This window comes from Rhodococcus sp. FG69 (assembly GCF_057808915.1).
On sequence record NZ_JBMDIX010000044.1, the window covers coordinates 1 to 43,802 of the forward strand.

Below are 43,802 nucleotides of genomic sequence, written 5' to 3' on the forward strand. Positions count from 1 at the left end.
CCGCCGCCGAACTACGACCACAACTCATCGCCGCCATCGAACGAGGAATGGCCCGCGCAGGGGCATAAGCAGTAGAGCCCACAGCACCCCCGGTCACCCAGTGACCGGGGGTGCTGTGGTTTCGGCTACATGCGAAGGGTGCGGCGGCTCTCGAAGCGTCTCCGAGCACCGGTGATGGGGTCCTCGAACTCGACTGCCCTGGCCAGCAATTGCAGAGGATTGTCGAAGTCGTCAGCAGCAGTGCGGGTGTACACCGGATAGTACGGATCACCCAAGATCGGAATGCCCAACGACGACAGATGAATTCGCAACTGATGCGTGCGGCCGGTGAGCGGGAACAGTCGATAGCGGGCCGACTCGGCTACCTGTTCGATCAGTTCGATCCGAGTTTCACTGTTCGGCTCGCCCGGTTCTTCTCGCGCAACCATCACTCCGTGGTCCTTTTCGATCCGGCTGCGTACCACGCGTGGAAAGTCCAACGCCGGTTCGAAGCCGGCCACCGCCTCGTATTCCTTGAGAACCGAACGGGTGGAGAACAATTCCTGGTACGGCCGTCGCAACTCCTTGGTGCGGGTGAAGATCAGCACGCCTGCGGTCGCGCGGTCGAGGCGGTGCGCCGGCGTCAACTCCGGGCAGTCCAGCAGACGGCGCAGCCTGACCGTCGCGGTTTCGGTGACGTGCATGCCCCGAGGGATGGTCGCAAGGAAGTGCGGCTTGTCCACGACGACGATGCCTCCGTCGTCGTAGAGAATCTCGAGTTCGAACGGCACCGGTGTCTCGGACACGGGCTCGCGGTAGAAGTACACGAATCGGCCCGGCGCGTAAGTGCTCCCGTCGTTCCACCGTCGACCTTTTTCGTCGACCACCTCGCCCGCGGCCATGGCTTCGGCCCACTGATCGTCGGGGTATTCGCGGGCCAAGAACTCGAGAACGGTCGCGGCCGACTCACCGTGTGGCAGACGAATCCGCAGCGGAGCCAACCCATTCCGATATGGAAGTGGGTCAGGCACAGTCCACGCACACGAGACGGAGGCCGCGGCCTGCATCGCCGTCGAAGTCTTGATAGCGCGACGTCGGATTCGCGCACACGGTGCATCGACCGATCACCGAAGTGTGGTCGGAGAAGTCGATTTTCATACGCTTGTCGAAGACATACAGCGAGCCCTCCCACAGGGCATCGTCGCCGTAGGTCTCGCCGTACCGAACGATGCCGCCGTCGAGTTGATAGACCTCTTCGAAGCCTCGGGCGCGCATCAGTGAGGACAGAACCTCGCAGCGGACTCCACCGGTGCAGTACGTGACGACCGGGCTGTTCTTCAGGTGGTCGTACTGTCCCGAATCCAGCTGCGCGACGAACTCGCGGGTGGTCTCGACGTCGGGGACGACAGCGTTCTTGAACTTGCCGATCTGCGCCTCGAACGCATTGCGACCGTCGAAGAACACCACGTCGTCGCCGCGCTCGTCGACGAGCTCGTGCACCTGTCGCGGGCTGAGGTGTACTCCCCCTCCGACCACGCCGGCGTCGTCGACCTTCAGTTCCTCCCGCGCCCCGAACGTGACGATCTCGGAGCGAACTTTGACGCTGAGCCGCGGGAAGTCGTCACCGAGACCTTCGGACCATTTGATGTCGGCGTCTTTGAACGGGGCGTAGCTGCGGGTGCCTCGCACATACTTCTTGACGGCGTCGAGATCGCCACCGACCGTGGCATTGATCCCGTGTTCGGAGATCAGGATGCGTCCGGTCAGGTTGTTCGACGCAGCAAGCGTGTGCTGCCAGAGTCGGATGGCCTCCGGGTCCGGAAGGGGGGTGAAGACGTAGAACAGCACGATTTTCGGTACAGCCATAGTGCCAAGTATGCCGTGATTGCGAAACGTGTTTAAGTGCGCACGGGCAGCGGAGCGGCATCCACCCTGGCGACGCCGTCGGGAACTGCGAATCCGGCGCCCCAGTACACCCCGGTGAGCGGGTCTTCCTTCGCGTCGAGGAACCAATGGTCCATCTGCACACCCGACGGTGTCACGTCGAACACACCGAATCCGTGGCTGTCGAGGTCGACGTAGCGGATGTGTTTGTTCAATGTGGTCAGCGCGGCTTCCGCGACCCGTCCGAGTGTGTGCGGCGGGGTCTTGGTCAGATCGTCGACGTTGGCCGAGGACACCGATGTCACCACGAGCTCGGTCGCGACGCCTCCGGTCTCGAAGTAGCGCGCGGCATCGAGGGGAATGTCGCATGCCCATGCCGAGTGGATGTCACCGGTGACGAACACCGTGTTGCGTACATCGTTCTCGGCGATCGCGCCGAGAAGCTTCCGGCGGTCGGCTGTGTACCCGTCCCATGGATCCGCGTTGTACGGCAACCCGCCCTCAGGAATGCCGAGCAGAGCAGTCAGCGCACGCGACGCCTCGCTCTCGAGGGGCGGCAGCAACACCGGGGTGATCATCACCGGGTTTCCGACGATCTTCCACCTGGTCGGCGACGACACCAGGCCGTCGGTCAACCACTGCATCTGATCCGCGCCGGTGATCGTGCGGTTCGGAGAATCGACGTCGGCGCCTTGTGTCGGAAGAACCTGCTGCGAACGATAGGTCCGCAAGTCCAACATGGACAGTTCGAGGAGATTGCCGAACCGCAACCGGCGGTAGAGGTGCCGATTCTGCGGAGTGCCTGCTGCACGGACGGGCATCCACTCGTAGTACGCCTGCACCGAGTTGGCCTTGCGGACTGCCCAGGGCCCCTCGGTCTCGGGTTGGTGATTCTGGGCGCCGCCGTCGTAGGCGTCGTTGGCGCTTTCGTGGTCGTCCCACGTGCAGATCCACGGAACCGACAGGTGCGCCGCCTTCAGATCGGGGTCGCTCTTGTACTGCCCGTGCCGAATTCGATAGTCGGCGAGGCTGACGATCTCGTGTACCGGGTCGTGCTGACGGACGACTCCGTTCTTGCCCGCGAACCCCCCGGTCTCGTACTCGTAGATGTAGTCGCCCAGATGAATGATCGCGTCGAGATCGCTCCGAGTCGACAAATGGCGGTAGGCACCGAAATAGCCGGACTCCCAGTTCGAGCACGACACGACACCGAATCTGATGCGCTCGACGTCGGCGTCGTTCGCCGGGGCAGTCCTGGTAGATCCGACTGCGGACTGAATACCCGAAGCCGGCCCGTCGAGTACCTCGAAGCAGTAGTAGTAGGTCGTTGCGGAGACGAGACCGTCGACGTCGATCTTCACTGTGTGGTCGGCACCGGAATCGGTCGTCGTCGTCCCGCTGCGAACGAGGGCGGTCAGCTCGGGATCGGTGGCCACCCGCCACCGCACCGTCGTCGCCGGTCCGTTCCCGGAGCCCGGGGTCGCGTCCGGAGTCGGGGTGACCCGCGTCCAGAGAATCACCGCATCGGGGGTCGGATCACCGGACGCGACGCCGTGCTGAAACGGCACGAACTCCTCGCCCTGAGCGTGCGCGACAGCCGGCACCGCAGACGCCGCTCCCGCAGCAGCGATCGCAACCGTCGACGTCCGAAGGAAACCACGTCTGGACACACCCTGTCTCACAACCACCGATCCAGTCCATGCGAACTTCGGCGCGCGGTCAAGTCAGGCTGGCCAACGGGGTCGAGAATTCACTTTCCGACCGTCAGAGGTACACGCCGACGCCGGCGATGATGTGCTCGGTCATGTTTCTGAGAGCGTCGAACTGACCGTGATTGCCGTACTTCTGCCGAAGTGTGCCGAAGTCGACAAAATCCGCGGACTGCGCTATCTGATTGGATTCCGGGATCCAATGCGGGATCACGGTCGGCGGACGGGGCCTCGCATCCCGTTCGCTTGCGGGCAGCGACTCGTACTCGAACACTGCACTCTGCAGACGCTCGATGGTGGCTCGGTGCAACGTCGAACTCGACCTGTACTTCGTGATGATCACACCGAGCGGCGTCAACTCGTGCCCGGTTCGGTCGGTGAATCGCTGCACGCGTCGTTGCAGTTGCGGGATGCCGTATGTGGAGAGAACGTCGGGAATTGCGGGGACGACGTAGGCGTCGGACATCATCAGGCCGTTGGCGGTGACGATCCCGAGGTTGGGTGCGCAGTCGAGCAGGATGAAGTCGTACGAGGACTGCAGCCCGGCCAGAGCGGCCCGCAGCACCAACAGCGGTTCCAAGGACCCTGGCACCTCGTACTGCCAAGCGTTCATCTCCTCCTGGGTTTCCATCAGATCGAGCGAGGAGGCGATGAGGTCGACCCCGCGTACCGACTCCAGCGGGGACGCACCGTGCTGGACGGCCTTCTCGACGTCGAACTCCGGCAAACCCGCATCGAGTGCACTGGCGAACAACGAGTTCACCGTCGAGCCCTCATCGTTGACGGCTTTCCAACGCTGCTCGCCGATCATCATCGTCGTCAGGTTGGTCTGCGGATCGAGGTCGACGAGCAGCACTCGATAGCCGAATTCGGCCGACATGAACTCGGCCAGCGCCGCCGTCGTCGTCGATTTCCCGACGCCACCCTTGAGGTTGATCGTCGCGATGACAGTCGCCATGGCAGAGACCCTTTCTGCATGTTGTGTGTCGCGGCCTAGTTCAGCACAGAGCCGACGGGTTTGCTGATGTAAGGATCCGAGCACACTCGTGGGTATGAACTCCCCGCTATGGCTGTTCGGTGACCAGCTCGGCCCGCATTTCCACTCGACGCCGGAGCATCGGGACCGGGACGTGCTGCTCGTCGAGAGCTCGCGGGTTCTTCGTCGGAAGAGCTTCCACCGACAGAAACTGCACCTCGTGCTCTCCGGTATGCGTCATCTGGCGGACGAGTTGGGTGAACGCGCAACGTACCTTCGGACCGCGACGTACCGGGAGGCACTCGAGGAGTTCGGGCGCCCGGTGGTGGTATTCGAACCGACATCGCATTCGGCCGAGAAGTTCGTAGCGAGACTGTTCGACGAGGGTCTCGTCGAAGATGTCCTGCCGACGCCGATGTTCGCGCTGAGCCGCGCGGATTTCGCCGAATGGGCTGGCAATCGCCACCAGTTTCGAATGGAGAACTTCTATCGTGACCAGCGCCGCCGGTTCGACATCTTGATGTCGGGCGACGACCCCGTCGACGGCAAGTGGAACCTCGACGAGGAAAACCGGGAACCTCCTCCGAAGAAGCAGGTGACACTCGGCGTCGATCCGCCGTGGTGGCCGACCGAGGATGCGATCGACGAACAAGTCAGGGCCGACCTCGATTCGATGGAACTGCCGACGGTGGGCTCCGATGGCCCTCGCGTGTTCGCAGTCACCGTGGACGAGGCACGACAAGCGCTGGACCACTTCGTCTCCTACCGTTTGCAGGACTTCGGCAAGTACGAGGACGCGGTCATGACCGAGGACTGGACGATGGCGCATTCGCTGCTGTCCGTGCCACTGAACCTCGGTCTGCTCGAACCCGTGCATGTCGCCGAGTCGGCAGAGAAAGCGTGGCGCGACGGCGACGCCTCACTTGCCTCGGTGGAGGGCTTCGTCCGGCAGGTGCTGGGCTGGCGTGAGTACGTGTGGCATCTGTACTGGCACTTCGGTCCCGAATACCTGGACCGAAACGAACTGAATGCACATGTCCCACTGCCGAAGTGGTTCACCGATCTCGACGGCGACGAACCCATCGCAGCATGTCTCGCGCACACGCTCGGTGAAGTGCGGGACCGCGGATGGGTACACCACATTCCGCGTCTGATGATCCTTGGAAACTTTGCGCTGCAACGGGGCTACGATCCGAAGGCCCTGACGGAATGGTTCGCGACCGCGTTCGTCGACGGGTTCGCCTGGGTCATGCCGGTCAACGTCATCGGGATGAGCCAGCACGCCGACGGTGGGCTGATCGCCACCAAGCCGTACGCGTCGGGCGGCGCCTACCTGAATCGAATGACCGATCATTGCGGCGGATGCGAGTACAACCCGAAGAAGCGCCTGGGCCGTGACGCATGCCCGTTCACCGCTGGATACTGGTCGTTCGTCCATCGCCATCGAGATCGCCTGGCGCACAATCACCGAACTGCACGACAGGTGTCGTCGATGAACCGATTGTCCGATCTCGAGCAGGTGATCGAACAGGAAGCACTGCGCGAGAAGTTCTGACGACCCGTCAACCAGCCAGTTTCCCGACCGCCTCGTCGATCATCGGTACGTATCGCTCGAGCGCCCACGGCACGGTCAGCGGGTTGATGATCGAGGAACCGGTGACGAACGGCTGATCGGTCGGAGCGACGACCGACCCGCGCGAGATCGCCGGTATCTGGCTGTACGCCGGCTGGGCTTCGGTATCGCGTCGGTTCTGTTCGTCCGAGTAGAAGGTGAAGAGCAGATCGGAGTCGTTCAGTAGGTTCGCGTTCTCGAGACCGATAACCGACGAGTCCGTTCCTTCGGTTTCGTCGAGCGTGTACACGACGGGATCGACCGTGAGCCCGAGAGCACGAACCATCGCCACGCGCTGTTCCTCGGCGAGGAACACCCCGAGCGTGCCCGGTCCGGTGTTGTAGACGTACGAGAACGTGACATCCCGATATTCCGGGTGAGCGGCGGTGGCGTCGGCGAACCGGCTCTTGATCTCGGCGATCTCGTCGGACGCTTTCTCCTCCTCTCCCATGGCTTTACCGATGACGGAGATCTGGTCTTCCCACGTGATGGTCCACGGCTGTTCCTCGTAGGCGACCACGGGTGCGAAGCCGTTCAACGCGTCGAACTGCTGCTGGGTGATGCCCGACCAGGGCGCAAGAACGAGGTCGGGGTCCAGAGCAAGTATCGCTTCGACGTTCAGCTCGGTGCCACCGGTGAACTGCTCGGGTAGCTCTGCGCCCGCGGCGGAGACGGCGTCGTTCACCCATGGTAGGTAGCCCGAACTGTCACTGCCCCAGGGATACTCCTCCATGCCGACCGGGACGGTTCCGAGCGCGATGGCCGTTTCCGCAGAACCCATCCCGAGGGTCACGATGCGCTCGGGCTTGGAGGTAATGACAGCCTGACCGAGTGCCGAATCGATCGTCACAGGCTCGAAGTCGGATGCGGCGGTGTCGGATGAAGCGGTGTCGGTCGACGAACTGCATCCGCCGATCACCAGGACTGCTGCCAGCACACCGGACAATGCCGCTGTGCGTCGACGGGAAGCGCGATGCATCGAGAGCCTTTCCTAGACGAAATTGGAATAAGACTAGGCTTACCTTATCTAGAATTTCAAATGAGTCGAAGACTCTGCCGGGGCGCCGGCGGAGGCGCTACCCACACTCACCATGGGTACGGTGGAACTCATGAGCCTCCCCCGCCCGGCCCCCGATCGAACCGCAGTGGTGACCGGCGCGTCGTCGGGAATCGGCGAAGCAATTGCACGTGAACTCGCCACTCGCGGCCACGGCGTGACACTCGTGGCGCGTCGGGCCGACAAATTGACCGCTCTGGCCGAGGAACTTGCCGCGCGAGGAGTGCGTGCCGAGGTCCTGCCCGCCGACTTGTCGGTCAGAGCGGATCGAGCGAACCTGCTCTCTCGCGTCGAGGCCCTCGGCCTGACGCCGGAAATTCTCGTCAACAATGCGGGCCTGTCGACGCTCGGGCCTGTTGCTGAATCGGATCCGGACGCCGAGCTGAACATGATCGAGGTGGACGTCGCATCGGTTGCAGACCTGTGCAGCAGATTTCTGCCGGGGATGACCGCGCGCCGACGCGGTGCCGTGCTCAATGTCGCCTCCACCGCAGCGTTCCAACCGCTGCCGGGCCAGGCGGGCTACGGGGCATGCAAAGCGTTCGTGTTGTCGTACACGCAAAGCCTCGTCGGCGAGCTGAAAGGCTCGGGCGTGACCGCGACTGCACTGTGCCCGGGCCCCGTGAACACCGGCTTCGGTGAAGCCGCCGGCTTCGCAAAGGACGACGCCGAAGCCGCACTCCCGAAGGTCATGTGGGTCACCGCAGAGGTGGTCGCGAAGACCGCCGTCGACGGCATGGCCAAGGGACAGATGGTCGCGATCCCCGGCTTGGCCAATCGCATCGGATCGATCTTCGCCGCAGTGACTCCGCGAACCCTGTTGGTGCCCATACTTGCTCGTAGCCACCCTGGACTACGAAAGGAATCTCGTCGATGAGCCGCGAATTCACAGTCTCCGACAGCGTCGTCGTCAACGCCGACGCCTCGGAGCTGTACGACGCCGTCAGCGATCCAACCAAGATGGGCTCGTGGAGTCCCGAAAACCTGGGCGCGGTCGTGCTGGACCCTCGCGACAGCGCGTACGTCGGGATGACGTTCGACGGCCGAAACAAACGAGGTCGGGCACAGTGGATCACAAGATCGACTGTCACGGTGGCAGATCCGGGCAAGGCGTTCGAATTTCGAGTGCATGCCATCGGCGTGAAGACTCCGAGGATCAAGGCCGCCAACGCGACGTGGCGCTACGACTTCGACTCGGTACCCGGCGGCACCAAAGTGACCGAGACGTGGACCGACGATCGCCGAAAGTGGCCGGATGCACTGGCTTTCGTGTTCGACAAGATCGTCACGAGCGGCAAGACATTCCCACAGTTCCAGCGCCGCAACATCGCGAAAACGCTCGCGAACCTGCAGAAGCACTACGCCTGATCTCGTCGACCGAGCGTCTGGAAACCTCGGTCTAGGATCGCTCGAAGAGCCCGCGGACGTAGGCAGCCTGACCTGCGTGCTGAAGGTCGTCGCACACGACGGACACCAACCGAACCCCCAGGGTCACCGGCGGAACCCAATTGTCGTCGACGACGCGGTCGAGGTCGGCGGCACTCAGGGATTCGACGTAGGCAACGGTTTTCGCGTGAACAGCGGCGTGATACTCGCGCAGCAGATCCGCGCCGGTCGTGACAGCCGCGACGTCCTCGGCGTTCTGGCCGTATCCGATGGCGTCGTCGTCGAACGGCAACCCGAACCGGCTGTTCCATCCGTCCGCCGTCCATACCTGCTCGCTACCTGCGGCGCTGGCAACGTGGTCGTCCTGCACTCTCGTGAGGTGCCAAATCAACCAGGCGATCGTGTTCGCGTCCGCGTCGGGGCGGTAGGTGAGCGCAGGTTCGGGAATCTCGTCGAGGGTGTCGTGGACGACGCCCTTGATTCGCTCGAATGCGTCGACCAGTACTTCGGCATGGTTCACGGGTGTCCTTTCGTCGGGCGCCGTGGTGCGGCTCCGCGCGGTGCGCTGGTGCGGCGGCGCCGCAGTGGCATGGTTAAGTGCGTTCCAGTGCACTCAACCACGCCAGTGGGATCGGAGACCCCCGGCCTCGGAATTTTCATCACCTCGGGCCCTGTTGGACACACCATGAAGGCAATCACGTATTCCCGCAACGGCGACTCATCCGTATTGAACTTCGTGGATCGCCACGTTCCCGAACCGGGTCGGGGCGAGGTACGCGTCAAGGTCGCGGTCTCGGGCGTCAACCCGACCGACTGGAAGAACCGGACCGGGGCAACCGGACAGATCGCGTTCGATGAAGTGACCCCGAATCAGGACGGCGCCGGGGTCGTCGACGCCGCAGGGGCAGGCGTGGAAGGACTCGCAATCGGCGACAGGGTGTGGCTCTACCTTTCCCAGCACCAACGCCCCACCGGAACCGCACAGGAGTACACCGTCGTACCCGCCGAGCACGTCGTACGCCTACCCGAGAGCGTCAGTTTCGACGTCGGCGCATCCCTCGGTGTACCCGCGATGACGGCACACCGCGCGCTGACGGTCTCCGAAGACGGGCCGACACGGCTGCATCCAGGCGCGCTCGAGGGCAAGATGGTGCTGGTGGCCGGTGGCGCGGGAGCCGTCGGGCATGCGGCGATTCAGCTTGCGCGGTGGGCCGGAGCGACCGTCGTCACAACCGTGAGCGGGCCGGAGAAGGGTGCGCTCGCTGCTGCGGCGGGCGCCCATCACGTCGTGAACTACAAGACCGAAGATGCGGCAGCCGAAATCCGCGCAATCGCTCCGGAAGGCGTCGACCTGGTCGTCGAGGTTGCCCCCGCGCAGAACGCAGAACTGAATTCTGCTGTGGCCTCGACCCGCGCTTCAATCGCCATCTACGCCAACAACGGCGGCGACACCATCACCCTCGATGTCCGACCGAACATGATTCTCAACCTCCGATACCAGTTCATCCTGCTCTACACCGTCGGAGACGCAGCGTTGAAAGCTGCAGCGCACGATGTCAACAACGCCGCAGCGGCGGGTGCGCTCGACGTCGGCGAGGATGCCGGACTGCCGCTTCGACGATTCCCGTTGGCCGACACCGCTGCTGCCCACGATGCCGTGGAGAACGGGTTCGTCGGCAAGGTTCTCATCGACGTGCACTAAAACCTAGTGGTGCGGTTAAGTGCATCGGGGTGCACTCAACCGCGCCACTGCGGCGTAGCTGCGCCAAACTTGCCGAATCGGCAAACAATGTTGCGATTCTGGTCCAGAGCCTGCATCCTGGTGCCATGCACACACACGACGAGCAGCCCGTATTCGACCAGCCGTTCTGGGACAACCTCTACACCGAGCAGGCACAGCGTTGGAGTGGCAACGCCAACCCCGTTCTGATCGCCGAGGCCTCCAAGCTCACACCCGGAACCGCATTGGACATCGGCAGCGGAGAGGGTGGAGATGCCCGCTGGCTCGCCGACCACGGCTGGACAACCACCGGCGCCGACATCTCCGAGGTCGCGATCGAGCGAGCCCTCGCCCACCAAGGCGAACGCACCATCGAGTGGCTGCACCGCGATCTGCTCGAGTGGGAGCCCGAGAAGCAATACGACCTGGTCACCGCGCACTTCTTCCAGCTGCCTCCGCATCAGCTCGGTCCCGCGTTCACCCGGTTCGGCAACGCTGTGTCCCCCGGTGGGCACCTGCTGATCGTCGGGCACAGCCCGCACGACGCGATTGCGTCACAGCACAAACACGGCGACATGCTGTTCGACGTCGACACGATCACCGAGTTGTTCGATGCCTCCGAGTGGACCACTGTCGTCGCCGAGGACCGAGTTCGTCCCGGTGTGGATCCCGACGGATCCCCCGCCGAGCGTGCGGACACCGTGGTCCTGCTGCGTCGAAAGTAGCTTTCTACACTGGTGCCGGTGCCGCTCCCGTTGAAGTTCTACCTTCCCCTCGCCATCTCGACGGTGGCCGCCATGATCATCTTGTTCACCCCGGCGTCGGGAGTTCCCACCGGATTCGAGCACAGCGACAAGATCATTCACTTCGCTCTGTTCGCAGCACTCGCCTACTCGTCACGGGTGGCAGCGATTTCCGCGGCCCGGACGGCTGTGTGGACGATCGCCTTCGCCGGGCTGTCCGAGGTGCTTCAAGCGATTCTGCCTCTCGGCCGCAGCGGCTCTGTTTCGGACGCACTGTTCGACGTCCTCGGAGTCGCTGCGGGCCTGGCGGTTGCTGTCGTATTCGCCCCTACACGACCGGCTATACACTGAGGGGACGCTCCGGGGGTTCTCGGCTCGCACGCCACTTCCGGAAGGGTCATCATCACCTCGACGTCCGCACCGCATGACATCTACCTCGTTCCGCCGGAGCAGGACACCGCCGATCCGGTCACCGGGGAGTCCCCCGAGTCCGCAGCGCGACTCAGCGACCGCACCGACGTCGTCAAGTTCGACGGTCGCTTCACACTGAGCATCACCTCGACCACACCCCACCAGGCAATGGTCGAAGATCTGTTGTTCATCCGGTCGGCCCTGGACAACGCAGGAATCAGGTATCTGCTGGTTCGCGGCAACGACGAACGCCCCGTCATCGCGGTGGATGTCACGGCACGTCTCGAGCTCGAAACCGCGCTGGTCGACGCCTGCCTACGCGAGCCGTTCTATGCCAAGACCGTCGACGTCAAACGAACCAAGGCAGTCCTCGTTGCCGACGGGGCCCTGTCCCCGGCCCGCGATGCCCGCATCTTCCGGCTGTACCGCCCCCGAATCGAACCCGTCAGCGCGTTGCACTACGGCGCGTCGACGGCTGTTCAGATCGAGCTTTGGTCGTTCTCACCCACTGAAATCCAGCTTCCGGTCGAGAACTCGCTCACCCGTCGCAGCATCCGGCCCAACGAGGCCGTACGCGGAACCGTCGAGCGGTTCGGCAAGACCTGGCCCACCATCGAGAACATGTTCGCCGACCACGCGTCGGACATCAATTTCGACGTCGACATCGTGTTCTCCTGGGTCGACGGGTCGTCGGCCGAATTTCAGGCACAGCGGGCCAGGCGCATGCAGAACTACATCGTCGGCGAGGGAGATTCCTCCGCCGCACGTTTCCGACAGATCGACGAGCTCAAGTACGCACTGCGTTCCATTCACATGTATGCGCCGTGGATTCGGCGAATCTTCGTCGCAACGGATTCCCAACGGCCGGCGTGGCTCGCCGATGATCCTCGGGTCACCTTCGTTCCGAGCGAGACGTTCTTCGTCGACAAATCGGTTCTGCCAACCCACAATTCGCAGGCTGTGGAGAGTCAGCTCCACCACATTCCGGGGCTGTCCGAGCACTTCCTGTACTCGAACGACGACATGTTCTTCGGTCGGCCGGTCGGTCCACAGATGTTCTTCTCTCCCGGCGGCATCAGCATGTTCATCGAAGCACCCATCCGAATCGGATTGGGCTACAACGACGAAGACCGCAGCGGATTCGAAAACGCTGCCCGCGTCAACCGTCGACTACTGCAGGACCGGTTCGGGCTCATGACGACTCGGCACCTCGAACACGCTGCGACACCACTGCGGAAAAGCGTCCTGCAGGAAATGGAAAACGAGTTTCCCGACGAATTCGCCGCTACCGCAGCGAGTGTGTTCCGCGCGAGCACCAATATCTCGGTGACCAATTCGCTGTACCACTACTACGCGCTGATGAGCGGACGCGCGGTTGTTCAACGCGATGCCAAGGTCACCTACATCGACACCACAGCGCACTCCGGGTTGCGCGCGATGGATAGCCTGTTGCCGAAGCGAGCAGTGGACTTCTTCTGTCTGAACGACGGAAGCTTTCCCGAGGTCGATCTAGAGGTTCGCACCCGTCGTGTCACGGCGTTTCTCGATCGGTACTTCCCGATCGTGGCTCCCTGGGAAACGTAGCCCCAGATCGGTCTTCTCGCGTCAATCGAGGACTGGCTGAATACCTCGGTGCAGTGAGGTATTCAGATACTCACTCTCGAACTACGCGTGCTGTCGGCGATGCGGACACCGGAGTTCGCCAGCCGGCGGGCGACCTCGTCGGCGGACACGTACTCACCCACCGTGTCGTACGAGCCGATCGGCACGACCGAGTGCACGACCGTGTCGTCGTAGACATGAACCAGGTTGAAGGCCTGCGCACCGTCACGGCCCCGAATCGCACCCGGCTCCACGTTGAGGTCCTGCGTGTAGCAGGTTGCCGACGCGACCGACACCGGGATTCCGGCGAACGTCGCCGTCGTCGAATAGTGAAGGTGACCAGCGAGGATCGAACGGACGTCGGTGCCGCGCACGACATCGGCGAGGCTCTGTTGATCGAGTAGTTCCACGAGAACGGCGAGATCGAGGACCGCCGGAACCGGAGGATGATGCATCGCAAGGATCGTTCCGAACTCCGCGGGAGTCGCGAGAACACCGGCAAGCCAATCCAATTGCTCGGCCGCGACTTCGCCGTGATGGTGGCCGGGAACAGTCGAATCGAGGGTGATCACGCGCAATCCGTCGACGTCGTGGACGCGGTCCACCGTCCCCATCGACGGTTCCTGATCCAACAGCCGGGCACGGAAGGCGGCCCGATCGTCGTGATTGCCCATCGCCCAGATCACCTGAGCATCGAGGGCCTCCGCGACGGGCTCGACAAGAGCACGGAGTGCGTCGTACGCGGCTGGTTCGCCGCGATCGGTCAGATCGCCGGTGAACACCAATGCGTCGGGCCGCACACCCGACGCCTCGACGTCGCCGAGAAGCCGCTGCAGAGTGGCAGTGCTGTCGACCCCGCCGTACAGCTGTCCGCGTTCGACGAGGTGGGTGTCACTCAAGTGCAGCAGGCAATGATTCGGGCGTGGGTGCTCCGCCGTCCGAGCCTTCATCGGTAACTCGCTTCCGATCGGCTATCAGTGGGCACGCTGATCGCGTGACCCTCGTGCATCACCCTAGCCAAGCTGCCTGAGAGAAATGCTGTGGGTACGACACACCAACTAGGAAAGAACTCCGGGCGCCGACGCACTACGTTGGAACCAATTGTCCACCCGAGAGGAACCCATGAAGATCACTCGCACCAGAGCTGCGGCGGCGACGGTCACCGTGGCGGCCAGCATAATGCTGGGGGCGGGCACGGCAGCCGCCCAGGAACTGCCCACCGTCGTGCTGGTCCACGGGGCGTTCGCCGACACTTCCAGCTGGGACGGAGTGGCGGGCGAGCTGCGTGAGCGCGGCTACACCGTCGTCGTCCCCGACAACCCGCTCCGCGGTCCCGGCTACGACTCCTCTGTCATCGAGAAGGCCGTCGAGGATATCGAAGGGCCGGTCGTTCTCGTCGGGCATTCCTATGGCGGAACCGTCATCACCAACACGCACGCAGACAACGTCACCGCACTCGTCTACGTCGCGGCTTTCGCACCTGCGGCAGGCGAACCTGCCGCGCTGGCTCTCGACCCGTTCCGGTTCGGACTGACTTCGCTGCTACCGCCGGTGCTCGGCGTAGGCGTCGTCGACGATTCGACGAACATTCTCGGCAAGAACGTCGACTCGTACATCACGCCAGCACTCTTCAAGCAGTACTTCGCCCCGGACGTCACCGACGAACAAGCCGCGAAGATGATCGCGAATCAGAAGTCGATCGCGGCGACCGCGCTGATCGAACCGAGCGAACCGCCGTCGTGGGCCGACACTCCGAGCTACGCATTGATTCCGCAGCAGGATCAGATCATCCCGCCCACGTCGGAGAAGTTCATGGCCGAGCGCGCGGGCGCCCAGATCACCGAGGTACCAGGGTCCCACGCGATCCTGGTGTCGAACCCGGGTGCCGTGGTGGATCTCGTGGTCGCGGCGTCGTAGGCGCGCCGCGCTTTCGTGAGCGCTCCGCGCCAGTGGCGCGGTTGAGTGTGTTGGAATGCACTCAACCGTGCCACTGCGGACGGAGCCGCGCAGGGGAACTACCGGGACAGCACCCGCAGATGCTCGTCCGCACCGCCGAGCGTGTGCTCGATCGCGACGAGCCGACTCACGTAATGCCCGACGGGATACTCGGCGGTGACGCCGATCCCGCCGTGCAGCTGGATGGCCTCCTGGCCGATCTTGCGTGACGACCGCGAGATCTGCAGCTTCGCCCTCGACGCCACCTTCCGGTCGACGACGTCGTCGGCGAGGTTCATCGTCGCGTACAGCGCCATGCTTCGAGCCAGCTCGAGCAACACGTACATGTCTGCCGCGCGGAATGTCAGTGCCTGGAACTTGGCCAGCGGAACCCCGAACTGCTTGCGCTGCTTGAGGTAGTCGGTGGTGAGTCGCAGCGCTTCCTCCATTGCTCCGACCGCCTCGGCACACAGCGCCGCCTGTGCCTTCACCTCTGCAGCCGCGATGGCGTCCGTCGCGTCCGATCCATCCCCCAACGGCTCGGCGGCCACGTCGGACAGTGTTATCTGCGCTGCCCGCTGACCATCGTGCGTCCGATACGCCCGTCGTTCGAGTCCTGTTGCATCGCCGTCTACCAGGAACAGTCCGCTACCTCCGCCGGGCAACGTGGCGCTGACGACGAAGAAGTCGGCACTGCCTCCGTGCGGAACCGGATTCTTGACCCCGTTCAGCGACCAGGACCCGCCGTCCTCCGTCGCCGTGGTGCCGACCTGAATATCAGGCCACCGACTCCCGGTCTCGTTGTGCGCGAACGCAAGCAGCGTAGACCCCTCGGCGACGCCCGGCAGGACCCGTGCGCGCTGATCGACGGAACCGACAGCGGAGATCAACCCTCCCGGCAGTAGTACAGCGTCGAGAATCGGCTCCGGAGCAAGCCGTCGACCCACCTCGGTCATGACGGCCATGATCTCCACGGGACCGGCGTCCATTCCGCCGTCCTCCTCGGCGAAAGTCAGTCCAAGCAGCCCGACCTCGGCCAGTTGCTTCCAGACGTCTTTCGACCACCCTGGCTCTTCGGCAACGATCTTGTTGCGCTTCTCGGTGTCATACGCACGAGCGAGAACCTCACGCGTGGTGTCCCGAAGGAGCTTCTGTTCTTCGTTCAGTTCGAAATCCATGGTTCCGTCCTCACAATCCGAGAATCGTCGACGCGATGATCTGGCGCTGCACTTCGTTGGATCCGCCGTAGATCGACACCTTGCGGTAGTTGAGGTACGTCGGCACCGATCGCTGCGCCCATCCCGGACTCTCGATGTCCTCTCCTGCCTCGTAGGGCAGTGAATCCGGTCCGGCGATATCCATCAGCATCTCGGTCGCCGCCTGTTGCAGCTCGGATCCGCGCAGCTTCAGAATCGACGACGCCGGGTTGGGCTTGCCGTCTTCGGAGCTCGACACCATCCGAAGCTGGGTGAGTTCGAGTGCGAGAACCTCGTTTTCGAGTTCGGCGAACCGTGCCGCAAAGATCGGATCCTCGAGCAGTGTTCCGCCGCCGACCTTGGTTGCCGCAGCGTATTCCTTCGCGAGATCGAGACGGACCTTCGTGTGCCCGACGCGCGCCACCCCCGTACGCTCGTTGCCGAGCAGGAACTTCGCGTAGCTCCAGCCTTGATTCTCTTCGCCGACAAGGTTTTCGGCAGGGACACGGACGTTGTCGAAGAAGACTTCGTTGACCTCGACGCTACCGTCGATCAACTTGATCGGGCGCACCGTGATCCCGGGCGTGTTCAGGTCGATCAGTAGGAAGGAGATACCTGCCTGCTTCTTCGGTGCGTCCGGATTGGTTCGTACCAACGCGAAGATCCAATCGGCATACTGGCCGAGCGTCGTCCACGTCTTCTGCCCGTTGACGAGGTAGTCGTCGCCGTCACGCAGAGCTGTCGTCCGCAGAGACGCGAGATCCGAGCCTGCCTCGGGTTCGGAGAATCCCTGACACCACCAGATGTCGAGGTTCGCCGTCTTCGGAAGGAACTTTTCCTTCTGCTCCTGCGAGCCGAACGTCGCAATGACCGGTCCGACCATCGACGCATTGAATGCGAGCGGTTCCGGTACCGAAGCCCGCTGCATCTCGTCGAGCCAGATGTGCCGTTGCACCGGGGTCCAGTCCCGGCCACCGAACTCGGCAGGCCAATGCGGCACCGCAAGGCCGTTGGCATTGAGGATTCGCATCGTCGTCACCACGTCGTCGCGGCTCAGTTCGATACCCACCCTGGTCTTCTCGCGAATCTCCGCGGGAATCTCGGTGGTGAAGAACGTCCGCATCTCGTCGCGAAATGCAGCTTCCTCTTCTGTCAGGGCAAGATTCATGAGATCCCTCCGCTATTTCCACTGTCTTCATTGACGTCCTACTCGACCGTACTCCGGGGACAACTGCGATAATCTTCGCCCACTATGACTTTTCTGGCGCTGGTTCGGCACGGTGAAACCGATTGGAATCTGCACGGCCGTCTCCAGGGCAGTTCGGACATCCCGCTCAACGCGACGGGACGGGCACAGGCCCGCGAGGCCGTCTACGAACTCGAAGACCATCCGTGGGAAGTGCTGGTGAGTTCGCCGCTGTCGCGGGCCGCCGAAACCGCCGACATCATCGGTGAGCACCTCGGCATCTCGCGCACCGCTACCTATCCCGATCTCGTCGAGCGCCATTTCGGCGCCGCGGAGGGTTTCACCGACTACGACGCCTATTCCCACTGGCCGCACGGGCGATACCCGGGCCTCGAGCCGCGACGCGAGATGATCGTCAGGGGCGTTCGTGCAGTCGACGAGCTGGCCGCCTCTCACCCCACCGCGTCGGTCATCGCAGTGGCCCACGGGGGCATCATCCGCGGAATATTGGAAGCTCTGCGCGGAGTGCCGTCGCCACGGATCCTCAATGCAGGCGTGTCGACGCTCGTCCACGACGGTTCCGAGTGGACCGTGAAGACCATCAACGGCGTCCCGACGCGAAGGTTGTGGTGAACCGTGTACATCGAACGGCGCATTTCCGAACTGGGGTTCGTCCTCCCCTCCGAAGCCCAGGCACCTCCCGGCTTCGAGTTCTCGTTCGAATGGGTTCGAGTGCGCGGAAACCGGGTGTTCGTGTCCGGTCATTCACCGCAACGTCCTGACGGTTCACTCGCCGGCCCGTTCGGCGCGGTCCCGTCCGAGGTACCTCTCGACGCGGCGACGGACGCAGCACGTGATGCGGCCCTCGCAGCTTTGGCGAGCGTTCATCGAGCAATCGGAGACCTCGACCGGATCAGCGCATGGTTGACCGTCACCGGAATGGTCAATGCAGATCATGGGTTCACTCAGACGACGACCGCCATCAACGGCTTCTCCGATCTGGTTCTTCAGGTGTTCGGGCCGGAGATCGGTGCCCATGCACGGACGGCGATCGGAGTGGCAGCGCTCCCGATGAACAATGCCGTGGTTGTATCGGCTGAGATCGAGATCGACGGCTGAACATTCTCCAGGTCAGGGAAGGCGTCCCACATGCACCGCAAAGCCCTCGCGTTGCTGGCCGCGATCGTCGCGTTACTGGCGGTAGCCGGTTGCGGATCGTCCTCTGCCCCGCTGATCGATCGGATCACCGACGAGGGCGTGCTCGTCGTCGGTACCGAGGGCACCTACAGCCCGTTCAGCTTCCAGGGTGACAACGGCCAGTTGACGGGCTACGACATCGACGTGGTCAACGCGGTGGCAGGTGAACTGGGTGTACGCGTCGAATTCGTGCAGACGCCGTTCGACTCCATCTTCGCCGGGCTCGAGTCGGAGCGCTTCGATCTGATCGCAAACCAGGTGACGATCAATCCGGCCCGGCAGAGTGCATACGACCTGTCGAAGCCCTACACGGTGTCCGAGGGCGAGATTCTCACCGCCGCGACCGATACGTCGATCACGTCCGTCGCCGACCTCGCCGGAAGGACGACAGCGCAATCGTCGACGAGCAACTGGGCAGAGGTCGCCGCCGACGCGGGCGCGAATGTCGAGGCCGTGGAGGGGTTCGTCCAGGCCGTGACCCTCGTCAAAGATGGGCGCGTCGACGCCACCGTCAACGACAGTCTCGCCATCGCCGAGTACCTGAACCAGACCGGCGACACCGGGGTGAAGGTGGCCGCGCAGACCGGCGATACCAGCTATCAGGCGTTCGCTGCCCGCAAGGACAGCGGTCTGATGGACCAGATCGACGCCGCGATCGACACCTTGCAGGCCGACGGCACACTCGCACAAATTTCCGAGAAATACTTCGGCTCGGCCGTCGCTGCTCCCACGGCGGACACGCAGGCGCCGACTTCCGACGGTGAGTCCTCGGAGCAACGGTCGAAATTCGACCTCATCCTCGACAACCTGTGGCCGATGCTGAAGGCCACGATCACGATGACCATTCCGTTGACCGCCATCAGCTTCGTCGTCGGATTGGTCATCGCTCTCGGTGTCGCGCTGGCTCGGATCTCGTCGAACACAGTCCTCGCCGGCCTCGCGCGGTTCTACGTTTCGATCATCCGCGGCACTCCCCTGCTGCTTCAGCTGTTCATCGTCTTCTACGCACTGCCACAGTTCGGGGTGGTGATCGATCCGTTCCCGGCCGCGGTCATTGCCTTTTCGTTGAATGTCGGTGGTTACGCTGCCGAAGTGATCCGTGCCGCGATACTCAGCGTGCCGAAGGGGCAGTGGGAGGCGTCGCAGACAATCGGCATGGGGTACCGAACGACGTTGCAACGCATCATTCTTCCGCAGGCCCTACGCACCGCAGTGCCCCCGTTGTCGAACACGCTGATCTCGCTGGTGAAGGACACGTCTCTGGCGTCGACCATCCTCGTGACCGAACTGCTGCGCGTGGCCCAGCTCGCGGCAGCACCGACCTTCGACTTCTTTGCTCTGTACAGCGTTGCGGCCCTGTACTACTGGGTTATCTGCATGGTTCTGTCCCTCTTCCAAGGCAAACTCGAAGTTCGACTCGACAGGTATGTGGCGAAATGACCGATCTCCTCGAAGTGAAGTCCCTGAAAAAGTCCTTCGGCGCGGTCGAAGTTCTGAAAGACGTGTCGTTCTCGGTGCCGTCCGGGACTGTCACGGTGATCATCGGGCCCTCTGGTTCCGGTAAGACGACGGTGCTACGAGCGCTGAATGCGTTGGATCCGGCAGACGGTGGACTCATCCGGATAGGCGACGTCGCCGTGGATTTCGATTCCACGGTCTCCCCCGCTCAGTTGCGAGCGTTCCGCGCGCAGAGCGGCATGGTGTTTCAGCAGCACAACCTGTTCCCACACAAGACGGTGCTGCAGAACGTCATCGAAGGCCCGGTGATCGTGCAGAAGCGGGCGCGCGACGAGGCGGTCGCCGACGCTCACCGACTGCTCGACCAGGTCGGACTGGACGTCAAATCCGACCAATACCCTTTTCAGCTCTCGGGTGGACAGCAGCAGCGGGTGGGGATCGCCCGAGCTCTCGCGCTGCGACCGAAGCTGATGCTGTTCGACGAGCCGACGTCCGCGCTCGATCCAGAACTGGTCGGCGAGGTCCTCGCTGTCATCAAAGGTCTTGCGGCAGAGGGCTGGACGATGGTGATCGTGACCCACGAGATCAGGTTCGCAGAACAGGTAGCCGACGAGGTGCTGTTCATCGAGGGCGGCGTCGTCGTCGAGCGCGGCAAGCCCGCCACCGTACTCAAAAACCCTGCCGAGGCTCGGACGCGGCAGTTTCTGCAGCGCATTCTCGCCTGAGCGGGTTCCGGCCTTGGACGCTCCGCCCCAGTGGCACGAATAAGTGCGTTGGAGTGCACTCAACCGTGCCACTAGGTGCGGAGCGCCTACAGGTGCGGAAGCACTTTGTCGAGCGTGATCGGCAGATCCCGTACCCGCACGCCCGTCGCGTGGTAGACCGCATTCCCGATGGCTGCCGGTGACCCGACGGTGCCGATTTCACCGATTCCCTTGCCGCCCATGGGGCTCAATTCATCATCCTGTTCTTCGACCCACACAGCCTCGAGGTCGGTGACGTCTGCGCACACCGGCACGTGGTACTCCGCGAGATCGTGATTCGTGAATCCCCCGAATTCGAGATCGGTGTTGCCCGCTTCCATCAACGCCATACCGAGGCCGAATGTCATCCCGCCGATCAGCTGCGACCGCGCGAGCCGTGGATTCATGACGCGCCCGATCCCGAACACACCGAGCATCCGACGCACCCGCACCTCCCCGGTGTCGACGTCGACCTCCACCTCGGCGAATTGAGCGCCGAACGCCATTCGCGCCAGATCTTTCCGACCGTCGACCTCCTCGGACGTCTCCGCAGTCACCTCAGCCGGGCCGGTGGCATCGTCGATGCCGCCAACCTTGTCGACGAGCTGTCGGCACGCCTTCGTCACGGCCCACCCCCACGAAGACGTGCCCGAGGATCCTCCTGCTCCTGGAGCTTTCGGGAGGGCGCTGTCGCCGAGCTTCAGCTCGACCCGATCGGCGGACACGGCAAGCGCGTCGGCCGCAATCTGCCGCAATACCGTACGAGCGCCGGTACCGATGTCCGACGCGGCGACGGACACCGTGATCGATCCGTCGGCATCGATCCTCGCCGACGCAGACGACGGGCTGATCAGAACCGGATAGCTGGCGGTTGCGACGCCCGAGCCGATGAGCTTGCGGCCTTCTCGTCGATGTCCCGGCCTGGGGTCTCGGTACGCCCACCCGAATCGCTCCGCTCCCTCTCGTAGACATTCGACGACGCTGCGCGAGGAGAACGGGCTTCCGCTGGCTGGGTCGACATCGGGTTCGTTGCGAATACGTAGCTCGATCGGATCGACACCGACCGCGTAGGACAACTCGTCGATCGCTGTCTCCACGGCAAACATTCCCGGTGCCTCACCGGGAGCCCGCATCCAGCGAGGCGTCGGGACGTCGAGCTCGGCCAACCGGTGCGTCGTTCGACGATTGGGCGCGGCGTAGATATGCCGCGACGACTCGGCTGTCTGCTCGCAGAACTCGAAGATCTGCGAGGTCTGTTGGAACGTGTCGTGCGCCAGCGCCGTCAAGGTTCCGTCCGCGTCGGCCCCGAGTTGTACGTGGTTGAGGGTGGGCGTGCGGTACCCGACGAGATCGAACAATGCCTGACGCGGAAGCGCGAGCTTGACCGTCCTACCCGTTGCGCGCGCAGCCATCACCGCGAGAACCGCATTGGGCCTGGTGCTGCCCTTCGAGCCGAATCCGCCGCCCACGTTCTCGGCAACGACGCGTACGTTCGACGGGTCCAGGCCGAACAACGTCGCCAGATCGTCTTGGACACCGGACGGCGCCTGCGTCGAATCCCACACCGTCAGAACGCCATCGGACCACTGAGCCGTCGTTGCATGGGGTTCCATCGGACTGTTGTGCATCGGTGGCGTCGAATACCAGCGGTCGACGGTGTGAACTGCGGACTCGAGCGCGGAATCCGGATCGCCCACTGTCACGTCAGTGGGAAAGCCTGCGTTGACAGACTCGGGCGCGAACAACGACGGGTGTTCGGCGCTCAGCTCGTTGTCCGGTTTCGCTTCGTCTGCATAACTCACGCGCACTCGCGCGGCTGCGTCCCGTGCAGTTTCGAGCGAGTCGGCGATCACTGCGGCAACGATCTGACCACGGTAGGAAACTCGATCTGATTGCAGTACAGCGAGTTCCGTGTCTTCGAGCTCGCCGATCTTTTCCGCGTTCGAGTGCCACAGCAGGGTGACCGAATCGTCGGTCTGCACATCTACAACCCTGCCGGTGGGGATCGTGGCCGGCACATAACAGCAGTAAGCGGGCGCTGTCTTCTCGAGCTGCTCGACGGCGTAGCGTGCCGCGCCGGTCACCTTCGCAACGCTCTCGGTTCGCTGGATCGGCTGACCGATCGACATCGTACTCACAGCTGCACGCTCCGATGGGCTAGCTCGGTCAGGGTTTCCGTCACCAGATTGCGCACGAGTGGAACTTTGAATCCGTTGTCTCTCAGCGGCATCGCGGCACGCAGCTCGAGGTCGATCGCCTCTCGAAATGCTTCGTGTTTCGCCGAGCGTCCCAGGAGCTCCCCTTCGGCGGTGATCGCCCGCCAGGGTTTGTGTGCAACTCCGCCGAGAGCGATTCGCGCCTCGGTGACCTGCCCGTCTTCGACTCGCAACACTGCAGCGACCGACGCCAATGCGAAAGCGTAGGACGCGCGATCGCGAACCTTGCGATAGACGGATACAGCCTGCTCGGGTAGCGCCGGGATGCTGATTCCAGTGACTATCTCGTCGTGGCCGATGTTGGTGTCGAGGTCGGGATCGTGACCCGGGAGTCGGTACAACTCGCTGATGGGGAGCTTGTGCGCCCCCGACGGACCCGCGATCTCGACGATTGCGTCGAGTGCCGTCAGCGCCACAGCCATGTCGGACGGGTGCGTCGCGACGCAGTGATCGGACGCACCGAGGATCGCCAGGTTACGGTGATCACCCTCGATCGCGGGGCAACCCGAGCCTGGATCCCGCTTGTTGCATGGTTTGCTCGAATCCATGAAGTAGACGCACCGAGTGCGCTGGAAGAGATTGCCGCCGACGGTCGCCATGTTCCGCAGCTGGCCGGATGCACCGGACAGCACGGCCCGCGACAGCACCGGGTAGCGCGAGCGAACAACCGGGTGTACGGCTAGATCACTGTTGCTGACTCCGGCCCCGACACGCAGGGAGCCGTCATCGTCGACGCCGATCACGTCGAGCGGCAATTTGCTGATGTCGATGAGCGACGAGGGATGCGCTGCACCGAGTTTCATGAGATCGACCAGGTTTGTACCACCCCCGAGAAGGGCTGCGTCCGGGTCGGATGCAAGCTTGGCGATCGCGTCGTCGACGTCTACGGCGGACTCGTAGCTGAAGGTTCTCATTCGCTCGCCTTCAGTACCGCCGGCACGATGTTCGGATAAGCACCGCAGCGACACAGATTCCCGCTCATTCGCTCGCGGACCTCTTCGGGTGTCAACCGAGGATGATCGTTCTCGGTGACCGCGCTCGGCCATCCCTGTTTCGCTTCCTCGATCACCGCGACTGCAGAACAGATCTGGCCGGAGGTGCAGTATCCGCACTGGAAAGCGTCGTTGTCGATGAACGCTTGTTGGACGGGATGAAGAGTGTCGCCGTCGGCGAGGCCCTCCACGGTGACGATGTCTCGACCTTGGTAGCCGATCGCGAGAGCGAGGCAGCTGTTGATCCTCCGACCGTCGACAAGGATGGTGCAAGCGCCGCACTGACCGTGGTCGCAACCTTTCTTGGCACCGACGAGATCGAGGTGCTCTCGAAGCGCGTCGAGCAGCGTGGTTCGTACGTCGCAGTCCAGCTCATGGTCGGTACCGTTCACCCGGAGGGTCACTCTGCTCATGGCCGGTCAGGTACCCGGGTGGCCGGACCGTCAAACGCTCAAATACTGTGGCGCACAATATTGGACAGGCTAACCTCCACTGCCCTAGTGGTGCGACTGAGTGTTCAGGAGTGCACTCAACCGCGCCACTGCGGCGGAGCCGCGCTAGGGGGCACTGCGGCGGAGCCGCGCTACGTGAAGCCCAGGATCTCCTCACCCCATGCTCGCCGGAGTTCACGGTCCGGGTCCTCGACTTCCTGGTCGTGCTTGTCGATCAGCAGAGTCGTCCTCGATTCCTCGTCGTAGGGCGTCCATGGGTCCCGGCCGTACGCGAAGTCGATCCATCGTTTCTGGACCCGTCCGCTGACCTCGAGAGCGGTCCTGTGCCCGCCCAACTTGAAGGTCGGGTCCTTGGGAACGACGCCGAAGTTGCCGAACACGTACGGCACCTCGGTACCGTGCATCGCCCCGAGTCGGGTGATGCGCAGGAACGGCGTCGCCTGATCGAAGCGATACAGGAACGTCCGCGCTCGCCTGCTGTGTGCCTCGGCGATCCACAGTGTCGGCATACGGAACGCTGCGTCCCGCGAGATCTCGAGTGCCGTCCGCTTCTTCGAGTGCTCGGGATACGCCGCTTCGACCTCGTTCTCTTCGTCGGCCCGCATGTCGGGGTGATCGGCCGCGATCGCCTGGAACATCTCGTGCACCTTGTCCGGCGTGATGGGCATCAGCGGAGACTTCATCAGCTTGAACATCGAGGACTCGTCGTGGTTCGTGCCGATCAACAGCGGGACCGGATGAGCCAGGCCCTTCTGAAACGCCGCCACCGGGTAGTGCGGTACGAAATCCCGATCGACGACGGGTGCCAACGCAAGAGTGCCCGGCACCTTGGACGGAATCTCCTGCACCAACTCCCCGCACACCCGAACGAACTCGGATACCGGCAGCTCCCGCAGTTCCGACGCCTCGACTCCCGCGAGTTCGAGGAAGCGCTCGGCAATGCTCTCGGCCCTGTCGGCGCCGTACACCGACGTGGCGGGCGAGCTCTCCGCGATGACCCGATGAAAGAGTCCCTCGGAGGCAGGCGAGACCATCAGCGTCGTCACCGATCCGCCACCTGCGGATTCGCCGAACAGCGTCACCTGGGACGGATCACCACCGAACCCCGCGATGTTGTCTCGAACCCACTCGAGAGCTGCAACCTGATCTCGCAGACCGAGGTTCGAATCGAAGTCGCCGAACTTCGAGAAGTCCAGGAACCCCAGCGCACCGAGCCGGTAGTTGGCCGTCACCAACACCACACGGCCCTCGGCGACCAGCTTCCGCCCGTCATACATCCGTTGCGCCGACGAACCGAGGAAGTACGCGCCGCCGTGAATCCACACCATGACCGGAAGATTCGCGGCCCCCTCCGGAGCCCACACGTTCAGCGTCAAGCAATCCTCGCCGATCGTCAGACCCGGATCGATGGGCAGCGGACCGTGCTCGGTCTGCGGAGCGATATGCCCGAACGCCGTCGCATCCCGAACCTCCGACCACGACACAGGCTCCCTCGGCGCTCGCAGCCGCAACTCCCCCACCGGGGGCGCCGCGTAGGGCACCCCTTTCCATACCGCGACACCGTCGTCGACACTTCCCATGACCTGCCCGTACCGGGTCGTCACAATCACCAGACCATCATGCCCCGTACTGAGTGAGTCCAAGTCGCTTACAACCACTCTCCAAGTCGCTGCCGCCACAGTTCTGCCCATGACAACAACAGCCCGCACTCTCGCGAGAAGCACGACCACCGCACTCGCTCTGGCCGCCAGTGCCGCACTCCTCAGCGCTTGTTCCTTCTCTGTCGGCACTTCCACCGACGACGCCCAGCCTGCGTCCGATGGTGGCGTCGACTTCACTGGACTGCAGTCGGCGACGATTCAGCTCGAGGCCCTCGGCACCTTCGTCTCGCCTCAGGAAGGCGGATACGAAGCTGCCGGACGCGGTTCCGGTTTCCTCATCTCCCCCGACGGATATGCACTGACCAACAATCACGTGGTCACCGGCGCAGGCACGCTCGAGGTGTGGCGCGGCGGCGACCAGAGCAAAGAACTGAATGCTCGCGTCGTCGGTTCTTCCGAGTGCCTGGATCTCGCCGTCGTGAAACTCGACGGCACCGACTTCCCCTACGTGTCGTTCCACGAAGGCCCGATCAACACCGCCGACGAGATCTATGCCGCCGGCTTCCCACTCGGTGACCCGACGTTCACGATGACCAAAGGCATCGTCTCCAAGGCCGACACCGCAGGCGACACGCCGTGGGCATCACTCGACCACGTCATCGAACACGACGCGAAGATTCGCAGCGGCAACTCCGGTGGCCCACTCGTCGACCCGGACGGCAAGCTCGTGGGCGTCAACTACGCAGGAAGCGACAAGTACGACACCAACATGGCCATTCATCGCGACGAAGTCCAGAACGTCGTGGAGGACCTCAAAAGCGGCAAGAACATCCTGAGCCTCGGCATCAACGGAGAAGCGCTCACCGACGACGAGGGCACCGGACTCGGAGTGTGGGTCAACTCGGTTGCATCGGGGTCGGCGGCCGACAAAGCAGGAGTCGAACCCGGCGACCTGCTGACCAGCATGGAGGGCGTCACGCTCGGTACCGACGGGACGCTCGCCGACTACTGCAGCGTCCTACGCACGCACGGACAGGACGCAACCCTCTCGGTGGAGGTCTACCGGCCTGCCACGGACACGTACCTACGCGGCCAGTTCAACGGTGAAGCGATCGAGGAAACGACGACGGTGTCGTCGGCGGTCACACAGTCCACTAGCGGTAGCAGCGCTTCGCAGACCAGCGCCGGCGGCTTCACCACGGTCGAGGACAACGACGGAGTCGTGACGGTCGACGTGCCCGCGGCGTGGAATCAGGTGGACGGCAACAAGTTCGTCGACGATCGAGGTAACTACTTCTACGGCGTCGAGGCCAGCTCGAATCTTGCTCAGTACCAGGGAGGCTGGGGTGCGGTCGGCACCTCGGTCATGGCCTCGGACACCGCTGTGTCGAACTCGTCGCCGGAGGATCTCCTGAACTGGGCGACGGCATCGCTGCCGCAGTCCGGATGCGTCTCGACCGGCCGTGAGGACTACAGCGATGCCCTGCACACCGGCCGGTTCGAGGTGTGGACCGGTTGTGGGGAAAGCGCAGCCACATACATCCTCGTTGCGGCCCAGGCAGATTCAGGTCGATACCTGACTCTGGTCGCGGTGCAGGCCAACAGCGACGCCGATCTCGACGCTGCGGATCGCGTGATGAACAGCTTCACCGTCTCCCTCTAGGTCGACTCTCTGTATCCCGACGGAAAAGCCCCGCTCACCTCATCGGTGAGCGGGGCTTTTCCGTCAGGTCAGCTACGGCGCGGCTTGCCCCGCTTGTCGCCACCGAACTTGCCGCCCCCACGGGGGCCACCGCGACCACCGGGAGGACCGGAGTCAGGTGTCAGTTGGATCAACACGCCGCTGATTCGAGTGCGACGCAGCGCTTCCACTGTTTCGTCGGCGAGATCGGCGGGAAGCTCCACCAGCGAATGATCCGGACGAATGCTGATGTGCCCGAAATCGCTCCGACGCAGGCCGCCCTCGTTGGCGATGGCTCCGACGATCGCTCCGGGAGCAACGTGATGCCGCTTCCCGACGGCGATGCGGTACGTCGCCATCTCCTGGCCGGTCTTGCGATGATGCGAACTCGCTGCATCCTCGTCGAAACTGCGCGCGGGCCGAGGTTCACGCGGCTCGCGGGGGGCACGCGGGGGCGCGGGCGGTTCTGGCTTGAGCAAGAACGCCTCGCCGTCGCGGGACTGCACGGCCAGCGCAGCAGCGATGTCGGCGATCGGCACGTCGTGATCGCGCTCGTAGTCCTCGATGAGGCGACGGAAGAGAGCCAAGTTCTCGTTGCCGAGGCTCTCGGTGATCGAGTCTCCGAACTTGGTGACGCGCTGCGCATTGACGTCGTCGACGCTCGGCAACTGCATCTCGGTAATCGGCTGGCGCGTCGCGCGTTCGATGGCTTTGAGTAGATGACGTTCCCGCGGCGCGACGAACAGCAGCGCCTCACCCGCACGGCCGGCTCGACCGGTACGGCCGATGCGGTGGACGTAGGACTCGGTGTCGTGCGGGATGTCGTAGTTGATGACGTGCGAAATGCGATCGACATCGAGACCACGCGCTGCAACATCGGTGGCGACCAGGACGTCGATCTGGCCGTTCTTGAGCTGGTTGATGGTCCGCTCGCGCTGGGCCTGCACGATGTCGCCGTTGATGGCCGCTGCGGAGAATCCGCGTGCCCGCAACTTCTCGGCGAGTTCCTCGGTGGCCTGCTTGGTGCGGACGAACATGATCATCGCCTCGAACTCTTCGACCTCGAAGATTCGGGTCAGAGCCTCCAGCTTTCGCTGATGCGCCACCTGAACGTAACGCTGAGTGATGTTCGGCGCGGTCGAGGTCTTGGTCTTGACGGTGATCTCGACCGGGTCGTGCAGATACTGCTTGGAGATCTTGCGGATCGCAGGCGGCATCGTGGCCGAGAACAGCGCGACCTGCTTGTACTCCGGAGTGTCGGACAGAATGCGCTCGACGTCCTCCTGGAATCCCATCTTGAGCATCTCGTCCGCCTCGTCGAGCACGAGGTACTCGAGGCCGGACAGATCGAGCGTGCCCTTCTCCAGGTGATCGATGACACGACCCGGCGTTCCGACGATGATCTGCGCACCCTTGCGCAATCCGGAAAGCTGAATGCCGTATGCCTGACCACCGTAGATCGGCAAGATGTGCAGGCCGGGGATGTTGGCCGCGTACTTGCCGAATGCCTCCGCCACCTGCAGTGCCAGCTCACGCGTCGGGGCCAGCACGAGCGCCTGCGGCACCCGGCGTGACACGTCCAGACGGGACAGGATCGGCACCGCGAACGCTGCGGTCTTACCGGTTCCGGTCTGCGCGAGGCCGACGACGTCGTTGCCTGCCATCAACGGCGGAATGGTCGCAGCCTGAATGGGCGACGGGCTCTCGTAGCCGACGTCGTGCAGGGCCTTCAGGACCCGTTCGTCGATGCCGAGGTCGGCGAAGGTGATAGGTGGCGTCTCTTCGACAGCGGGGGTCGCGTCGATCGGCGCTGATGCCTGCCCGTTCGAAGTTGATTCGTTCGAAGTTGATTCGTTCGAAGTGGACTCGTTCGAAGTCGACTCGTCAGGGGTCACGTCGGCATCCTGATTCGGCTCTGTTGTGCTCATATACAGGCGAGTTTAGTCCCTGTCACCTCTTCCGCAGGACGCAAGTGCCGATAATGCGCTCAGCACGTTCATTCTCGGCCTGTACAGCGACTCGCGGGGCGAATCGAGCCTCGTCAACAGCAACACGACCGGTTAGGGTGCACAGCGAGTCACACATAACTCCACAGGACTGGTCGGAAAATTCGCAAACCGGACACCATCCGTAGTGCAACCCGACCGGGAATGTGATGAAATGCACATCTGTTACGTCATTTTCCCGGAGGGGTCTTACAGTGCGCGAATATTCTGTGCCTGCGTCGTTCACAATTCCAGACGATGCATCGATGGCCGATACCATTTTCCGGCACGAGACGGAGTCCCCGAACATCGTCCCGTTCCAGCGTTTGATCGGTGGGACGTGGACCGATGTCACAGCGTCGCAGTTCGCCAAGGAGGTCAAGGCAGTCGCCAAGGGCCTGATCGCGTCGGGCGTCGAGCTCGGCGATCGCGTGGCGATTCTGTCTGCGACGCGGTACGAGTGGGTCCTTCTCGACTATGCGATCTGGACCGCAGGTGGATGCACCGTTGCAATCTACGAAACGTCCTCGGCCGATCAAGCTCAGTGGATTCTGGAAGATTCGGCAACCTCGTTGCTGATCCTGGAAACCCCAGCACATGCGGAGGCCCTGAAGGAGGTCACCGAGGGTGCCGCCGATCTGCGCGAGGTCCTGCAGATCGATGCAGGGGCCATCGACGAGCTCACCACACGCGGCGCAGGCGTCAGCGACGACGACCTTCATGCACGTCGCCACCAGGTCACCGCGTCCTCACCCGCGACGCTGATCTACACCTCGGGAACCACTGGCCGTCCCAAGGGCGTGCAGCTCACCCACGCCAACTTCTACGCAGAGGTGCAAGCAACCCAGCTGGCGCTGCACGACTCGATGAAGGAGGGCAACCGCACACTGATGTTCCTGCCGATGGCGCACGTGTTCGCCCGCGCCGTCTCGTTCGGAGCGTTCGAGGCCAAGGTCACCGTCGGTCACACCTCGGACGTCGCGACGCTGCTCGACCAGTTCGCGTCGTTCAAACCGGACTTCATCCTGTCGGTGCCCCGCGTGTTCGAGAAGGTCTACAACTCGGCCAAACAGAAGGCGTACGACGGCGGCAAGGGCGGAATCTTCGACAAGGCTGCGGCCACCGCCATCGAGTGGAGCGAAGCCAAGGACAAGGGCGGCCCCGGACTGCTGCTCAACATCAAGCACACGGTGTTCGACAAGCTCGTCTACTCCAAGCTCCGCGCCGCACTCGGCGGCAACTGCGACCGCGCGGTCTCCGGCGGCGCACCTCTCGGTGCCCGACTCGGTCACTTCTTCCGCGGCGTCGGAATCCCGGTGTATGAGGGCTATGGACTCACCGAGACCAGCGCCGCGATCACCGTCAACACCACCTCCGAGCAGCGCATCGGCAGCGTCGGAAAGCCGCTCAGCGGTCACGCCGCGAAGATCGCCGAGGATGGCGAACTTCTCCTCAAGGGCCCTGTCGTGTTCGGCGGATACTGGCACAACGAGAAGGCGACGTCCGAGTCGATCATCGACGGCTGGTTCCACACAGGCGACCTCGGCGCCATCGACCAGGACGGCTACGTCTCCATCACCGGTCGTAAGAAGGAAATCATCGTCACCGCGGGCGGCAAGAACGTCGCACCTGCGGTACTGGAAGATGCCATGCGGGCAAACGCACTCATCAGCCAGTGTCTCGTCGTCGGCGACGCGAAGCCCTTCATCGGCGCCATCATCACGCTGGATCCGGAAGCACTCCCGGGCTGGAAAGAGCGCCACGGGATCGCGGAGGACGTGCCGTTCGCCGAACTGTCGAAGAACGCCGAGCTCATCGCCGAGATCGACAAGGCAGTCGCGGACGCGAACAAGAAGGTGTCCAACGCAGAACAGATCAAGAAGTACAAGATCCTCGAGCAGGACTTCACCGTCGAAACCGGCGAGCTCACGCCGACGATGAAGCTCAAGCGCAACATCATCCACCAGGAGCGCGGCGCCGAGATCGAATCGATCTACAGCTAGATTCCACCCGCGTGTGACGTACAGGCCCGTGCCTGTACGTCACACGTGCCTGTACTTCACGCGTGTGCGAGTACGAACTCCGCGGCTTCCAGTGAGACCGTGCGATGCACTTTCTCGTGCAGGAGATCGTGGCCTGCATCCTCGAACTCCCGCATCGTGGCACCTGGAACGTTCGGGATCCACGCACGAACTGCGTCGATCGGAGCCAACCGGTCGTCGACGCCATGTACAGCCAGCAGCGGCAAAGCCGATCCGCTCAGATCCGACGCCGTGCCGGTGGTCGATTTCGGTGTTCCACACAGGACTACCGAAGTGAATCCGCTCGGGTTCTTCTCGAGGGCCGCGATAGCGGTCGCAGCTCCCAACGAATGGCCCATCAGCGCCATCGGGATCCCGCTGCGCTCCGAACGAGCGATGTCCGCGAGCTGCAACGCGTTGTCGGCGAGCCCGGCGATCTGAGATGCGTCGGACAACTCGCCTTCCGTCAGCCCGTGACCGACGTGGTCGATGGCCCACACGTCGATTCCCTCGTTGTTCATGAGGCGGGCAAACCGATGGTAGTGCCCGCTGTTCTGACCCAAGCCATGAAGAAACACCAGGACGAGACGCGGATGTGCCGTGGTCCACGAACGGTAGTGGACGGCACCGGTAGCTCCTTCGAAAAACGGCATTCGACTATTTTGCATGGCGGGCAGTTCTGTCGTTGCATTCACCTACAGTTGTGCGCGTGTTCCTCTTGGGCGGCCGTGTCGTATACAGCGCCAGCGACCTCTCCGCCGCGGCAGCCTGCGAGTACGCGATGCTGCGCACACTCGACGCCAAACTCGGAAGAATCGAGGCGGTCCGCGACGAGCCGGATCCGATGCTCGAGCGCACCTCCGCCCTCGGTTTCGCGCACGAGCGGCGACAGCTCGAGGCGTTCCAGACTCGATTCGGCCAGGGCGTGTCGATCATGCCGAGACCCGAACGCACCGCACTCGCGCTCGCCGACGCCAACGCCGCCACCATCGAGACCGTTTTGTGGGGGTACGACGTCCTCTATCAGGCAACGTTCTTCGACGGCCGCTCCCTCGGGTTCTGCGATTTTCTGGTCAAAGAGGGCGCCGGCTACTCGGTGTACGACACCAAGCTGTCGCGGCACGCCCGCGTCCCTGCGCTGCTTCAACTCGCGGCCTACGCGGACGCACTGGAGAACAACGGCATCGAGGTCGCCGATCGCCTGCATCTGATGCTCGGCGACGGCAGCACCACCGATCACTCCGCGGTGAATCTGCTCCCGGTGTATCGACGCCAACGGGCACATCTGGAAGAAATAATCGACGAGCACGTCGCTGAGGACGAACCCGTCGATTGGGGCGATTCGAGGTACAGCGCGTGCGGGCGATGCGATGCGTGTGATCAGCAGGTTCTCGCGCGTGACGATCTCCTTCTCGTTGCCGGTCTCACTGGCGGCACGCGGGCACATCTGCATACCGCGGGAATCACCACGACCGTCGAGCTCGCCACCTCTGTCGGCCCGGTCGACGACATCTCCGCTCGCACACTCGCCACCCTCAGATCTCAGGCAACACTGCAGATCGCCCAGCGGAACAGCGGCCGAACCGAGTTCGACATTTTCGACTCCGACGCGCTCGGGTCCATTCCGGAGCCCGATCCGGGAGACGTCTTCTTCGACTTCGAGGGCGATCCCCTGTGGGCCGAAGCCGGATCGTCCGAGTGGGGGCTCGAATACCTCTTCGGTGTACTCGAAACGGACCGGACTTTTCACCCGTTCTGGGCTCACGATCGCGCGCAGGAAAGACAAGCGCTGGAGGCATTCCTCGACTACGTGGTGACTCGACGGCGAGAGTTTCCCGGCATGCACGTCTATCACTACGCGGCCTACGAGAAGACCGCGTTGCTCAGACTCGCGGGGCGGTACGGCGTCGGCGAAGACGTTGTCGACGACCTACTCCGCGACAACGTCCTCGTGGATCTGTATCCCGTCGTTCGCGCGTCGCTTCGAATCGGCGAGCGCTCCTACAGCATCAAGAAGCTCGAACCCCTCTACATGCCGGACAGCCGCGACGGCGACGTCACCAACGCCGCAGCGTCGATCGCCGAGTACGCCAACTGGTGCGATCTGCGCGATCAGGGACGCACCGCGGAGGCATCGGCCCTGCTGGCGGAGATCGCCGAATACAACCGCTACGACTGTGAGTCAACGGTCGAGCTACGAGACTGGTTGTTGGCACGGGCATCCGACGCGGGAGTGGCACCGCGGCCACCAGCGGAACTGGCGCCGGAGCTGAACGAAGAGACCACTGCGCTCGAAGAATCCCTGCGCGACTACGTCGGCATCGGCCCGGTGTCCGAGCGGACACCCGATGCCCAAGCCGTAGCTCTGTACTCGGGGTCGATCGGCTACCACCGCCGCGAGCGAAAGCCGTTCTGGTGGGCGCACTTCGATCGTCTGCAGAGCCCCGTGGACGAATGGGCCGAGGCAACGGATGTGTTCAAGATCGAATCGGGAACGATCGAATCGGAATGGGCGAAGACGTCGCCGCGGCAGAAACTGCTCAGACGACGGTTGCGTGTCACCGGCGTCGGGGGTACGGGGTCCTCGGTGCGATTGCTCTACGACCTGCCGCCGCCCGCCGGCCTCGAACAGCCGCACCCGACCTACCGTGCATGCAGCCGGGGCGAGGTGCTCGAACTGGGCGACACCTACGCCGTCGTCGAAGAAAAGCTCGCCGCGGGCGCCGAACCATACGAGCAACTTCCGATGGCCATTGCGCCCGAAGCACCGATACGCACCGTCAGCATGGAGCAGGCGATCATCCGAGCGGCCACCGAAGTACAGCACTGCCTTCCGGACTTGCCCCGCACCGCCGTCGCCGATCTGATGTCGTTGGCGACTCCACGAACCCTGTCCGGCAATGCACTTCCCATAGTGTCGGGGAACAACTACATCGACGCGATCGGTACCGCACTGCTCGACCTCGACAACTCGTACCTCGCCGTACAGGGACCACCCGGGACCGGCAAGACCTTCACCGCCGCCGCAGTCATCACCCGACTGGTGGAGGAGCATCACTGGCGGATAGGCGTTGTCGCGCAATCGCATTCCGTCGTCGAGAATCTCCTCGACGGAATAGCCAAGGCCGGCGTGCCCGCCGAGCTCATCGGCAAGAAGAAGCCGACCGAGCACACCGAGCTGCGGGACACCGATTACCCCGACTTCGTCGCCGATGCGACCGCCGGGTGCGTCGTCGGCGGCACCGCGTGGGACTTCTCGCACGACACCCGCGTCGTGCCGGGTTCGCTCGACTTGCTCGTCGTCGACGAGGCCGGACAGTTCTCGCTGGCCAACACCATCGCGGTGGCAGGTTCAGCGCGCAACCTCCTGCTACTCGGCGACCCACAACAGCTCCCCCAGGTAAGCCAGGGCACGCACCCAGAACCAGTGGACGAATCGGCGCTCGGGTGGCTGGCCGAAGGCCATGGTGCGCTGCCCGCCGACCGTGGGTATTTCCTCAGCCGAACCTGGCGCATGCACCCCGTTCTGTGCGCGCCGGTGTCGGCGCTCTCCTACGAGGGACAGTTGTTTTCCAACGAGGCCGCGACGGCCGCGCGGGTCCTCGACGGGATGCGGCCCGGTCTGCACACGGTGACCGTCGAGCATCACGACAACACCACCGAGTCGCCCGAAGAAGCCGAGGAGATTCGTCGACAGATCGAGAAGCTGCTCGGATCACCGTGGACCGATCCGGACACGCACGAGGGCAGCCGCGGCCTCGAACCACACGACTTCATCGTCGTCGCGCCGTACAACGCTCAGGTCGCGCGGATTCGTCGACACCTCGACGAAGCTGGTCTATCCGAGGTGCTCGTCGGGACCGTCGACAAGTTCCAAGGGCGACAAGCTCCGATCGCTCTGTTGTCGATGACGGCGTCGAACCTCGCGGACTCGCCGCGAGGTGCCAGCTTCCTGCTGTCGCGAAACCGATTGAACGTCGCGCTCTCCCGTGGGCAGTGGGCGGCTGTTCTGGTGCAATCGCGCACGCTCACGCACTACCTACCCGCCACTCCCGACGGCTTGGAAATGCTGGGCGCGTTCATGGCCCTCGCAGAGGCGGGAGTGGAGCCTGCGGAATGACCCAGGGGGCGGGAGTGGAGCCTGCGGCGGATCAACCGAACGTCTTTCCTTCGCCGCGGTAGGTGGGAACGGCCGAGATACTGCCGTCGCCCTCGACGATGTGCAGGGTGTCGAGTCGCTCGCAGATCTCGCCTGCCTTGGCATGACGGAACCAGACCCGGTCTCCGATCTCGATGGTGTCCGTCGACGTGACCGGAGTCTGTACTTCCCCCGCGCCCTCGTTGCGGAGCAGTTTCAATCCGCCTTGGACCACGCCGCGGAGCGAGTTCGAGAACGCAACAGGAGACGGCGTTCGGGACCTCGACGTCGGCCCCGACGCGATGTAGCCACCCCCGAACACCGTGGCGATCTTCTCGGTCGGTTTGCGCACGACGGGGAGTGCGAAGTAGAGCGCCGGGTGTGCTGTGAACGCGGTGTACTTGTCGAACAGCGTCGGAGAGAACAGTCCTGAGCCCGCAGTGACCTCGGTGACTTTCGGGTCTGCCGAGCTGATTTCGAGTGAGCCTGTGCCGCCGCTGTTGACGATCTCGAGTGGCCCGACAACGGAGGTGACTGCGTCGACGACAGCGCTTCGCCTGTCTTTCAGCTCCGAAGCCGACACCTTCTTCATCAGCTCGACGGCGATGTTGGAGTCCGGCAATCCAGCGATCTGCGCCTCGTAGAACATGACCCCGACCACACGAAAGCCGCGACCCTTGGCGGTGCGGGCGAATTCGGCGACCTGCTCCGGCTCCCGTAGCGGAGACCGCCGGACCCCGAGGTGCAGCGGGCCGAGCCGGAGGGAGGCGTCGACGTCGATACAGATGCGCGGCTTGACCAGGTCGGAGCCGGCGGCGGCGCGGATCCGGTCGAGATGAGCTACGTCGTCCACCATGAGTGTGATGCGGCCGGACAGCACCCGGTCGCGCGTGATTGCGGTGAGTGCGCCGGCATCGACCGTCGGATATCCCAGCAGAACGTCTTCGGCACCGAGCTCGGCGAGCCAGATCGCCTCGTGCGGCGAGTACGCCATGATTCCGTGGAATCCCGGAGGTGTATCGAAGCTCTGCCCGAGGACACGCTCGAGCACGCTGCGTGAGCGCACAGACTTGCTGGCCACCCGCACCGGTAGTCCACTACCGCGACGAACCAGATCAGCTGCATTGACTGCAAGGGCGTCGGCGTCGACGGCTGCGAACGGAGGTTCGAGGTGTGCGGTCGCGGCCGAGATACGGCTCAGGGCGGTCACATCGTGTGAGGTTCGACCGAGAAGTGACGTCACGTCAGAAGTACTTCCTTGGTTTCGTTGCGCGAGCAGATCTGGTTCCAAGTCAATCACCTGTCGCCGATTCCGTCAGATCTCGACGGCCTTACCTGCGATCAGCCCGGACAGGTCGTCCATTGCCGCGATGACAGCTATGTCGTCGCGATCGACGAGCCACCTGAGAATCAACCCGTCCACCGTCGCCATCCCGAAGCGCGCCACCGAATCGATCGGTTCGAGCCACCGCGTCCCGGTGTCTTCGGCGCAGCGCTCGAAGAACGCACGAGACTCGGTGTCGCGAATTCGGTACTGCCCACTGGCGATCGCTGCAGCGTCGTCCGACCCGAGCGCGCGGTGCCGCAGTAGATACGTCTTGATCTCGTACGACAAGAGCTGTCGGTCCGCCGTCTGATAGACGAGTGGCCAAATCGCGTTGAGGCCACTGTGCACCAGCTCACGAAGTCCACGTGTCCCTTGGAGTTCGTGGGTGTGGTCGAACGCCGTGTGCAGGGCAGCCGTGATATCGACGATCAGTCCCTCACCCATCGCGATGACAAGCAATTCCTTGGACTCGAAGAGGGAGAAGACCGCGCGCTGCGTCATCCCTGCTTCGGCGGCGACGCCACGGACCGTCAGCTTCTCGATACCCACCTGTTCGGCGCGATCGATAGCGGCAGCGACCAGCCGGGCTCGTCGTGCATCGACCGGCAGCCGAGTCTGCATGGGAATGAATAGTAGTTGCCGTCGGTAGATAATTGACCGTGTCGGACCCTCACATTCATAGTTGAGCGATGACGGGGCTTACATGGCACAACTGGGCGGGAAATCAGACCTCGAATCCGATCGAACGGGTCGTTCCGCGATCGGTCGATGAACTGACGGCGGTCGTGCTGCGGGCCGAGGGCACGGTCAAGTGCGTCGGGGCGGGGCACTCGTTCACGTCGATCGCGGCGACGGACGGGATCCAGGTCAGCCTCGACGACCTACGCGGCATCGAGTCGGTGGAACGCGCTGCCGACGGATCCGCAATCGTCACCGTGTTGGCGGGTACCCGGCTGCGGGAGCTCACGGCCAGGCTGTGGGATCTGGGCCTCGCGATGGCCAACCTGGGCGACATAGACGAACAGTCCGTCGCGGGTGCCATTTCCACCGGCACCCACGGGACCGGTGCGCGGTTCGGCGGAATAGCGACACAGGTGACTGCTTTGGAAGTCCTGACAGCCGACGGCCGCGTTGTGACGTGTTCTCGTGACGTCGAGCCGGACATGTTCGACGCCGCCCGCGTCGGACTCGGCGCACTCGGGATCATCACCCGGGTGAGTCTGCGCTGCGCGCCGGCGTTCGCGCTGCACGCGCTCGAAGCGCCCGCCACGTTGACCTCGACGCTGTCGACGATGACCGAGACGGTAGCAGCGGTCGATCACTTCGAGTTCTACTGGTTTCCGCACACGGATCGTGTGCTGACCAAGACAAACACCAGACTTCCAGCGGACAGCCCACTTGCCCCTCTCGGTCGGGTGCGGGCGTACATCGACGACGAGTTGCTGTCCAACACTGCCTTCGAACTGGTGAACCGGGCGGTCACTCGGTTTCCTGGCGCGATTCCCCGCGTCAACGGGTTCTCCGCACGAGCATTGTCCGCACGCGAGTTCACCGACCGGAGCTACCGGGTGTTCGCGTCCTCGCGCACGGTCCGGTTCCGGGAGATGGAGTACGCGGTGCCGGCCGAGTCCATCACGTACGTGCTCCGCGAGCTCGAACGGTGGCTGGCGTCCTCCGGTTTCACGGTGGCGTTCCCGGTCGAGGTGCGCTTCGCCGCGGCGGACGACATCTGGCTCTCGACGGCGCACGGCAGAGCCAGCGCATACATCGCCGTCCATCAGTACCACCGACGCGATCACCGGGAGTACTTCGATGCGGTGGAAGCAATCGCCCGCAGCGTCGGCGGTCGGCCGCACTGGGGCAAGCTGCACTCGTTGACGGCCGCGGACTTCGCCGACATGTACGAGCATTTCTCGGCCTTCTGCGCTGTGCGAGACAAGCTCGATCCAGAACGCCGATTCTCGAACGACTACCTGCGAGTGTGTCTGGGATAGGCCTCCGGCGCCGGTGGCATCGCGGGCCCCAGGGACGGTGGGGCCTCCGGCCCAGTGGCACGGTTAAGTGCACCCCAGTGCACTCAGTCGTGCCACTGCGCGGGACGCGCCTATCTTGGAGTCATGTTCAAGCGCGCCCTAGCCGGGATCCTCGCTGCCGGAGTGATCCTCGGCGTCGGAGAACTGATCGCCGTTCCGTTCGGCCCGAACTCATCCCCGTTCTTCGCCGTCGGATCCGCCGTCGTCGACAACACCCCGGAGTCGGTCCGCGAGTGGGCCATCGACACCTTCGGCACCTCGGACAAAGCAGCTCTGTTCATCGGCATGGCCCTCGTCATCGCGCTGATCTCCGCCGCAGCAGGGTTGCTGCGACGCCCGCTGGGCGCCGTGCTCTTCGGTGTACTCGGCGCCCTCGGAGTCCTCGCCGCAGTCACCCGTTCGACCGCGACGCCGCTTTCCGCACTACCGACGATTCTGGGCGTCGCTGCGGGAATCGTCGTGCTGCATGCCTTGATCCGAACAACCGACGAGCCGAGCGAAGGCATGACCCGCCGCAGTTTCCTCGGCCTCGCCATGGCTGCCGGCGTCGTCGCTGTCGCAGCAGGAACGGCGGGTCGGCTGATCACGCAGGCTCGCGACGTCACCGCCAATCGGCTCGGATTCATGCTGCCCACTCCGACGCCGCAGCCCCCGATTCCGGCGGGCACTGACCTGCGGATCGACGGACTGGCGTCGTACATCACGCCGAACGAGGACTTCTACCGCATCGACACCGCTCTGGTGATACCGCAGGTCGCGTCGGACACCTGGTCACTGCGCATCCACGGCATGGTCGAGAAGGAACTGGTGATCACGTTCGAAGACCTGGCGTCGAGGGACGCCGTCGAACGCACCGTGACGCTGACGTGCGTGTCCAACATCGTCGGTGGCGATCTCGTCGGCAATGCGACGTGGATCGGCTATCCACTGAAGGATCTCCTCGAAGAGGCAGGAATCTTCGACGACGCCGACATGGTGCTCTCCTCCAGTCACGACGCGTTCACTGCTGGTACGCCGTTGGAGGTTCTGCTCGACGGTCGCGACGCCCTGCTCGCCGTCGGAATGAACGGGCAGCCGCTTCCTGTCGAACACGGCTACCCGGCGCGGCTGGTGGTGCCGGGTCTCTACGGCTACGTCTCGGCGACCAAATGGGTCACCGACCTCGAAGTCACCCGGTTCGACAAGGCCACCGCCTACTGGACCGACCGCGGCTGGAGCGAACTGGGCCCGGTCAAGACGGCCTCACGCATCGACACTCCGAGGTCCGGCAGTGCCGTCAGTGCAGGCCCGCTCGTCATCGCCGGCGTTGCGTGGAAGCAACACACCGGGATCGCCGGCGTCGACGTACAGATCGACGAGGGCGATTGGATTCCCGCCGAACTGTCCGAGGAATACTCGGTCGACACCTGGCGCCAATGGACATACCAATGGGATGCGACGCCGGGCGATCACACCATCCGCGCCCGCGCCACCGACCGAACCGGCGACATCCAGACATCGACGACGGCGGATACCGTTCCCGACGGCGCCACCGGCTACCCCACAGCGTTCGTCACCGTGAAGTGAAGGACGCCTTGATCGAGTTGTCGTGCAGTATCTCTCGTTCACGCTCGGTCAAACCGAGCTTGTCGACGAGAGCAGCGAAATTGTCGTCGACGTAGCCGCCGAAGTAGGCCGGATCGTCGGAGTTCACGGTCACGATCAGTCCGCGTTCGATCATCTGTCGAATCGGATGGTCCGCAAGATCGTCGTAGACCTTGAGGCGCACATTCGACAACGGGCAGACCGTCAGCGGGATCTCCTCCTCGACAAGACGATTCACCAGCGCATCGTCTTCGAGGCAGCGGACACCGTGATCGATCCGCTCGACACCGAGAAGATCGAGAGCCTCCCAGATGTACTCGGCAGGACCTTCCTCTCCCGCATGCGCGACGACATGCAATCCCTCGGCACGTGCCTTCGCGAACACATCGACGAACAACGACGGCGGAAACCCTGCCTCGGCGGAATCCAGCCCGAGCCCGATGATCGGCGCGTCCAACGCCAGCAGGTCGTCCAGCAACTTGTTGGCATGCAGCACCGGCTGGTCCCGCAGGATCGACGCGATCAACCCGCTCGTGACCCCGAACTCTCGCTCGCTCGACGACGACGCATCGGCCAACCCCTCGACGACGGCCTCCAACGCGACACCCCTCGATGTGTGCGCCTGCGGATCGAAGAAGATCTCCGCATGCGTTACACCGCCCGCCGCGGCCCGCCGGAAGTAGGCGCGCGCCAAGTCGGCGAAGTCCTCGGCAGTTCGGAGCACGGAAGTATTGGCGTAGTACAAGTTCAGAAACGACTGTAGATCCGTGAACTCGTACAACCCCCGCAGCTCGTCGATGTCCGCATACGGCAACGTGATCCCGTTCCGCTCGGCGAACTCGAATATCTGCGGGGGCTCGAGCGAACCCTCGATGTGCATGTGCAGTTCAGCGAGGGGCAGCGTAGTCATCCCAACGATTCTACCGACCGGTGTACGTGGCCTTACCCGGGCCGTCGGCCAGAAAACTCTTCACCCCACCGCGAAGGTCATCCGTCGCGAACAACGCCCCGGACACCTCGGAGGTGATCTCGTCAGCGTGCGCGATACCACCCGAACGCCACGCTGCCACAATCTTTTTGGTGGCAGCGTGAGCCACCGTCGGACCGGCGGCCAACCGCTCGGTCAGGGAACGGGCCACCTCGTCGAGATTGTCTTCGATGGCGTTGACGACGCCCCACTCCTTCAACGTCTGGGCGTCGTAGAGGTCTCCCGTCATGACGAGCTCGCGTGCACGACCCGATCCGGCGCGCTCCGCGAGTCGTTGCGGACCACCCATCGACGGGGTCAACCCGACGACCGTTTCGACGAGACCGAACTTCGCCTTCGGGCTCGCGAGAATGATGTCGCAGGCGAGGGATATCTCGAACGCAGCCGTCAGCGTCAGACCGTGCGCGGCGTAGACCACCGGGCAAGGCAGGGCTTCGAGCGGATGCGCGATGCCGGCGAACAGTGTGCGCCACAGATCGGCGCCCTGCTGCGCGGTGAGTCCGTCGAAGACGTGGACATCGACGCCCGCGGAGGTCACCTTGCCCTCGGCGCGCAGCAGCACAGCGCGGGGAGGATTCGCGGTCAGATCTGCAACATTCGCCGTCACCGCGTCGAACATCGCTTGATCGAAAAGGTTGAGCGGTCCGTGGTCGAAGGTCAGGACGGCAACCTCGGCGCCGGCATCCGTGGTGTACCTGACGAGTGAAGTGGGTTGGTCAGCCATGAGTGCCAGAGTGCCATACGGTTCGCGAGCAGCAGTTACCGGCGAGTAATGTCCGGTTGAATTACCGTTACCTGGAGGAACACACATGAAGCGCACACTGTTCGACGCGGATCACGACGCATTCCGAGAATCCGCCCGCGAGTTCGTCGCTCGCATGATCACACCTCGCGAAGAAAAGCTCATCGAGCAGCGGTTCATCGACCGCGACATCTGGCTCGAAGCCGGCCGTAACGGGTTCCTCGGACTGGAGGTGCCGGAAGAGTACGGCGGCAGCGGCGCCGAAGACTATCGCTTCAACGCCGTCCTCGGTGAGGAGCTCGCTCGTTCGAGCGCGGCAGTGGCGTCGTGTTTCGGTATCCACGTCGACATCGTTGCGCCGTACCTAGTCAAGCTCACCACCGAAGAGCAGAAGAAGCGGTGGCTGCCGGGATTCTGCAGCGGCGAGTTGTTGACCGCGATCGCCATGACCGAACCTTCGGGTGGATCCGACCTGGCCGCGCTGAAGACCACCGCGGTCAAGGACGGCGACGACTTCATCATCAACGGTTCGAAGACGTTCATCACCAATGGCAACAGCGCCGACCTGGTGATCGTCGCTACTCGGACGACGCCGGAGAAGAAGGCAAAGGGAATCACGCTGTTCGCCGTCGAGAACGGCACCGAGGGTTTCTCGCGCGGCCGCAAGCTCGACAAGGTGGGTCAGCCCGAGTCCGACACTGCAGAGCTGTTCTTCGAGAACGTACGGGTGCCGTCGGCCAATATGATCGGTGAATTCGATGGCGGCTTCATCCACATGATGCAGCTGTTGCCCCAGGAACGCATCAGCTGTGCGGTCGCCAACCTCGGCCAGACGCGCCCGATCCTCGACGAGACGATCCAGTACGCCAAGGACCGCAAAGCATTCGGTCAGCAGATCGGCTCACTGCAGTGGAACAAATTCCTGCTCGCCGAACTTGTCACCAAACTCGACGTGGCACAGGCGTTCGTGGACAACTGCATCGACGCACACTGCAGGGGTGAGCTCACCGCGATCGATGCAGCCAAGGCGAAATGGTGGACTTCGCAGGTCCAGAACGAAATTCTCGACCACTGCGTCCAGCTACACGGCGGCTACGGATTCATGAACGAGTACCGAGCCGCCCGCGCATGGAAGGACGCTCGGGTCACCAAGATTTGGGCCGGGTCCAACGAGATCATGAAGGAACTCATCGGCCGGGACCTGGGCTTGTAACTAGTGGCGTGGTTATGTGCCCTCTGGTGCACATA

Annotated in this window: 37 protein-coding genes; 18 read left to right on the forward strand and 19 right to left on the reverse strand. The window is 63.7% G+C overall.

Annotation, left to right across the window (positions count from 1 at the left end; all coding sequences use genetic code 11):
* Nucleotides 1-125 precede the first annotated feature (125 nt).
* The 4 genes from ACODSO_RS25305 to ACODSO_RS25320 all read right to left on the reverse strand — a co-directional run bounded on the left by ACODSO_RS25305 (nucleotide 126) and on the right by ACODSO_RS25320 (nucleotide 4,530).
* On the reverse strand, nucleotides 126-1,046 hold the full coding sequence (locus tag ACODSO_RS25305) for a pseudouridine synthase (RefSeq protein WP_489039456.1): 921 nt from the start codon (nucleotides 1,044-1,046) through the stop codon (nucleotides 126-128).
* Nucleotides 1,003-1,845: an oxygen-dependent tRNA uridine(34) hydroxylase TrhO gene (gene trhO / locus ACODSO_RS25310; protein ID WP_489039457.1), complete on the reverse strand. Its 843-nt coding sequence runs from the start codon at nucleotides 1,843-1,845 to the stop codon at nucleotides 1,003-1,005. Before trhO ends, ACODSO_RS25305 begins: the two co-directional genes overlap by 44 nt.
* A 32-nt stretch (nucleotides 1,846-1,877) precedes the next feature.
* Nucleotides 1,878-3,551: an alkaline phosphatase D family protein gene (locus ACODSO_RS25315; RefSeq protein ID WP_489039458.1), complete on the reverse strand. Its 1,674-nt coding sequence runs from the start codon at nucleotides 3,549-3,551 to the stop codon at nucleotides 1,878-1,880.
* Nucleotides 3,552-3,627: 76 nt separating this feature from the next.
* Nucleotides 3,628-4,530: a ParA family protein gene (locus ACODSO_RS25320; protein WP_489039459.1), complete on the reverse strand. Its 903-nt coding sequence runs from the start codon at nucleotides 4,528-4,530 to the stop codon at nucleotides 3,628-3,630.
* Nucleotides 4,531-4,624: 94 nt separating this feature from the next.
* Between ACODSO_RS25320 and ACODSO_RS25325 the strand changes: the two genes are divergently transcribed.
* A complete protein-coding gene (locus ACODSO_RS25325; protein WP_489039460.1) occupies nucleotides 4,625-6,103 on the forward strand; it encodes a cryptochrome/photolyase family protein in 1,479 nt (492 codons plus the stop codon).
* Nucleotides 6,104-6,110: 7 nt separating this feature from the next.
* Here the strand turns inward: ACODSO_RS25325 and ACODSO_RS25330 are convergent, their stop codons facing one another.
* Complete coding sequence (locus ACODSO_RS25330) at nucleotides 6,111-7,139, reverse strand: iron-siderophore ABC transporter substrate-binding protein (protein ID WP_489039461.1); 1,029 nt, start codon at nucleotides 7,137-7,139, stop codon at nucleotides 6,111-6,113.
* Nucleotides 7,140-7,269: 130 nt separating this feature from the next.
* On the opposite strand from ACODSO_RS25330, the gene ACODSO_RS25335 reads away from it, so the two are divergent.
* Both ACODSO_RS25335 and ACODSO_RS25340 read left to right on the forward strand, forming a co-directional pair.
* Entirely contained in the window at nucleotides 7,270-8,094 is an 825-nt protein-coding gene (locus ACODSO_RS25335) for an SDR family NAD(P)-dependent oxidoreductase (protein ID WP_489039462.1), read from the forward strand.
* Nucleotides 8,091-8,585, forward strand: coding sequence for an SRPBCC family protein (locus ACODSO_RS25340; protein WP_489039463.1), 495 nt, complete (start codon nucleotides 8,091-8,093; stop codon nucleotides 8,583-8,585). Before ACODSO_RS25335 ends, ACODSO_RS25340 begins: the two co-directional genes overlap by 4 nt.
* A 31-nt stretch (nucleotides 8,586-8,616) precedes the next feature.
* On the opposite strand, the gene ACODSO_RS25345 is transcribed toward ACODSO_RS25340, so the two are convergent.
* Nucleotides 8,617-9,123 carry a mycothiol transferase gene (locus ACODSO_RS25345; protein ID WP_489039464.1) on the reverse strand — a complete coding sequence of 169 codons (507 nt, stop codon included), beginning with the start codon at nucleotides 9,121-9,123 and terminating at the stop codon, nucleotides 8,617-8,619.
* Between the two features lie 165 nt (nucleotides 9,124-9,288).
* Between ACODSO_RS25345 and ACODSO_RS25350 the strand changes: the two genes are divergently transcribed.
* The 4 genes from ACODSO_RS25350 to ACODSO_RS25365 all read left to right on the forward strand — a co-directional run bounded on the left by ACODSO_RS25350 (nucleotide 9,289) and on the right by ACODSO_RS25365 (nucleotide 13,061).
* The gene (locus ACODSO_RS25350; protein WP_489039465.1) at nucleotides 9,289-10,305 is read left to right on the forward strand and encodes an NADPH:quinone reductase; all 1,017 of its coding nucleotides are present in this window, start codon (nucleotides 9,289-9,291) and stop codon (nucleotides 10,303-10,305) included.
* Between the two features lie 125 nt (nucleotides 10,306-10,430).
* Nucleotides 10,431-11,048 carry a class I SAM-dependent methyltransferase gene (locus ACODSO_RS25355; protein WP_489039466.1) on the forward strand — a complete coding sequence of 206 codons (618 nt, stop codon included), beginning with the start codon at nucleotides 10,431-10,433 and terminating at the stop codon, nucleotides 11,046-11,048.
* Nucleotides 11,049-11,066: 18 nt separating this feature from the next.
* Nucleotides 11,067-11,417, forward strand: a complete 351-nt coding sequence (locus ACODSO_RS25360; protein ID WP_489039467.1) for a VanZ family protein — start codon at nucleotides 11,067-11,069, stop codon at nucleotides 11,415-11,417.
* A 228-nt stretch (nucleotides 11,418-11,645) separates the two neighbouring features.
* Nucleotides 11,646-13,061 carry a stealth family protein gene (locus ACODSO_RS25365; protein WP_489039468.1) on the forward strand — a complete coding sequence of 472 codons (1,416 nt, stop codon included), beginning with the start codon at nucleotides 11,646-11,648 and terminating at the stop codon, nucleotides 13,059-13,061.
* 62 nt (nucleotides 13,062-13,123) lie between these two features.
* On the opposite strand, the gene ACODSO_RS25370 is transcribed toward ACODSO_RS25365, so the two are convergent.
* Complete coding sequence (locus ACODSO_RS25370; RefSeq protein ID WP_489039469.1) at nucleotides 13,124-14,029, reverse strand: phosphodiesterase; 906 nt, start codon at nucleotides 14,027-14,029, stop codon at nucleotides 13,124-13,126.
* A 172-nt stretch (nucleotides 14,030-14,201) separates the two neighbouring features.
* Here ACODSO_RS25370 and ACODSO_RS25375 point away from each other — a divergent pair, with 172 nt between their 5' ends.
* Nucleotides 14,202-14,996 (forward strand): alpha/beta fold hydrolase, encoded by a 795-nt coding sequence (locus ACODSO_RS25375; protein WP_489039470.1) that lies wholly within the window; start codon nucleotides 14,202-14,204, stop codon nucleotides 14,994-14,996.
* 98 nt (nucleotides 14,997-15,094) lie between these two features.
* On the opposite strand, the gene ACODSO_RS25380 is transcribed toward ACODSO_RS25375, so the two are convergent.
* Both ACODSO_RS25380 and ACODSO_RS25385 read right to left on the reverse strand, forming a co-directional pair.
* Entirely contained in the window at nucleotides 15,095-16,192 is a 1,098-nt protein-coding gene (locus ACODSO_RS25380) for an acyl-CoA dehydrogenase family protein (protein ID WP_489039471.1), read from the reverse strand.
* 10 nt (nucleotides 16,193-16,202) lie between these two features.
* The gene (locus ACODSO_RS25385) at nucleotides 16,203-17,378 is read right to left on the reverse strand and encodes an acyl-CoA dehydrogenase family protein (RefSeq protein WP_489039473.1); all 1,176 of its coding nucleotides are present in this window, start codon (nucleotides 17,376-17,378) and stop codon (nucleotides 16,203-16,205) included.
* Between the two features lie 84 nt (nucleotides 17,379-17,462).
* On the opposite strand from ACODSO_RS25385, the gene ACODSO_RS25390 reads away from it, so the two are divergent.
* The 4 genes from ACODSO_RS25390 to ACODSO_RS25405 are packed head-to-tail and all read left to right on the forward strand — an operon-like array spanning nucleotide 17,463 to nucleotide 20,776.
* Nucleotides 17,463-18,029, forward strand: a complete 567-nt coding sequence (locus tag ACODSO_RS25390) for a histidine phosphatase family protein (protein ID WP_068369911.1) — start codon at nucleotides 17,463-17,465, stop codon at nucleotides 18,027-18,029.
* Nucleotides 18,030-18,032: 3 nt separating this feature from the next.
* Nucleotides 18,033-18,515 carry a RidA family protein gene (locus ACODSO_RS25395; RefSeq protein WP_489039474.1) on the forward strand — a complete coding sequence of 161 codons (483 nt, stop codon included), beginning with the start codon at nucleotides 18,033-18,035 and terminating at the stop codon, nucleotides 18,513-18,515.
* A 30-nt stretch (nucleotides 18,516-18,545) separates the two neighbouring features.
* Nucleotides 18,546-20,033: an ABC transporter permease subunit gene (locus tag ACODSO_RS25400; RefSeq protein ID WP_489039475.1), complete on the forward strand. Its 1,488-nt coding sequence runs from the start codon at nucleotides 18,546-18,548 to the stop codon at nucleotides 20,031-20,033.
* A complete protein-coding gene (locus ACODSO_RS25405) occupies nucleotides 20,030-20,776 on the forward strand; it encodes an amino acid ABC transporter ATP-binding protein (RefSeq protein WP_489039476.1) in 747 nt (248 codons plus the stop codon). Before ACODSO_RS25400 ends, ACODSO_RS25405 begins: the two co-directional genes overlap by 4 nt.
* Before the next feature lie 86 nt (nucleotides 20,777-20,862).
* Here ACODSO_RS25405 and ACODSO_RS25410 read toward each other — a convergent pair whose 3' ends face one another.
* From ACODSO_RS25410 to ACODSO_RS25425, 4 genes are all read right to left on the reverse strand, one after another.
* Entirely contained in the window at nucleotides 20,863-22,923 is a 2,061-nt protein-coding gene (locus tag ACODSO_RS25410) for a xanthine dehydrogenase family protein molybdopterin-binding subunit (protein WP_489039492.1), read from the reverse strand.
* Nucleotides 22,924-22,928: 5 nt separating this feature from the next.
* A complete protein-coding gene (locus tag ACODSO_RS25415; protein WP_489039477.1) occupies nucleotides 22,929-23,924 on the reverse strand; it encodes an FAD binding domain-containing protein in 996 nt (331 codons plus the stop codon).
* Nucleotides 23,921-24,415 carry a 2Fe-2S iron-sulfur cluster-binding protein gene (locus ACODSO_RS25420; protein WP_489039478.1) on the reverse strand — a complete coding sequence of 165 codons (495 nt, stop codon included), beginning with the start codon at nucleotides 24,413-24,415 and terminating at the stop codon, nucleotides 23,921-23,923. The genes ACODSO_RS25415 and ACODSO_RS25420 overlap by 4 nt, the downstream gene beginning before the upstream one ends.
* A 170-nt stretch (nucleotides 24,416-24,585) precedes the next feature.
* Nucleotides 24,586-26,064: a carboxylesterase/lipase family protein gene (locus ACODSO_RS25425; protein ID WP_489039480.1), complete on the reverse strand. Its 1,479-nt coding sequence runs from the start codon at nucleotides 26,062-26,064 to the stop codon at nucleotides 24,586-24,588.
* 79 nt (nucleotides 26,065-26,143) lie between these two features.
* Here ACODSO_RS25425 and ACODSO_RS25430 point away from each other — a divergent pair, with 79 nt between their 5' ends.
* The gene (locus tag ACODSO_RS25430) at nucleotides 26,144-27,718 is read left to right on the forward strand and encodes a S1C family serine protease (protein WP_489039481.1); all 1,575 of its coding nucleotides are present in this window, start codon (nucleotides 26,144-26,146) and stop codon (nucleotides 27,716-27,718) included.
* Nucleotides 27,719-27,786: 68 nt separating this feature from the next.
* Here the strand turns inward: ACODSO_RS25430 and ACODSO_RS25435 are convergent, their stop codons facing one another.
* Nucleotides 27,787-29,664, reverse strand: coding sequence for a DEAD/DEAH box helicase (locus tag ACODSO_RS25435; protein WP_489039482.1), 1,878 nt, complete (start codon nucleotides 29,662-29,664; stop codon nucleotides 27,787-27,789).
* Between the two features lie 272 nt (nucleotides 29,665-29,936).
* Between ACODSO_RS25435 and ACODSO_RS25440 the strand changes: the two genes are divergently transcribed.
* On the forward strand, nucleotides 29,937-31,724 hold the full coding sequence (locus ACODSO_RS25440; RefSeq protein ID WP_489039483.1) for an AMP-dependent synthetase/ligase: 1,788 nt from the start codon (nucleotides 29,937-29,939) through the stop codon (nucleotides 31,722-31,724).
* A gap of 56 nt (nucleotides 31,725-31,780) precedes the next feature.
* Here the strand turns inward: ACODSO_RS25440 and ACODSO_RS25445 are convergent, their stop codons facing one another.
* Nucleotides 31,781-32,395, reverse strand: coding sequence for an alpha/beta hydrolase (locus ACODSO_RS25445; RefSeq protein WP_489039484.1), 615 nt, complete (start codon nucleotides 32,393-32,395; stop codon nucleotides 31,781-31,783).
* Between the two features lie 56 nt (nucleotides 32,396-32,451).
* Here ACODSO_RS25445 and ACODSO_RS25450 point away from each other — a divergent pair, with 56 nt between their 5' ends.
* Nucleotides 32,452-35,862, forward strand: a complete 3,411-nt coding sequence (locus ACODSO_RS25450; RefSeq protein ID WP_489039485.1) for a TM0106 family RecB-like putative nuclease — start codon at nucleotides 32,452-32,454, stop codon at nucleotides 35,860-35,862.
* A gap of 31 nt (nucleotides 35,863-35,893) precedes the next feature.
* On the opposite strand, the gene ACODSO_RS25455 is transcribed toward ACODSO_RS25450, so the two are convergent.
* On the reverse strand, nucleotides 35,894-37,123 hold the full coding sequence (locus tag ACODSO_RS25455; RefSeq protein WP_489039486.1) for a type III PLP-dependent enzyme domain-containing protein: 1,230 nt from the start codon (nucleotides 37,121-37,123) through the stop codon (nucleotides 35,894-35,896).
* Nucleotides 37,124-37,195: 72 nt separating this feature from the next.
* Nucleotides 37,196-37,828 carry a TetR family transcriptional regulator gene (locus tag ACODSO_RS25460; protein ID WP_489039487.1) on the reverse strand — a complete coding sequence of 211 codons (633 nt, stop codon included), beginning with the start codon at nucleotides 37,826-37,828 and terminating at the stop codon, nucleotides 37,196-37,198.
* A gap of 68 nt (nucleotides 37,829-37,896) precedes the next feature.
* Between ACODSO_RS25460 and ACODSO_RS25465 the strand changes: the two genes are divergently transcribed.
* Nucleotides 37,897-39,201 carry a D-arabinono-1,4-lactone oxidase gene (locus ACODSO_RS25465; RefSeq protein ID WP_489039488.1) on the forward strand — a complete coding sequence of 435 codons (1,305 nt, stop codon included), beginning with the start codon at nucleotides 37,897-37,899 and terminating at the stop codon, nucleotides 39,199-39,201.
* 123 nt (nucleotides 39,202-39,324) lie between these two features.
* Complete coding sequence (locus tag ACODSO_RS25470; protein WP_489039489.1) at nucleotides 39,325-40,806, forward strand: molybdopterin-dependent oxidoreductase; 1,482 nt, start codon at nucleotides 39,325-39,327, stop codon at nucleotides 40,804-40,806.
* Here ACODSO_RS25470 and ACODSO_RS25475 read toward each other — a convergent pair.
* Together ACODSO_RS25475 and ACODSO_RS25480 are read right to left on the reverse strand one after the other, a co-directional pair.
* The gene (locus tag ACODSO_RS25475; RefSeq protein WP_489039490.1) at nucleotides 40,793-41,734 is read right to left on the reverse strand and encodes an adenosine deaminase; all 942 of its coding nucleotides are present in this window, start codon (nucleotides 41,732-41,734) and stop codon (nucleotides 40,793-40,795) included. The genes ACODSO_RS25470 and ACODSO_RS25475 overlap by 14 nt on opposite strands.
* 10 nt (nucleotides 41,735-41,744) lie before the next feature.
* Nucleotides 41,745-42,536 carry an enoyl-CoA hydratase/isomerase family protein gene (locus ACODSO_RS25480; protein ID WP_489039491.1) on the reverse strand — a complete coding sequence of 264 codons (792 nt, stop codon included), beginning with the start codon at nucleotides 42,534-42,536 and terminating at the stop codon, nucleotides 41,745-41,747.
* A gap of 85 nt (nucleotides 42,537-42,621) precedes the next feature.
* On the opposite strand from ACODSO_RS25480, the gene ACODSO_RS25485 reads away from it, so the two are divergent.
* A complete protein-coding gene (locus ACODSO_RS25485) occupies nucleotides 42,622-43,767 on the forward strand; it encodes an acyl-CoA dehydrogenase family protein (RefSeq protein ID WP_068369972.1) in 1,146 nt (381 codons plus the stop codon).
* Nucleotides 43,768-43,802: the final 35 nt, after the last annotated feature.

Excerpts from the sequence above, each read along its gene's own strand:
- ACODSO_RS25305 (WP_489039456.1), bottom strand. The coding sequence starts at position 1,046 with ATGCAGGCCGCGGCCTCCGTCTCGTGTGCGTGGACTGTGCCTGACCCA.
- trhO (WP_489039457.1), bottom strand. The coding sequence starts at position 1,845 with ATGGCTGTACCGAAAATCGTGCTGTTCTACGTCTTCACCCCCCTTCCG.
- ACODSO_RS25320 (WP_489039459.1), bottom strand. The coding sequence starts at position 4,530 with ATGGCGACTGTCATCGCGACGATCAACCTCAAGGGTGGCGTCGGGAAA.
- ACODSO_RS25325 (WP_489039460.1), top strand. The coding sequence starts at position 4,625 with ATGAACTCCCCGCTATGGCTGTTCGGTGACCAGCTCGGCCCGCATTTC.
- ACODSO_RS25330 (WP_489039461.1), bottom strand. The coding sequence starts at position 7,139 with ATGCATCGCGCTTCCCGTCGACGCACAGCGGCATTGTCCGGTGTGCTG.
- ACODSO_RS25335 (WP_489039462.1), top strand. The coding sequence starts at position 7,270 with ATGAGCCTCCCCCGCCCGGCCCCCGATCGAACCGCAGTGGTGACCGGC.
- ACODSO_RS25340 (WP_489039463.1), top strand. The coding sequence starts at position 8,091 with ATGAGCCGCGAATTCACAGTCTCCGACAGCGTCGTCGTCAACGCCGAC.
- ACODSO_RS25350 (WP_489039465.1), top strand. The coding sequence starts at position 9,289 with ATGAAGGCAATCACGTATTCCCGCAACGGCGACTCATCCGTATTGAAC.
- ACODSO_RS25355 (WP_489039466.1), top strand. The coding sequence starts at position 10,431 with ATGCACACACACGACGAGCAGCCCGTATTCGACCAGCCGTTCTGGGAC.
- ACODSO_RS25365 (WP_489039468.1), top strand. The coding sequence starts at position 11,646 with ATGGTCGAAGATCTGTTGTTCATCCGGTCGGCCCTGGACAACGCAGGA.
- ACODSO_RS25370 (WP_489039469.1), bottom strand. The coding sequence starts at position 14,029 with ATGAAGGCTCGGACGGCGGAGCACCCACGCCCGAATCATTGCCTGCTG.
- ACODSO_RS25375 (WP_489039470.1), top strand. The coding sequence starts at position 14,202 with ATGAAGATCACTCGCACCAGAGCTGCGGCGGCGACGGTCACCGTGGCG.
- ACODSO_RS25380 (WP_489039471.1), bottom strand. The coding sequence starts at position 16,192 with ATGGATTTCGAACTGAACGAAGAACAGAAGCTCCTTCGGGACACCACG.
- ACODSO_RS25385 (WP_489039473.1), bottom strand. The coding sequence starts at position 17,378 with ATGAATCTTGCCCTGACAGAAGAGGAAGCTGCATTTCGCGACGAGATG.
- ACODSO_RS25390 (WP_068369911.1), top strand. The coding sequence starts at position 17,463 with ATGACTTTTCTGGCGCTGGTTCGGCACGGTGAAACCGATTGGAATCTG.
- ACODSO_RS25400 (WP_489039475.1), top strand. The coding sequence starts at position 18,546 with ATGCACCGCAAAGCCCTCGCGTTGCTGGCCGCGATCGTCGCGTTACTG.
- ACODSO_RS25405 (WP_489039476.1), top strand. The coding sequence starts at position 20,030 with ATGACCGATCTCCTCGAAGTGAAGTCCCTGAAAAAGTCCTTCGGCGCG.
- ACODSO_RS25410 (WP_489039492.1), bottom strand. The coding sequence starts at position 22,923 with ATGTCGATCGGTCAGCCGATCCAGCGAACCGAGAGCGTTGCGAAGGTG.
- ACODSO_RS25415 (WP_489039477.1), bottom strand. The coding sequence starts at position 23,924 with ATGAGAACCTTCAGCTACGAGTCCGCCGTAGACGTCGACGACGCGATC.
- ACODSO_RS25420 (WP_489039478.1), bottom strand. The coding sequence starts at position 24,415 with ATGAGCAGAGTGACCCTCCGGGTGAACGGTACCGACCATGAGCTGGAC.
- ACODSO_RS25430 (WP_489039481.1), top strand. The coding sequence starts at position 26,144 with ATGACAACAACAGCCCGCACTCTCGCGAGAAGCACGACCACCGCACTC.
- ACODSO_RS25435 (WP_489039482.1), bottom strand. The coding sequence starts at position 29,664 with ATGAGCACAACAGAGCCGAATCAGGATGCCGACGTGACCCCTGACGAG.
- ACODSO_RS25445 (WP_489039484.1), bottom strand. The coding sequence starts at position 32,395 with ATGCCGTTTTTCGAAGGAGCTACCGGTGCCGTCCACTACCGTTCGTGG.
- ACODSO_RS25460 (WP_489039487.1), bottom strand. The coding sequence starts at position 37,828 with ATGCAGACTCGGCTGCCGGTCGATGCACGACGAGCCCGGCTGGTCGCT.
- ACODSO_RS25465 (WP_489039488.1), top strand. The coding sequence starts at position 37,897 with ATGACGGGGCTTACATGGCACAACTGGGCGGGAAATCAGACCTCGAAT.
- ACODSO_RS25470 (WP_489039489.1), top strand. The coding sequence starts at position 39,325 with ATGTTCAAGCGCGCCCTAGCCGGGATCCTCGCTGCCGGAGTGATCCTC.
- ACODSO_RS25475 (WP_489039490.1), bottom strand. The coding sequence starts at position 41,734 with ATGACTACGCTGCCCCTCGCTGAACTGCACATGCACATCGAGGGTTCG.
- ACODSO_RS25480 (WP_489039491.1), bottom strand. The coding sequence starts at position 42,536 with ATGGCTGACCAACCCACTTCACTCGTCAGGTACACCACGGATGCCGGC.
- ACODSO_RS25485 (WP_068369972.1), top strand. The coding sequence starts at position 42,622 with ATGAAGCGCACACTGTTCGACGCGGATCACGACGCATTCCGAGAATCC.